The following is a 57671-nucleotide window of genomic DNA, read 5'->3' on the forward strand; positions in this document are numbered from 1 at the left end:
AACTGCATCGGCATTGATTGTAACATTTTCTCCTTCTGTAAATATTGCATTATTTGCAGGCGAGGTGATGGAAACTGTTGGCACTGCGTTTAATACCCTTGTAATTATTTGTGGCCATAAACTAACATCTACATCTTCTTTAGAACGGAAGATTGCATCACTCGTACCTCCTGCTACAGTAGATACTATTTTTAGCGATAGGATTTTATCGGCTCCAAGTTCTGAAATAGCTTGATGCGTAATATCCCATTCTGCAGTTCCCGAACTTTTACCTTTTACTGTACTAAGAAGGATTGATGGAGCCGGCTTGTTATTCCAGGTAATACCTGTTTCTGTCCAACTATCAGTCGGAACATAATATACTTGCCAATTTGTACTTGCAATCGTAGAACCGCCAGAGGCTACATTCAGCTTCAAGCTTACATTATCGGCAGTAGTAGGTAATGAGCTGAGATCAAATTTAAGATAAGTCTCTCTTTTAAATCCTGAATTATTATCATTCTTCACAACCAATCCGTTTGCTGTTCCATAATTCGTGCTTTCATAAGTAGTACCATTGCGCACATAAGCATCGGCTACCGGAGTTGCCGATCCGATTGTTACTAAAGTACCTACTTTAATATTTATAATGGACGAGGTAGTTGTTACCCCGTGATTATCGGTAGCCTTTACTGTTAAGGCATAATTACCTGCAGGCACATTATTCCATATAAAACTACTAGTTGAATCTAATGTTTTCCCTATTAAAGTACTACCTTGATAATATTCAATTTTTGTTATAAATCCATTCGGATCAGCAATATTATTCGTAATCATTAAATTTGATCCAGCTTCTATTGCCTGATTATTATAGGGTGAAGTAATAGCTGCCGTTGGTGCTTGATTAACAATCGTATTTCCAGCCAAAGGCGATTCCCAAACCCCTCTGCCATAGGATGAAACTCTTAATAAACTATTATTTAAATTGTTTGTATCATAAAAAATATCCAAATCGGTTAGATTGGCAACAGAAGGAAGATTGCTTGTAAAATAAGCCCAATCTGTTAGGGTATTATCTTTATAAAAAACGGCTTTATTGGTATAGGCATATATTACTTCAGTGTCAGTATGTGTGGTATCAGCTATTATTTTTTTTATAGTTTGTGCATTTAAAGCAGTGGTAACTGCGCCTGTTCCAACAGCTGTCCAAGAGCTACCTTGGTCGTCAGACCGATATACATATCCTCCACTTGACATATAAACAACGCCACTTTCTAATACAGCCAAACCTCCGGCTGAAGGTGTTCCTGATGGCATTAGAGCAGAAGCAACCGTTGCAAAAGTAGGTGTTGCGCTTAGTGCATCGGTACTTCTAACCACACTTTTATTATTAGACAAGGCATACACCACATTGGCATCTGTTGGTGAAATGGCCATCGCCAAAAATGTATTGGTGCTACTCAGAATTTTTGTCCAAGTTGGCGGGTTGCTTTGTAAATTAGCCGTAGCATAAATACCAAATGTGTTTTGTGCCACAAATGCAGCATTTTCATTTTGATTAGAAAATGCATAAAGATCGGGCTTTTTGGATGCATTGGGAAGCTTTATACTTACCGCAGTTGTAGCACTATTATAAAGATCTCGACGAGTACCCCATTCGGCATTATAAACTTTAGATGCGGCGCTTTTATCAAAGTAATAAGCGCTTGTATAATCCCCGCCAATGTAACAACGCCAAACGCCATTTTTAAAATATACTGCACCATTATCTTGCAAACCACCGCCAATCATATATTTATTAGATGGGCTATTACCCATACGATAAAACTCCGTTCCAGATAAACCCTCACTTTTAGGTGTCCAGGTTTTTGCCGTGCCATCGGTATTAAGCCAAACACCGCCATCATTCACATTAAATAATTGAGAAGTATTATATGGATTAAAGCGCATTCCATGCATATCCGTATGTATAATGCTGGCCCAATTGGGGGTCATTTGCGCCCAGGTAACACCGCCATTGGTACTTTTCCATATCAAATGCCCTACCACATATAAAGTATTGGCATTGTTGGGATCAGCCTCCATATCATAATTATAATTACCTTGGCCAGTTGTAGAAGAATTATATCCATTCAGGTTAGGTGCAACATTACCTTTTTGCATTGTAAATGTTGCTCCACCATCTGATGATTTATAGATTATTCCTCCGGTTGATGTATTACTCCCAATAAAAGTAAGATACACCACATTGGCATCAGCCGGCGTCACCGCTAAGCGGGCACCATTACCGGGGGTAGTAGCCTCTACCGTTTGGCTGGTCCAAGTGCTACCCATATCCGTTGATTTATAAAATACACCATTGGTTCTGCCAATTGCATAAATGGTGGTTGAACCCGCAGCAGCGTTCATACGCATATCAGAAAATGCTACGGCCGCTGAAGTCAATACCCAAGAAGATCCGGCATCGGTACTTTTATAAATCCCTGAATTGGTAGCAGCAACCAAAATAGTATTATCCGTTGGCGACATTAAAATCTCCCTTACCAGTTTACTACCCATACCGGTATTGCTTTGAACAAAAGTAGTTCCGCCATCGGTAGATTTCCATACGCCGCTACCGCCGCTATAATAATCAGCATCGCCGGTACCTAAATATAAGGTGTTGGTATTCGTTTTGTCGATACATACCGAAGCTAGGCTTAATCCGGTAACCAAATTCTCAGTACCGGGCAATACATTCCAAGTATTGGCATTATCGTTAGAAACAAAAAGACCATGAGGCGCTACCGCATATATTTTGCTTGAACTAACCGGGTCGAATTTAATTTGTGAGACCCTTGCTATACCGTTAATCTGACTAATATCATTCGTAGGAAATGCAATTGGACCAACTGCATTCCAATTAGATACTTGTGCACATACCGAAAAGGAGGCAACAAGAATGCATACGAGTGTTAAAAATGTATTTATGTATAATTTTTTCATATAATTTAAATATTATTTTTTAATAGAATAATTAAATAATTCAAGATTTATTTTTTATGTTCAAAATCTTTCTCTTTTTTATCACCATCCTCCTTATCCTTTTTTTGATCTTCCCTTTGTTTTTGCATTCGCTTTTGCACTTGTTGTATTTTCCAATCATTCACCCGGTCGTCCATACTCTGGATACGTCCATCCGCCTGAACAAAAGGAAGCATTTCAACTTTCCAACGCTGGAAACGCTTGTAATCATAAACATATATAACAGCCGGGTCGTCCGCTTTTAATTTATGATGTCTTTTTTCTCTTAACGCTTCTTCTTTCTCCTTTTCACCACCTGTTTCAAACATTTCATCTTCCTCTATTGGCTTAACTTTATTTTTCCAATAAGCATCAAATGCCGCTACTGCCTGATAATAGTTAGCATTTGGATCTTCCATTGCCTTAACCCATTCCGGATCGGGCTTTCTTGGTTTAGCTGTTTTTTGCTGTGCAAAAGAAGTAACTGAAATAAACCCAAGAAAAAGCATCAGGCAGACGCCCTTGCCATTCAATAAATTCTTATTCTCAAAAAAATCAAAAACTGTACTCATAAAATCAATTTAAATTGTTAATGGATATTTACTATTTATTCTAAATCTTTTTTCATATGCATTATAATTTGTTGGTTGGTTTAGTTTATTTGACAATATTATAAAAACGTTTTCATAAAACCAAATTATAAAAGTGAAATATATAAAAACAACTCAAAAGACATGTGATAATTACCGTTTTGAAAGAAACTTTCATCTATATTGTTATAATTTTATGTAATTTATTGTACTTTGTGCATTTATTTGACAGTGTTTTGAATTATTATTTTGTTTGAATTTTCTTTTTAAAAGTGTAATAATTGTTAGTATAGCATGTTTTTTATAAAATATGTAAATACAAATGAAAACGTTATTATTAATTTAATAACTGTTTTAATCGTTTTTTGAAATGCATTTTATTAATTGAAAGAGGTGTGCCGGGGTCGGTTAATTAAAAATGCAAGAGATATTTTATGGTTGCCGCCAAAAATAGTTGCAAAAGGAGTTTAGATTTAATTTCCGGACAGGTTTATGAGTGTGATGCTATTTTAGTTTAGAATTTACCGGAATAAATACACTACTTGAATTATAAAGCGTACGCGTTTCAGTATGTTTTTGTCAAAAAAAGTTTGTAGAGAGAGGCTTTAATTTCGCAATAAAACCTAAATTACAACCCTAATAAATACATCTTGTGGCTTCCAATTTTAATAATTTTTTGAAAAAACTAACCGGAGCCATTCCTAAAGAATACAGAAAAATGCTAAAAACTAAGGTTTAAAATAAGCTGTAAACATCACTATTCAGGGCAACCATTTTTAAAATAAATCACTTATAGAATGTGATTTTGTCATTTCGACGAAGAAGAAATCACATCATGTGATTCAGATCATGTGATTCCTCCTTCGTCGGAATGACAGAAACATGGTATTACTCCTGTTTTAACATTTGCAACATCACTATTCCGTGAGCCGGAATATTTGTTTCAAATTCATTTTCAAAAATGCCTAAATCTTCTTTTTTCCAAAGATTGCGCATTTTGTATTTCCCCTTCAATTGAAGTGCGGAAAAAGGGAATTTCGTCTGTATCGTTTCATTCGACAGGTTTAATAATCCCAACGCCAGACTACCGTCTTCCAGCTGTTTTACCCATAATTCCGTGTTATCTAAAGTAGTTAGCAAAGAAGCCGCTTTACCCAATGCATCTTGGTTCACTGCGATAATTTCCTCGTTGGTCAATAAACCGAGCGTGGCATCATCGAGCTGTTCCATGTCAGTGCCTATTAATAAAGGAGCGCTCAACATACACCACATACTCATTACCGTTTTTTGCTCCTCAAATGTCAAACGATTCTTTCCTGCCTTGCCAGAATTTTGCGCTCCCACTGCCCCTACCTGCAATATATCTGGATCATTCCAATTACCCGGTTTCACAAAAGCTGATTTATCGGATAGTTTTTTAAAAGCATTCCGCACTGATTCCCAAGTGTCGTGTACATCATCTCCAGTACGCCAAAGCTGGCCACCACTTTCATTGCCCCATTCCCAGACATTCCCCATCCCATACTGACAAAGAGCATGGATGACATCTCTTTTTTGGAGTTGCAAAGCGTCTGACATTTTACGGTAAGGCTTAATCAATTCTTCTTTGGTATTGCTTTTGGCAAAAGAACCATAACTGCACCAATCGTATTTTAAATAATCAAACCCATTGTCCGCAAAAAATTTTGCATCCACCAATTCATAGCCATAGCTACCTGCTACACCGCCACAGGTAATCGGTCCCGGGGAACTGTAGATACCGGCCTTGAAGCCCATTTGGTGCATGATAGTCGGGAATTTTTTGATATTGGTAAAATAGGAATTGGGCAACAATTCCCCTTTTGGACTCCTCATTTCTCCTTGCCTTTCGGGAAGATTATCCGGCCCTTCATAATACCCGTATACTTCTTTCGCTCCTGATTTAAGTTGTTTCCATACGGAATCATTTTTATTGGGCTGATTGGTCCAAGGATCATCAATCTCAATAACACTCCAGCCGTAATTCTGTAAGCCTTTCTCTTTCATGATTTCGGCAGAACGGATTACTTTGTCTAAGGTTACATTGCGTCCAAAACTATACCAACTGCTCCATCCCATCGGTGGTGTTAATGCCAACTTATCACCAATTACCAATGTAAATGATTTTGAAACCTTCCCAAATTTGTTTTTGGCCACTAATTCGATGGAATATTCTCCTGCATTTTTTATGGTTCCCGAAATAACTCCGTTCGACTTATTAATCCTGACTCCTTTCGGTAAATTCTTCACCTCAAACTCCATAGGCCTTACTCCACTGGCCGGAATAGTGTACATAAACTCTTTCCCTGGGCTGGCTCCATATAACCTTGGCCCATTAATTTTTGGCTGTGCAGAAATTTGTTGTGCTTCTGAAGCCCATCCAAAAATTAAAGAGAACAATAAAAAGGCAAAACTTATTTTCATGCTATTATTTTTTTTAACTTTATTTCAATAACCAAACTTAAGTACGGAAATGATTTTAGAATCAATTAGTTCCTCTTTTAAGGTTTAGGTTTTCTAAATTACAGAGCGGTCACTTTTAAAACAACACTTTTTCTGTAGCTATTAGCTTCAGGATTGAAACCAACTTTCATCAGAAAATCTCCAGAATAAACTTTGGTGCTGTCAATGGGTGATTTTGTACCTGGATATAAGTTAATTTCTTCTATTTTGTATTTTTTAGTTGGGTCTAATCCTTTTAGTTTAATAGGTAATATAACGCCATTTGTAAAAAGGGTTGCCACGTGATAGTTAAAAACAACTGCTTGATCTTTCGCATCGTTTACATAAGCAATCGAAGCAATTTTATTCTCGTATGGATCTTGTAACCTGTATTGTTGGCCATGCCAAACAATGTCTTTAAAGCTGTTATAGGTTCTAACGGCATTTTGGCTGAACAACAAATCGTTTTTGCTCAACTCATTTACACGAACATCATAACCCAATTTACCCATCATGGCCACATCAGTTTTAAATTTAATAGGTTGGTTGCCCATATCGGTGATGTGATTATCACTTGCGATAGAAGGGAAATAATATGAATATTCCCATTGGATAAAAATACGATCGAAAGGATTGGTATTATCACTTGGCCAAAATTCGGTAAAATATTTTAGTGCGGCATAATCTACTCTCGACCCTCCACCAGCGCAAAGCATCATTGGTGTTTTTGGATATTTCTTGCGGATTTTTTCTAATACACTATTCAACCCTCTGATATATTCTATATAAAAATGATCTTGGTTTTTTAAGGTTGGAGAATTAGCGTTATAAATTAACGAATTGCAATCCCATTTAATGAAAGCTAATTCTGGCACTTCTTTAAATACATCATCAACGGTTTTGAAAATGAAATCCTGTACTTTAGGGTTGGTTAAATCCAATACCAACTGATTACGCATATAAAATTCTTTTCTCTCTGGCTGTCTAATAATCCAATCAGGATGATTTTCATATAATTCGCTTTTAGGGTTCACCATTTCTGGCTCTAACCAAATACCAAATTTCACACCATTTGCAGTAGCTTCTTTACCTAAAGAGCTGATACCGTTTTTCAGTTTTTGTTTATTGTATTGCCAATCGCCAAGTCCAGAGGTAGCACCGTTTCTTGGGTATTTATTCCCAAACCAGCCATCATCTAATAAGAAAACATCAACACCCAATTTTTTGGTATCTTTGGTCAGTTCGTTCAATTTCTCGTCGTTGAAATCGAAATAAGTAGTTTCCCAATTATTTAAAATGGTTAAACGTTCGCCTTTTCCATCAGCTAGTTGGTAATTTCTTGCCCAGTTTTGCAAGTTCCTGCTTGCTAATCCTTTTCCGCTTGATGAGTAGGTGTAAACAAAACGAGGTGTAACAAAATTTTCGCCTGCTTTCAACGTATAGTTTGATGAAAAGTTGTTGATGCCTGCAGTAATTCTTAAGTAATATTCATCGAAAGTTTCAAAATCAAGCTTGAAGTTTCCTGTCCACTCCAAAGAACCGGCAATTACCTCGCCCATATCTTCTGTTGCAGGCTGATCAATAGAGACCATGAAAGATGAAGAATGCAACAAGTTTGTTCTGGTACCCAGTTTTGAGTCTATCGTTTTAATGCCGTGCAACAATTGTTGCTCTTCTGAGCGCATTTCGCGAACAGCACCGCTGTAATGGTTTTTTAGAAAAAATTTCCTGCCACTTAGGGTAAGATTGGCCGAAGCGTATTTATTTAATACAACGGTGCCTTTTTCATTATGCTTAATCTCAGCCCATTGTTCAATTACATCTTCTTTAAAATAAGCAAGGTAATGCAAGGCAACGTCAAATTTATATTTGGTGTCTGTTAAACGCACAATGGTTAGCTTTCGGTTATCGTCTAATTGCTTCTCTTCAACCGAAGCAAAAGTAAGCACGGTAGATTTATTTCCATCGCCATGTGTTACGCTTAAGCTAGGCTCTAAAAGGTTAAGCGAACCCGAAGCGATGTAAGCTTCGCGTTTGTTCAAAAGATCATCAGAACCCGGCTTGTATTTGTCCAGGGGTTGAATATTTGGATATTCTGCTGTGTTTTCAAGTTTTTTACCAATATATGTTGATAGCAGGTTATTGTCTTTGTCTGTTTCTAAAACCAGTACGTTGCTTTTGGTTGTAATCGAAATTGTTTTTTGAGCAAAGCTGTTCATTGCGACGAATATTAACAATAAGGGTGTAAATTTGTAGGTCATGATTACTAAAATAGATGGTTTATATTTATTAGATTTTTTCCGCAAATCAAATTGCGAATGTTTAAGTATTTACAATATTTGTAATTTTATTTAATCAATTTGTTAATAGCATGCTTTTTATAATTTTCACTCCGCTTCATTTATCTCCAATACGGAACTTTTTAAGGATTGTTGCATATACCAATCCAGTCCGACTTTCATTAAATAATCACCACTGAATATTTGTCCGTTTTGCTTGAATTGGGGTTTAGCGTCATCCATCAAATTAATTTCTTTCACTATATATTTCTTTGCGGAATCCAGCCCTTTCAATTGAAGTTTTGGAAAAACATCTCCATACTTTGGATGCAACGAAAAAGCAAACAACACTGATTTTTTCTTTGTTTCATCCACATACATCAATGAAGCCGCCAAATTATCGTATGGCGCCACTAATCGATATACATCGCCATAACCAATTACATCCTGCAAACGTTTATAGTTTTGAACAGCTTGCTTACAATAGTTCAATTCGTCATCTTTGAGATGGCTTAACTGTATATCAAAACCAAGCTTGCCCATCATGGCCACATCGGTCCTGAATTTAATGGATTGATTGCCCCATGACGTAACATGGGCACAAACTGCCGCCGCCGGAAAGAAATAAGAATACCCCCATTGAATAAAAATACGGCTCAGCCCATCGGTGTTATCACTTGGCCAAAACTCCTGCATGTATTTCAGTCCGCCATATTCGGCGCGGCCACCACCGCCACTGCACCACATCATTTCCAGATCAGGATAATTAGCTCTTATTCTTTTCAACACATTATAGAGCCCATCCACATAATCCACATACAAATTAGTTTGTTTGTTTTTCAGATAAGAAGAATACGCATTGGTCATGTAACGGTTGCAATCCCATTTAATATAAGCGATATTGGGATTTTGTTTCATCAGGTTATTGACCACGGCAAATACATGCTGCTGTACTGCAGGATTGCTAAGATCCAATACCAATTGTGTGCGTCGTAAATTTTCGTCGCGATTGGGCAATTTTAAAACCCAGTCAGGATGTTTTTCATACAGCTCACTTTTAGGATTCACCATTTCGGGCTCGACCCAAATGCCAAACTTCACTCCTTTTTTCTCAGCTTCTTTCACCAAATATCCAATCCCATCAGGTAATTTGGTTTTATTCACATCCCAATCTCCCAAACCAGCATCGTCATTATTGCGTGGATACTTATTCCCAAACCAACCATCATCCAACAAGAACAGATCAACCCCTAATTTTTTGGCATCATCAAAGAGGGTTACCAATTTATTTTGGTCAAACTTGAAATAAGTAGCTTCCCAGTTGTTTAACAAGGTTTGTCGCTGTTGTTTTCCTTTCCATATTCCATAATTCAAAGCCCAGCTATGAAGATTGCGACTGGCCTGACCTTTTCCTTTTGCAGTATACGTATAAATAAAAGCGGGCGTAGTAAAGGTTTCGTTAGGCTGTAAAGTATAGGTTGATGCATAAGGGTTGATGCCGGAATTGATCTGCAACAAATGATCTACATCTTCGCTATAGCGTATATTTTCAAACAACAAACGATAATTCCCGCTCCATGCCAATGTACCCGCCAAGACTTCCCCGCTTTCTTCTTCAGCCGGTTTATTGATGGATAGCATGAACGACGGAAGATCGAAATTGGTCGCTCTTGCCCCTAATTTCGACTCGATTGTTTTAATGCCTTCGGGTAATTGCACTTCCTCCATTCGCATTTCATTGGCCCAATCACCAAAAAAATGGCTCAGCCAATATTTATCCCCTTTTAATTGCAAGGCCGCTGATGAATATTGGTTCAACAATACCGCCTTTTTTTCTTTATGCAAAATGGTCGTCCATTGTTCCATAACATCCTCCTTTGCATAGGTTTTGATGTGCAGGGTTAGTTCAAACGGATAAACCGGGTCTTTCAAAACAATATGGGTTGTGCTTACATTGTCATCCATTTTTTCAACTGTATGCTTTACATATTGTAATTGCAGTGAGGGATTACCATCCGCATGAGTTACCTGAATGGCCGGGTCTCTTACATAGTTTACACCGCCAGTTGTAAAAGCATCTCCGGGTGGTGTAGCCATTTTTTTATAATCATCCCGAAATAATAAAGAGACACCAAAATACACTTGTGACAATTGCTTTTTAGTATTCACCCGGTAAACCAATGCCGTATTTTTAGTTTGCAGAATAATTTCCTCGGGAACAGTTTGCGCCTGAAGAATTAAAGAACTTAATACTAGCAATAGTATTGAAAAAATATTTTTTATCATGGTGTTTTTTGATTTCTTATAATGCAATTGTCTTCTAATGTTATCACTATTTTATGTTGTTTTCATTCCTTTTACGTTCGAGAAGCTAACGATATTCATCTCTGCTGATTTCACATTTCCTTTTTCAAACGGAATAATTTGGTTTCATGACTCAGTACTGTACCATTCTTTTCTTTCCTATCACTTTATGGTGCCATAAATCCCTTATTCCGTAATTCTTATTTAATCCCAATTCGGCAAAATTTATTTTTGAATTCCGGGTAGTTTCCGGACGGTTTAAAATTGCGATGGCAAAATCATCGTTGATCAAAACTTCTAAAGTTTCCCCTTTAGTTTTCAGAATTTATTTGATTTTGCTTCAATCAATTATTTTTTTTTAATTCTATTTTCACGATATCCGAACAGGCTATATTACTATCATGCTCCTTTTTTGACTTTATCAAAAACATGTGACTGCCTCTTTATTACGAAAAAACAAAAAGAGGAGAAAATATAGTATTTCCTTCCTCTTTTTTGGCACTAATTCATTATTCAAATTTCATCCAATAGCTGTAGTTGTAATTTTTAAAAGGAATTCTGTATTTTTCCATTGGCCAGGCTCCCCAGCTATCCATTCCCTGTAAACCGGTTTGCTGCAAGTCCATGTGCAGGTAGATTTCGTTCCTTTTATTGAGTTCCCCGCTATGGTATTGTTTCTTTTGAGCTTCAGGATCTAAATCATCCAAGTTATAAGGCAAGGCCGAAAAACTCAATAAATTGTCCACAAATGCAAATTGTATTTTTCTTCCCTTTGCATTACTGAAACTTACCCAGCGTACTTCTGTTTTGTTACCACTTTCTTGAGGCCTGGCATAAGGATAATATTGTTCCTCCACTGATTGCTGGAATTGACCGATGAAAGTATTTGTTTTTCTGTCCCAATAATTCTCACCCGGACCACGACCGTACCAATTGATTGTATTGAAATTTTTATTGATAACCAAATCATTTCCAGCTCTCATCAATAAAGGATTTTTTCCCTTGATGGCAGTAAATTCATTATCAACTTTTATGCTTCCATCGCCGTAAACCGTAAATATTTGTTGGTGTGAGGCTTCTCCGTCAACCAATTTCGTTGTGAATTTTACCTGCGCCGAACCATCAGTATTCTTTGAAACAACAGCTTGCATTTCGGTACCATTATCATAAGCATTTCTCCATTTTCTTAAGCTCGTATTAAATCCTGCTCCAATATCATTATCAGTTGGAGCTCTCCAGAAAGAAGGTTTTGGCCCTTGTTCTATAAACTGCTCGCCTTTGACACTATAACCAGACAAAATTCCTTTTTTCAAATCGAAAACAACTTCAAATTTATCTCCTGAAATGGTACACTGTTCTTTCGTTTCTTTTAATTGCAAAACCTTTTTTGAACTCGGCATAAAAACAGTTGCCGGAAGCGTTTTCAATATCAATTGCTCAACAGCGATTTCATATTGTTTAGGCAAGAAAGGCTCTTCGGTTTTTAGAGAATAATACACATTCAACTGGTATTCTTTATCCGTTTTTTGAACCGTTTTGATGGCCAATTTAAAATCATTTTCCGCTTGCGGCTCTAATGAAATCGTGTTAATGGTACCGTTTTCTTTGGCAATTCCATTCTCCATTAATACCCAACGCATCATCACATTATCCAGGTTTTTAAAGAAAAAACCGTTTTTAATTGTAATGGTGTTGTTACCAACGAATTTTGTTTTAATGTTTTGGTGCGCTTTTTTCACTTCCAAAGCCATTGGTGTAATTTCACGGTATGCCGTAACCACTCCTTTTACACAGAAGTTATTATCGCTTAAATTTTCGTCAACCGGCCCTTCCAATGGGAAATCTCCACCATACGCCTTAATGCGTTTGCCGTTCTTAACCGTATCAATAGATTGGTCAATCCATTCCCAAATAAATCCTCCCTGTAGTTTAGGGTTGTTTTCTACAACATCCCAATAATCTTGGAAATTCCCCAAACTATTCCCCATAATGTGAGCATATTCACTTTGGATATTTGGTATTCTGGCATCACTTTTTGAATATTTCAACAAATCATCCGGAGACATATATTGCGGACAAAAAATCTCTGAATAATGAGTATCATTCGGTTTCTCATAATTAATGTCTCTTTCATACTGGATTGGCAAAGTCGTTTCCTTTCTCAACCAATCGTAAGCTGCGTAAAAATTAGTACCATCACCCGCTTCGTTTCCTAAAGACCAGGTCACCACACTTGCATGATTTTTGTCTCTTTCATACATGCGTTGAATACGTTGCAGATGCGATTCTTTCCACAGCGGATTGTTAGCCAATGTTACATCTAAATCATAACCCAAACCATGTGATTCAATATTAGCTTCATCAACAACATACAAACCAAATTCGTCGCAAAGTTCCATCCAATACGGATCCGGCGGATAATGCGAATGACGAACGGCATTGACATTCAGTTTCTTCATCATCTCCATGTCCTTTCTCATATCTTCCTTGCTGAGCGTATGCCCATTAGTTGGATGATGCTCATGTCGGTTAACCCCTTTTATGAAAACCCGTTTACCATTAACTAAAAAATCAGCTCCTTTAATTTCTATTTTTTTGAAACCAATACGAAGTGGTACCACTTCCTTCACTACTCCTTTAGCATCTTTTAAAGTGATGTACAAACGATACAAATAAGGCGTTTCCGCGGTCCATTTTTGGGCGTTTTTTATAGTGGTTTGAAATTCAACATTCGTTTTATACTTCCCTAATATGGTTTTAAAATCCTTAGTTTTGTCATGATAAACAACATTTCCTTTGGCATCCTCCAAGCTTACTTCAACCGTTAGACTGTCTTTCTTGCTGTATAATCCTTTTTCGGTTTTGTAACTGGCAATTTCTGTATTAATACTAAGTAATCCATTGGTATACGTATCATCGAGTGTACTGATAATTTTTGTGTCACGAATATTCAACTTCTCGGTGGTATATAAAAAAACGTCTCTTTCAATCCCTGAAAAACGGAACATATCCTGACACTCTAAATAACTGGCATCACTCCAACGATATACTTGAAAAGCGATTAAATTCTCCCCAGCTTTGACAAATTTGGTGATGTCAAATTCGGCAGCCATCTTACTGTCTTCGCTATACCCTACTTTCTTTCCGTTTACCCACACAAACAGACACGATTTTGCGTTACCTACATGAATAAAAACCTGTTTTCCTTTCCAATTGGCAGGTAAATTGATTTTTTTGCGATAAGAACCTACGGGATTGTTATTAGCAGGAATATCGAATGGCGGATTCATTTTTGCATAACGCAAATTATGACCGGCAAAATCATACGGCTGGTTCACATAAATAGGCAAACCATACCCATTCACTTCCCAACTGGCTGGTATGCGAAAATCCGTCCATTTAGTATCATCGTAAGCAAGTTCGAAAAAATTTTGCGGACGCTGGTTCGGGTCTTGTACCCAATTAAATTTCCAACTCCCGTTTAATGAAAAAAAGTTAGCCGACTTTTCCCTATCGTATTGTTTGGCTTTTTCCATATTTTCGAAACCAAAAGCGCTATTTCGCATTGGCATTCGATTCAAGGAAACGATTTCAGGATTTTGCAGTTCGGCAGGCAGCTGCGCAAAAATATTTACTGATACTAACAAGACAACAATCGCCATTCTTGTTTTTTTCATGTTTCCAAAAATGGTGATTCCTTTCGATTTCTGTACCTTCCTACTTTTGCTCCACATTGTTTTCATCATTATATTTATATCCATTTTAGTTTTATGTATTAAGGCAATTCATGCCGCTTCTCTTTTCATTTATTACATTATCCAAATCTTCTTAGACTATATTCCATATTTGCAAATACTCTATTTATAGTGTCTAAACCTATTTTTTACCCATTGTACCTGACTTCTTGAAAACTCAGTTCACGCAAATTTTTGATTTCATTTTTATAAATTCAAAAATATAACAGTTCCTCTAAAATATATACCAGTACCTACCAGTTTTTTTTATGGCATGTGTAAAAAAATTACTCAATTCAAAAGAATCCCGAAATACTATTTTTTAATTTCAAGCTAAAGCCGATGCTACTAAAAGCTTCATATTATCAGTCAAACCAATGGCAATTAATGTATTACAAAAATCAAAACGGCATAGTTTATATTATTTACCCCTCAAAAGATAAACACTGTAAGCTATGCCGTTTTTGTAAACCCAAAAATAAATTTGAGATGTGCTGCGGGACATTATAAACCAATCCTCTTTTATCAAAAAAATGACAAAAAACGACACGTAATACTTCTATTAAAAAAAATCCCACCTGCATAAAATTATTTCTTACCAGAAAAAGGTATACAAAGCAGCTAGGACAGCAACTATAATCAAAGATCCTACAGTAAATCCTGGCGAAACTTTAAACATAGATTTATCAACATCCAAGCCATTTGTTTTAACGCCTCTTTGTGTTTCATAAATACTTATCACATACATTCCAATGACACATATCAAAAACACAAATCCCATACGATCCATGAATGGTATTTCATAAACACCTTCTGCATTTGGCACTGAAAAGCCCATGCCATTTAGAAATGACAAATCAACAAAATGAGGCATGAATTTGAACACTATCGACATTAAGAAACCGCCAATCATAGCAAACATAGCTGCATTAGATGTGGTTTTTTTCCAAAAGAATCCTAAAATAAACATGGCAAAAACACCCGGACTTACAAAACCGGTATATTCTTGAATGTATTGAAAACCCCCTTTTTTGTCAATTCCTAAAAATGGCGCTACAATAACGGCAATAATCATAGCCGCAATAATGGTCATCTTCCCAATGTTTACTAATTTTTGTTCACTTGCTTCAACGTTTAATTTTTTCTTATAAACATCTAAAGTAAAAATAGTAGCGATACTATTCGCTTTTCCTGCCAATGAAGCAACAATAGCCGCGGTCAAAGCGGCAAATGAAAGCCCTTTTAATCCTGTAGGCAACAAATTCAACAATACTGGATAAGCACGATCAGGATTCAAACTTCCATCTTGTAATAATTCTGTCTGAAAACTTCCATTTTGATAAAGAACATAAGCAGCAATACCAGGTAATACTACAATAATTGGCATTAATAATTTTAAGAACGCAGCAAATAAAATACCACTTCTGGCCGTTTTTAAATCAGCTCCAAGGGCTCGTTGCGTTATATATTGATTACAACCCCAGTAATTAAAATTCATAATTAACATCCCTCCTATTAATACGGATAATCCGGGAAGATCCATATAATTCGGATTTGATTTATCAAAAATCATGTGAAAATGGCCATCGGCTTTTTCAGTCATTAAATTAAATCCGTTGATTACTCCAGTAGTTCCGAATTTTTCAGAAACCAAATTAAGTGCCAAATAAGTAGTTGCCAGACCTCCTAAAATCAAGAAAAACACTTGAACAACATCAGTATACCCAATTACTTTCATTCCTCCAAGGGTAATCATTACAGCAAAAAGAGCTAGAAAAACCATACAAAGGGTAATATTTAAACCTGAAATACTACTCACGGCAAGTGCACCTAAATAGAGAATCGATGTTAAATTGACCAATACGTAAAGTAACAACCAGAAAACAGCCATAATCATGGCAACATTACCATTGTAACGCTGGTTTAAGTATTGTGGCATGGTCGAAATTTTATTTTTCAGGTACACCGGCATAAAAAATATTGCTACAAAAACCAAGGTTAATGCCGCCATCCATTCATAAGTTGCAATGGCCAATCCTAATTTGAAGCCACTCCCGCTCATTCCTATAAATTGCTCGGCACTAATATTACTGGCAATCAAAGAGGCACCAATTGCCCACCATGTTAGCGAGCCTTCAGCAAGAAAATAATCTTTGCTACTGGCTTGCTCTTTCTTTTTTCGGTTGTAAATCCACAATCCATAACCAACAATGGTTATGAAATAGAGGAAAAAAACAATGTAATCATTGGTTGACAATGTTTTATGCATAATTTCGGTTTAAAAGTTAATTGATTTATTTGTTTTTATAATGCGTATCTGAAATCGCTTTCAATATCGAAGCACTCTTCTCGGGTGTAATATCCCTTTGTGATTCGCCGAGCATTTCGTAACCCACCATGAATTTTTTTACCGTGGCAGAACGCAACAAAGGCGGATAAAAATGCATATGAAATTGCCATTCCGGATGCGATACCCCATCGGTTGGAGTTTGATGAATTCCTGACGAATACGGGAATGATGTCTCGAAAAGATTATCATATTTGGTAGTCAATTGTTTCAAAATCGTTGAGAAAGCGGTTGTTTCGTCCAAAGTGAAATCGGTAATTTTCCCAAAATGGCGCTTACTGATGATCATCGTCTCGTAAGGCCAAATGGCCCAAAAAGGAACGAGCGCCACAAAATGATCGTTCTCGATAACAATTCGTTCGTCTAGCTTTAATTCCTCCTGCAAATAATCCTGCAACAGATTGCTTTGGTGTAAATCGTAATAGGTTTTCAGGTTGTTTTGCGTTTTCTCCACTTCGGTAGGCAAGGACGATTGCGCCCAAATTTGACCGTGCGGATGTGGATTACTACACCCCATGACGCTTCCTTTATTTTCAAAAATCTGGACATAATTGATATAATCAATCTTGCCCAAATCAATGTATTCTTTTTGCCAGGTTTGAATGATATTTTCAATGCCATCTACCGTCATTTCGGGCAACGTCAGGTTGTGCTTTGGCGAAAAGCAAACCACTCTTGAAATACCTCTCTCGGGTTGTGCTTTGAAAAAAGTCTCCTTAATACTGTCCTCAAAAAGAATTTCCTCCTGCTTTAGTGCGGCGAAATCATTTTCGAAAACAAAACTATTTTCATACTCAGGATTCGTCATGCCATTGGCCCGAATATTTCCCGGACACAAATAACAGGTGGGGTCATATTCAGGCAATGCGTCAGAAGCTACCGTTTCGTTTTGGCCTTGCCAAGGTCGTTTGGCACGATGCGGAGAAACCAAAACCCATTCGTTAATTAATGGATTGTAGCGTCTGTGCGGATCTTCGTTGATATCGAAATTTTTCATTTTTAATTATAGGATATAAAGTGATGTCCCGTTTCCGATTTTGACATCATAATTTTTTAATTCTATTCCAAATGCATGATGGTACAGTTTCGAGAGTCTATTTTTGATATCCTCTTCATGTCCCTTTTTTACCAAATTAATGGTGCAACCGCCAAAACCGCCTCCCATTAGTCGGGATCCAATCACGGCCTCTTCATTCTTAACAGCGTCAACCAGAAAATCCAATTCATCACAACTCACTTCATATTCTTTGGATAATCCTTGATGCGTTTCGAACATAAGCTGCCCTAAAACTTCAATTTTTCCGTTATCCAGCGCTTCACAGGCTTTGGCAACACGACCAATTTCTTGTACCACAAAATGGCTTCTTTTGAAGACCTCTTCACTCATCTGGTCTTTCAGACTCAAAACCTGACTTTCGTTACAGTCCCTAAAACTGCCAACCTCCGGGAAATTGCTTTTGATAATCGCAAGCCCTTCTTCGCACTCTTCCCTTCTTTTGTTGTAAGCCGAAGTAAACAAAGAATGCTTCACATTGCTGTCAAATAAGATCAGGGAATAATCCTTGAAATCCGCATCGTGGTATTCGAATTCCAACGTTCGGCAATCGATTTTTATCACTTTGTTTTCTTGTCCCAAAACACTCGAAAACTGATCCATTATACCACAATTGATTCCCACCCAATGCTCCGATTTTTGTCCCATCAAGGCGATATCAATTGGTTTTATGTTCAAATTAAAAAGTTCATTTATCCCATATAAAAAACCACATTCTAAAGCTGCCGATGAGGACAATCCAGAACCAACGGGAATATTGCTGCTAAAAACGCAATTAAAACCTTCAAAAACAAACCCATTAATTTTCAACTGGTTGATAACACCACGGAGATAATTTGTCCAAACCTTTTCATTCAACTCAACAACAGCTGCAAGATCTATTTCAAACTCATCATCAAGATCTACCGCGATTATTCTGGATTGGTTAGAGTTGTTTTTTTCGAAAGCAAAACAGATAATTTTGTCGATAGCCGCGGGCAAAACATAACCGTCATTATAATCGATATGTTCTCCAATAATATTGATTCTCCCTGGAGAAAGAACTACTTTTTCTGGAGCCAAACCAAATTTTTCTTGAAAATGACTTATCGTTTTTTGTATTAAAATATCATTCATTATGTAGTAATTGTAAGAGCATTCTTTTTTAAAAAATTTCAAATTTATATCTGGTCTTATGACAATACATTTCTCCTGTTTTTAGGACTGCATCCGGGAAATGCGCTTGATTGGGAGCGTCCGGGAAATTTTGTGCTTCAAAACAGATGCCGCTCGATGAATGGTACAACACTTTTTCTTTCCCGAGTATAGTTCCGCAATTCCCTCCAACATAAATATGAACCGCAGGCTGATCTGTATAAACGGACATTTTCAGATTATTCTTTTTATTGAAAAGAGCCGCCGAAAGTTCGTTTTTGTATTCTAAAACAAATGTATTATCAATTTTTAGAGGACATTTTTTAGGCAAACTAAAATCAAAAGGATGATTCTTTAAATCTACGAAATTCCCTGTTGGAATATTCTCGGTTGTTGTTTCCAATATTTTTTTAGAATTGATAGTCAATTCCTGATCTGAAATATTGGATTTATGTCCATCGAGATTAAAATAACTGTGATGCGTCAAATTCACAATAGTATCCTCAGTCGTTGTTGCGCTGTATTCAATAATCAACTCGTTCCCTTCAGACAAGGTATAAATTAACTCCACAGACAGATTTCCTGGGTAATTTTCTTCCTCATTTGGGCTAAGATAGGTCAAGGTTATGGATGGATTTTCTCCATAATTTACGTTTTTCACCTTCCAAACTACCTGGCTAAAGCCAATAGTACCTCCGTGAAGCGAATGCTTATTGTTGTTTTTATTGAGATGGAATATTTTATCATTTAAGCTAAAAGTCCCATCGCCAATTCTTCCTGCAAATCTTCCGACAGTTGCTCCCAGATAAGGTGCACTTTCTAAATCGAATGATTTTAAGTAGGCTCCCAAATTGTCAAAGCCCAAAACGACATCTGCGACTTCGCCATTTTTCAGCGGAATTTTCAACGAACTAACCGTAGCGCCATAATTGATAACTTCTAATTTGATTCCGTTTTTATTGGAAATTTGGTAAGCGAAAATTGCTTCGCCATCCGGCATTAAACCAAATAATTTTGTTTCGGAATTGGTAATAAAATGGGATTCTTGTTTTATTTTCATTGTTTTATTAAGAAAAATGAAATTCAAAATTATACTAAATTTCAAAAAAAATATACCAGTACCTACCAGTTTTTTGTAACTTGCACAAAAATCATTTCTTATTATGAAAATCATTTCTATTCAAAATAATCTTGGCATACCCAAATACAGGCAAATTGTTTTATCAATCGAGAAGGCTATTGAAAATGAAAAACTGATAAAAGGCGAGCGACTTCCCTCGATAAACAAACTCTGTTTGGAATTTTCATTATCCCGAGACACCGTTTTACAAGCGTATGAGGAGTTGAAAAAAAGAGGCATCATCTATGCCATTCTTGGCAAGGGCTATTACGTAAAGAGCATAGAGGTAACCATAAAACAAAAAATATTCCTGTTGTTTGATGAATTGAACAGTTTCAAAGAAGATATTTACAATTCGTTTTTAAAGAACACCGGAAAGGATGTTCAGGTAGACATATATTTTCACCACTTTAACATCGAAATGTTTAGAAAATTAATTACTGAAAGCAACGGTAACTATACCAAATACATCATAATGCCAACCAATTTAGCAGATGCCGCTTCAATCATTAAAACCCTACCGGTAAACGAGGTGTTTATATTGGATCAAACCAATCCCGAATTGGAATCCTTCCCTGCGGTCTATCAAAACCACAAGAAAGACATTTATGACGCTTTAATAAAAGGCAAATCCCATTTAAATAAATATGAGAAACTGATCTTGATTTTTCCTGGATTTCGCGAACCGTTAGGAATGAAGGAAGGCTTTATCAATTTCTGTCACGATTTCTCTTTCGAATATCAGGTAATTACGGAATTTGGCGATAGAGAAATCACGATTGGCGAAGTGTACATTATTCCGAACGACAGGGATTTGGTGGCCGTCATAGAAAAATCAAAACTTCAAAATTTGAAATTGGGGAACGATTACGGAATTATCTCCTACAACGAAACCCCATTGAAAAAAGTGGTAGAAAACGGAATAACAACCATTTCTACAAATTTTGTGGCCATGGGGAAGATTTTATCCCAAATGATTTTGAAAGGAAAAAAAGAACAAATAGAAAATAAGAGCGCTTTACTCATTAGAAATTCTTTGTAATATATTAAAATGAATAACCTTAAGTACTAATTAATTATTTCAGCCAGGAAACAAGTGAAGCGAACTGACGAAGTAATTTTAAAAAGGCACAAAAAATCCATATTGTATGTCATTTCGACGAAGGAGAAATCACATAATCTGAATAACTTGATGTGATTTCTCCTTCGTCGAAATGACAAAATCACATTCTATGAACTAATTTGTTTTAAAAGTGTTTGTCCTGATAGCGATCTAATTTACAACATGGATTTAAATAAATTATAGTACGTTTGTAATGGAATACCACCAAACTTTTTAAAAAGCCTAAAGATGAGTTTAAAAGATTTACTAGATAATAACACAGATGATAGCCTTTCTGGGCAAAAGTGGCGTATTCTAAGACAGTCAATCGTAAAACGTTTGTTATCCGCCGGAAATGCGACAATAGCAGAATTAAGTTCTGAATTACAATCGAGTGTTCCAACGATTACCAAAGCCATCAATGAATTACTATTGGAAGGTTATGTGGTCGATATGGGAAAGATTACCAATAGTGGCGGAAGACGTCCCTCACTGTACAGCATTAACCCAACCTGCGCTTTCTTTTTAGGCGTTGAAGTAAGCAGAACCAGCATATCCATTGGTCTACAAAATATTAAAAATGAATTCATCAGCATAGACTTAAGAACATCCTTTGCTTTAAAAAACTCCCAGGAATCCCTTTTAGAATTTTGTGATTTGATAAACTCTTTTATTGAAGACAGCTCGGTCGAAAAAGAAATGATTGTGGGCGTTTGCATCAACTTTTCAGGTCGTATTAATTCAATGGAAGGCTTCAGTTATAATTACTTCTTTAGTGAAAACAGACCTTTAACAGAAATTATTTCAGAACAATTGAACTTACCGGTTCATTTAGAAAATGATACCAGAGCCATGGCTTTTGGTGAATATTGTGAAGGAGTGGTTGATGATGAGCAAAATATCATCTTTTTAAATTACAGCTGGGGGGTCGCTATAGGAATTATTTCCGATGGCAAACTTTATTATGGAAAATCCGGTTATTCCGGAGAATTTGGACACAGTACTATTTTTGACAACGAAATTATGTGTCAATGCGGCAAACTGGGATGCCTGGAAACCGAAATTTCTGGCTGGTCACTCGTAAACCAGTTCAAGGCTGCTTTGAAAGAAGGAAAACAGTCAAAAATTACCCTCAATGACAATTCTGATTTACAACATCTTGATATTATTGCAGGAGCCATAAATCTGGAAGATAGTTTATGCGTGGAGTTAGTTACAAAACAAAGTGAGAAAATGGGACGTTATTTATCTATTTTACTCAATATATTTAATCCAGATTTATTAGTGATTGGCGGTGATTTTTCACAATTGGGCGATTATGCTCTTTTACCAATCCAGTCTGCTTTAAAAAAACATTCTTTAGGTTTGGTGAATAGAGACATGAAACTCAAAAAATCCACTTTAGGACTTCGTGCAGGAGTTATAGGCGCTTGTTGCGTTATAAAAGAGAAAATGCTATCCCCTTTGGTTAATAATTAAAATTAATGTTAAATTTTAATTATTAAAATTTTTTAATAAATACTTCAACTTATTAAAAAAATTTATATATTTACAACCTGACAGTTATCTTTTAGATAAAAAGCATTGGCTCTTTTAACCATCTGCTCTTTCTTTTTAATAAAAATGTTACGAAAAATCATTTTAGTTCAATTGGATGAAATGGAAATGAAATTACTATCGCAAAAAGGGAATTCTCCATTTTAGCAATAGTTAGCCTTCAGTCTTATTTCTTTATTTGAATAACTTGACATAATTGCAAATACATCATTTGAAAAAAGAAGTTTTATTTGAGAACTTTTGAATGGGATTTACAATTATCAGAAATGATAGAGACATTTAAAAAGAAACGATGCCTATTTTAAAATTACAGGTGAATTTTAAAAGTAATGTCATAATAGTTCGACTAAAACGGGGAAACCCTTTTTTATAAATATTTTTTGTTTCCCATAAAAAAGCCAGCAGATGCTGCGAACACTACTGGCTGACTCCTTAATACTAAGGAACATAGACTGGAAAACAAATAAATAAGACCACAAAGGAAAAATTATTATTAACCAAACCATTACAAAAGTATGAAATTACTACCAAAAAGCAAGCCTAAAAATTATTGGCTTACGCCAAAAATCGGGAATGTTATCAAATTAACACCCCTGTTTTTAATACCTTTCACCATACAGGTATCGGCGGCAGAAACCTCACGAACAGTTACTTTCCCCGAAAAAAACGGAATAGTAAAAATAGAAAATGACAGAACGACAATTAAATTATCTCTAATTGAAAAACAAATTAAGGGTAAAGTATTGGATGAATCCGGAAATCCTTTACCGGGGGTTAATATAATTGTGAAAGGCACAAACATTTCAACACAAACTGATTTTAACGGTAATTTTACGTTGACCGTTCCTGATAATGCTACAAAGCTTATTGTTTCTTATATTGGCATGGTTCAACAGGAAGTAACTATTGGGAACTCCCCAATTACTGTTGTCTTAAAAGAAGCAGGCCAGACCTTGGACGAAGTTGTTGTTACTGGTTATGGCAAACAAAGTAGAGCCACATTAACAACTTCTATCTCTAAATTAGACACAAGAATTTTAGAGACGTCGAGCAGGTCGAATGTAGCAACGGCATTACAAGGTACTATAGCAGGTTTAAGAGTGACAAATAACACAGGACAGCCTGGTTCAACTCCTTCGATTGTTTTGCGTGGAGGTACCAATTTTAACGGAACAGGATCCCCTCTTATTTTAGTGGATGGTATTCCTGGTGATTTCTATGCTTTGAATCCTGATGATGTTGCATCTGTTGAGGTACTGAAAGATGCAGCAGCTACAGCTATTTATGGAGCAAGATCAGCTAATGGGGTTATTTTAGTAACCACTAAAACAGGTAAAGCAGGCAGATCTTCTATTAATTACAAATATAGATATAGCATAAATAAAGAAAGAAACGATATGCAGTTTTTAAGTGCTGCTGATTTTATAAAATACAACAGACAAGGGGTAGCCTATCAAAGACAAGCTGCTAATAATCCAACTGGTTTTGGTAATTTTTTAGATGGAGCAACCGCTTTTGGTACAGGGGGAAACACAACAAATTCTCCTTATACCGTGCAGTTTCTAACACCTGCTAACACTCATTTATTGAGCCAACCCGGATGGAAAACCATAACAGATCCTTTGGATGCCAGTAAACAAATTTTATTTTTAGATAATAATGTAAATGATCTTATCTATCAAAACAGCGAAACCAAAGATCATTATTTATCATTTGATGGCGGTAACGACAAAGGAACATATTATTTAGGCCTAGGCGCTTTAGATAATGACGGTTTGGTTTTAGGGTCTGGTTTTAAAAGATACTCTGGAAAATTTACAGGTTCATATAAGATTACTGACAAGATTAAAGTTAACTCTAACATCATATATTCTCATTCTAACCTAAGTATAAGCCCATTAGGCGGCACTGAAAGCGATATATTTCACAGGTTTGCAGGGCAAGCACCAACTTCTAGAACATATGACAATAATCCTGACGGAACTTTATCTACTGTTTTGAGTCCGGGTATAAATAACTCTTTCGGTAATCCATTGTATTATCAAGACAAGTTTATCAGAAAAAATTTAGAACAACGACTGTCTGCATCCGCCGGCTTAGATTGGGATATTATTGACAATTTAGCGTTATCTGTAAAAGCTAGTCATTTTACAATTAACAATCATAAAGAAAATTTCAATAAAGCTTATGTACAGGGACCTAGCTCGACTGCACCCATAACAACACGTTTTGCTTCTGTAAGTTTAGATAGAACACTTAGAAATCAGTTGACTGGAACTTTAAATTACACCAAAAAGTTTGGCAGTCATAATTTCAATGCCTTGATAGGTGCTGAATATTTCAAAGACAATGTCTTTTTTAGCGATGCAGGCACTAAAAATTCTCCAACAGATTTAATCGAAACGCTTAATGCAGGTTCAGAAGTTAATGGCATTCCATACAGTTTTGAATCAGAACAAGTTATCGTGTCAACATTCGGAAGATTAATATATGATTTTGACAATAAATATTTATTAAGCGCAACGTTTAGACGTGATGGGGCATCAAGATTGGGAAATGAAAAATTTGACTTTTTCCCTGGGGTGTCTATTGGTTGGAATGCGCACAATGAGAAGTTTTTAGAAGGTGTTAGCAAATATGTGTCAAAATTAAAACCAAGATTAAGTTATGGGGTTAATGGTGACGTTAGTTCGATAACTAGACCAGGACAAAAAGATTATACCGGGAATTATTCAGTCTTTGGATCTTATGCCTCTCAAGACGTTTATAATAGTCAAACTGGCTATGCTAACACAGCCTTACCTACTTTGGATCTTGGCTGGGAACGCTCAACTACAATTAATGCAGGTTTAGATGTATCTTTTTTTAATAACAGACTAAACTTTATTACGGATCTGTACTCAAGAGATGTTAAGGGTAAAATATCAGATCTTACCTTGCCCTATTGGACAGGATTCTCTTTTATAAGAACTAATAATGGAGTCATTAGAAACAAAGGATTCGAGCTTGAAGTAAATGCAGATATTATTAGAAATGATAATGTAACATGGAATGTTGGCGCAACTTATACCGCCAATAAGAATTATGTGATAAAACTTCCTAAAAATAATAATGCTTTAAACAGGCAAGGAGGTACAGAAATTTATGATCCTGCTACAGGTTTAACAAAGTGGGTAGGAGGATTAGAAGAAGGAAAACGTGTTGGATTGGATGAAATTGTAGTTTATGTACAAGATTACATTTATGCGGATCAGGCAGCTGTAGATGCACATGCGACACGATCAGATGTATTGTTACCAAATCCTCTCAAGCGTTATCCTGGAGATGTTGCCTGGAAAGATTTGAATGGAGATAATATCATTAATAGTCTGGACAGAAAAGTTATTGGGCGTAGTACACCAAAATTAGTAGGTGGATTCACTTCTAACGTAAGCTATAAAAACCTTAGTTTATTTGTTAAAACTGACTTTGCCACAGGTCATTTAGTTTATAATCATATTAGAGGTAAAGGCTATGCACAAACACAAGGAAATCAAAATCAAACATTAGAAGTATTGGATTCTTGGACTCCTCAAAACACCAATACCGATTGGCCACGTGTGGTTTTTACTGATACGCAAAGAAATATCCTTAGAGGGGATGGTACTGTTTCAAGAAATAGCCAGTTTTGGGAAAAAGGGGATTATTTAGCCCTAAGAGAAGTTACCCTGAACTATAATTTGCCTGCAAAAAAATATTTTAAGGGGGCTATACAGAATTTTAATCTTTATGTAACAGGAAGTAACTTGCATTACTTCAAGAGTTTTAGCGGTGACACCCCAGAAATTGGAGGAGCGCAAGAAGGTGCGTTTCCTATGCCTAAAACAATGACAATTGGACTTAATGTAACTTTTTAAATATTATAAAAATGAAAAAATATATATCAATATTACTAGTTGCTGTTTTTTTTAGTTCATGCGAAAGTGAGCTTGAATTAACGAGCCCTAGTGAATTAACAGCGGCTGGTTTCTGGGATACAGAAAACGGCGCAAGAGCTGCACATACAGGATTGTATGCTAATCTTAGAGGGTCTTATAATAATTTGTTCTTACTAGGAGAGATGAGAAGTGATATTTGGGGAGGTCCAACATTCGAAACTCTGGCCGATGAAAACCTCATAAAATCAGATATAACGACAACTACGGCACCTTTTGGGGGTTGGGCTGGACTTTATGGCAACATTCATAAAGTAAATGATTTTTTGAAAAATGTGCCTAACATTAGCTTTACAAGTGTGGCAGATAAAAATCATCTTATGGGCCAGGCTTATGGTCTAAGAGCTTTATACTATTATACGCTTTTAAAAACATGGGGTGATGTGCCTATTTCTTTAGAGCCTGTAACAAATGTAGATCCATCTTCTTTGGGCAAGGCGAGATCCTCTCAAAATGAGGTAATGACTCAAATAAAAGCTGATATAACAGCCTCTTTAAGCGCTTTTGGCTCTAATAATAGCTTTTATCAAAACACCAGAGTATATTGGTCCAAAGCAGCGACATTAGCTCTTAAAGGAGATGTGTATATTTGGTCCGGTAACTTGCTTGGTGGTGGAGCCGCTGATTTCAATGAAGCAAAAGCCGCTTTGCAACAGATTGCATCATTAGATGTAAGCTTAGCACCTAGTTCTGGTTTGTGGGGTGTAGCGAATGAAAACAACAAGGAATTTATTTTTGCGTTGCAATACAAACAAAACGAAGCTTCAAATATATACAATAGTTTTACCGGTAGAGGTACAGAAATTAATCCAAAATTTGACGACAAAGGTATTGCAATGACAAGTTTCGTAATAGCCGGATCAAATAGATATGGTCAATCTGAGAAAACTATATTGTTGCTAGACGATAATAAGGACAGCCGAAAAGATCTTACTTTTATTAGATTGTATAAAGATAATTTAGTTTATCCTACGTATAATGCCACTAAATATTTTGGTAATATACTTAATAAATTTTTAGGAAGAGTAGCCGGAACTGAGCGAATATTTGAAAATGACGTACCAATTTACCGATATGCAGATGTGGTATTACTTTTGGCTGAAGCTAAAAACTTATTAAATGAAGATCCTTCTACGGAAATCAATGATATAAGAAAAAGAGCTTATGGCATCGCAAATTATAATGCTAATCCAACACTTGCATATGTTAATGGAACTAAATTAGACAACACCAACGCTATCTTGAACGAACGTTATAAAGAGTTTATTGGAGAAGGTAAAAGATGGTGGGATTTAAGGAGAGCAGGAAATAGCTTTGTCTTTAGCAACGTGAGCTATTTATCTCCAGCCAACGAGTACAAATTATTATTACCTATAACTAGCGATATGATGGGTAGAAATCCTTTGCTTGTGCAAACGCCAGGTTATACAAATAATTAATTTTTATATTTTTTACTGATAGAACCGACAATGAAAACTTTGTCGGTTCTTTTTAAAACAAGGTAACCAATTCCTATAAATTGGGTATTTAAGTTAGTCCAAATAAATGATTAAGCAAACTAACATGGACACCAATTAAAAAAACACAATAAAACTCATATTTGAGATTTAAAGATAAAGCTGGAAATTCAATAATTTCCATCCTAATTAAAAAGCATAAAAAAATTATAAAAAGATATCTCATGAAAATTGAACACTTACAAGGGCTTATTTCAGCTCCTTTTACACCCTTTGACAGCAATGGAAAATTAGATGTAAGCCTCATTCCAGCCTACTATACTTTTCTAAAACGAAACGGAATAACGGGTGCTTTCATTAATGGTTCAACCGGAGAAGGTGTTTCTATAACCTTACAGGAGAAAAAAGCCGTGGCTCAGGCTTGGGCAGATTGTTCTAACCATGATGCTGATTTTAAAGTAATGGTATTCTTAGGCGGAACTTGTCTTACGGATTGCATTGACTTGGCTAAACACGCTTATGAAATCGGATTGTATGCCGTTTCTTTGACCGCACCGTTTTATTTCAAACCTGCAAATGTTGATATGTTGGCGCAAGCTTGTATCGAAGTGGGTAAAAGTGTTCCTGACATGCCCTTCTATTACTATCACATTCCAGTTTTAACAGGCGTAAATTTACCAATGTTTGATTTAATAAAAGCATTAGATGGAAAACTTCCAAACTTTGCCGGTGTCAAATATACGCACGAAGATTTTATGGATTTCCAAAGTTGTATGAGCTATGAAAATGGCAAATTCGACATGCTTTGGGGACGTGACGAGAATATGTTGTCCGCATTAGTATTAGGTGCCAAAGGGGCTGTTGGAAGTACATTCAATTATGCAGCTCCATTATATTATGATTTGATAGCGGCTTTTAATGCCAATGATTTAGTTAAAGCGCGTGTCTTGCAACAAAAATCAATTGATATGATTCGCTTATTGGGTAAATACGGCGGAATATCTGTAGGTAAAGCCTATATGAAAGTGGTAGGACACAATTTAGGTGAATTTAGATTACCGGTTAAAAACATGAGTGCCGAACAATTTGAATTGTTTAAAAAAGATGTGGAAAGTCTGAATTTTGAAAATTTTAAATCGAAATAGTTCGTTCGTTTTATTAGAAAACAAATGCTATGAATAAATATATTTTTCCTCTAATCCTCTCTTCTCTATTTATGTCGACAACAGATGCCCTTTCTCAAAAAAAAGCTGTAAACCAGATTGAATGGAAAACAGCTGCACAACTCCAAAATGCCGATAGCAGTACCTCATTAGGTTTTGCCGGTGCTATTAATGGCATCAGTAACGATGTTTTAATTGTTGCCGGTGGCGCAAATTTTCAAGATAAAATGCCTTGGGAAGGAGGGAAAAAACACTATTCTAAAGAAATTCACGTATTGCAGAAATGCAATGATAAATATAGTTGGAATAAAGAGGTACAAAGCACACTAGCAGAACCTATCGCCTATTGTGGCAGTACCGCTACAGATTTAGGCGTGGTATATGTAGGCGGAGAAAATGAAAACGGTCTTTCGAATAAAGCCTTTATATTAAAATGGAATGCGGACAAAAAAGAAGTGGAAACAAAATCCTTAGCTAATTTCCCTTTGGCTGTAGCCAATGTAGCCCTTACACACATTGGTACTGTTGTCTATGCCGTTGGCGGTGATGAGGCTACGAAATCGTCCGACATTTTCGTCAGTCTTGATCTAAATGACGCAAATCCGGAATGGAAAATATTGCCCAAATTACCCTTGGCTTTAGCCAATTCAATTGCAATTGTACAAAAAGGAAAAAATGGAACTAGTATTTATGTGGTAGGCGGCAGAACAAAAACAGACTCCGGGATAAGTGATTTACACAACACCACTTTTGTTTTTGATGTAAAAAAACAAAAATGGGAAAGTGCAGCAACCATATCCGATGGAAAAAACACCACTAACTTTTCTGCAGGTGCAGGTGTTGCTGTAGGCAATCATTCTATCCTAATTCTTGGCGGAGACAATGGCGTTATTTTTCATCAAATTGAAACTTATTTAGCCCAAATCGCCAAAGCCGAATCGGCAGAGGAAAAAGCAGACCTCATCACTAAAAAGAATCAATTAGTCACCAATCATCCTGGATTTTATAAGGGCATCTTATTATACAATACACTAACAGACCAATGGAAAAAAATAGGTGATTTGCCTTTTCTCCCTCATGTTACTAGCCCAGCTGTACTATGGAATAAAAAAATAGTCTTATCTAATGGAGAGATAAAACCGGGTATTCGTACGCCAAATGTTATGTTAGGAACAATAAAATAATGACTCTTAAAAAGCAATTTTTAAAGTACATCTAAAAAAAATATGAAAAATACTAAATATTATCCTTGGGTAGTAGTAGGCTTGCTATGGCTTGTTGCCTTACTAAACTATATGGACCGACAAATGCTGGCCACTATGCGTCCTTCAATGGAAGCGGACATTCCTGAATTGGTATCCGGTGAGAATTTCGGGCGTTTAATGGCTATATTTCTTTGGATCTATGCTTTAATGAGCCCTATATCGGGTATTATCGCTGATAAATTAAACAGAAAATGGTTAATTGTAGGCAGTTTATTTGTTTGGTCAGCCGTTACTTATGCCATGGGTTACGCCACAAGCTACAATCAGGTATATTGGCTAAGAGCTCTTATGGGAGTCAGTGAAGCTTTATATATTCCAGCCGGTTTATCGCTAATAGCTGATTATCATCAGCAAAAATCAAGATCACTTGCCATTGGTATCCACATGACCGGACTTTATGTGGGATCGGCCTTAGGAGGTTTTGGTGCGACAATTGCCGCTACTTATTCTTGGCATTCTACTTTTCATTATTTCGGAATAGCGGGTGTGGTTTATGCTGTCGTTTTGGTTTTCTTATTAAAAGAGAAAAAAACGGTTGAGACAAAAATCATAGACCTAAATTTTGTTGGAACCAACGAAAGACCTTCTATTTTGCAAGGTTTGGCATTATTATTTACTAATATTTCTTTTTGGATTATCTTATTTTATTTCGCCATAATAAGTTTACCGGGTTGGGCTACTAAAAACTGGCTCCCTACTCTATTTTCTGACAACTTAGGAATCCCGATGGAACAAGCGGGGCCACTAGCAACCATCACCATCTCATTTTCATCATTATTGGGGGTTATTTTTGGAGGAATTTTATCCGACAAATGGGTACAGAAAAATGTTAAAGGCAGGGTTTACACCAGTGCTATTGGTTTGAGTTTAACCATTCCGGCTTTATTGCTAATTGGTTTTGGGGATTCACTATTTCATGTTGTTGGAGCTGGGCTTTTCTTTGGTATTGGCTACGGAATGTTTGATGCCAATAATATGCCAATCCTTTGTCAGTTTGTTTCTTCAAAATATAGAGCAACTGCTTATGGTGTTTTAAATATGACCGGAGTAGGTTGTGGTGCTTTAGTAACCTCATTGCTAGGCAAATCCTCTGATAGCGGTACTTTAGGCTATGGTTTTGCGCTAATGGCCGGCGTGGTCTTAATTGCTTTGGTTGTTCAAATCAGTTTTTTACGTCCAAAAGTAAATGACTTTGTTGATGCATAAAAATTCTCAAACATAGCTTTACTATGTTTTTATAAATTGTTTGGTTTTGGTTAGTTTTTATCCGTTGGGGCGAAACTGCTATGTTTCGCCTTGACTGATAAATTGTCAAACCCTTTGAAATACCTATCTAACATGATGAACTATTTGAAAAGGAATCTTCCCTTATTCGTGTTTTTAATTTCTATATTCAGTCATTTTGAACTAGCTGCACAAAAAACCGCTATCAAAGTGGCCTGTATTGGAGACTCTGTAACGGCCGGTTATCTTTTGGCTAATCCCACAACCGATTCCTATCCCTCACAGCTCCAAATTATGATGGGGGAAAAATATGAGGTTAAAAACTTCGGACATAGTGGTGCAACGCTTTTGAAAAAAGGTAGTAAACCCTATTATAAAACAAAAGAATGCACCGATGCCATCTCCTACAAACCGGATATTGCTATTATTCATTTGGGTTTAAATGATACGGATCCTAGAAATTGGCCGAATTACAAAGAAGAATTTGATGCAGACTATTCTTGGTTAATAGATACTTTAAAAAAACAAAATCCAGCTGTAAAAATATACATCTGTAGAATGACGCCTATCTTCAATGAGCATTCCCGCTTTAAATCGGGAACCAGGGATTGGTATTGGCAAATTCAATCCCATATCGAGAATATTGCAAAAGCAAATCAAGTAGGCTTAATTGATTTACACGAAAAATTATATCCTCGTCCGGATCTTTTTCCGGATGCCTTACATCCGATAAAAGAAGGAGCAGCTATTTTGGCCCAGACCGTTTACGGGAATATTACAAAAGATTTTGGAGGATTGAAACTAGCGGCTGTTTTTACAGATAATATGGTTTTACAGCGCAATCAACCTATTCCAATTTATGGAACTGCTAACGGTGGAGATTTGGTGGAAGTGACTTTTAAACAACAGAAAAAAGTGGCAACAACCGACCAATATGGAAAATGGAAAATTACTTTTCCTGCTATGACACACGGTGGACCTTATGAGATCAACATTCGATCTAATGCACGAAATATTGTTTTGAAAAATATTCTGTTTGGTGATGTTTGGTTCTGTTCCGGACAATCGAATATGGCATTTCAACTTCAAAATTCGGAAAACGGAGCAGCTGAAGTAAAAAAAGCAATCGCCAATTCTACCATACGTTTATTCAATTATAAGAATATTCGGGAAACAGATGATACGGTTTGGGATTCGATCACTTTGTTGAAAACCAACCAATTAAAATTCTTTTCAGGAAGTTGGTCCGTTTGTGATTCAACAAGCGCTAAAGATTTTTCGGCAATTGCCTATTATTTTGGTAAAAATATTGTCCATGAAGAAAATGTTCCCGTTGGTTTAATTCAAGTTGCCGTTGGCGGATCACCTATAGAATCTTGGATTGATAGATACACATTGGAACACGATGATAAAGTGGTTGATCTATTGACCAACTGGCGCAAATCTGACTTTATTATGCCTTGGGTTAGAGAACGTGCCGGCGTGAATTTGAAAAATGCAACCAATGCGAAACAACGCCATCCTTACGATCCTTCTTATAATTTTGAAGCCGGTGTTGCCCATTTTACAAAATTCCCGATTAAAGGAGTGATTTGGTATCAAGGGGAAAGCAACGCACACAATATTGAATTGTACGAGCATCTGATGCCAGTGATGGTTCAAAGCTGGCGCAAAGCCTGGGGAACCAACCTCCTATTCTATTACGTACAATTGTCCAGCATCGACCGTCCAACATGGCCGGCTTTTAGAGACGCACAAAACAGAATACAAAAACAAATACCGAATAGCGGCATGGCCGTTAGTATGGATTATGGTGATGTTACCAATGTTCACCCAATTAAGAAAAAAGAAGTGGCGGATCGTTTGTCACTTTTAGCCTTGCGCTACACCTATGGAAAATCGGTTACTGCCAATGGTCCTTCTCCATTGAAAGCGGTACAAAAAGAAAATACTATTATTGTTTCATTCGCATTTGCAAAGCAATTATCTACAGCAGATAAAAAAGAATTAATTGGTTTTGAATTAGTTACCGATAAAGGAATTCACATTCAAAGCAAAGCAACCATTATCAAAAACCAAGTGATTATTGGCATTCCAAAAGATGAAAAGATAAAAGCAGTTTTATACGCATGGAAGCCTTTTACTATAGCTAATTTGGTGAATGAAGCCCATTTACCATGTTCGACATTCAGATTAGAACTAAATCCGTTAGCTGAGAATTAACAGGTTGATTTTATAAATTTTAAAATAAGTAGTCAAATACTTTTGACTAAGCGACATATAATTAACGACTAGTGTAAATTAAAAAATACAAGTTTCAAAACACATATTAAAAAATGAGTTATTCAAAAACAGATCTCCAAAACCTGAAAGAGTTTTATCAGAATCAATTACTAAATGACACAGTACCTTTCTGGTTTCCTCGTTCTATTGATACCGAATTTGGCGGTTATTTATTAATGCGGGATCAAGACGGAAGTTTGATTGACGATGATAAAGCGGTTTGGATACAAGGCCGTGCCGCTTGGTTATTGTCCACACTTTACAATACTGTCGAGCCAAAACAAGAATGGCTGGAAGGTTCTAAAATAGGCATCGATTTTTTAAACAAGCATTGCTTCGACACTGATGGACAAATGTTCTTTCACGTTACCCGTGACGGACAACCGATACGCAAACGCCGCTATTATTTTTCGGAAACCTTTGCAGTAATCGCCATGTCAGCTTACGCTAAAGCAAGCAGAGATGAGGCGACAGCAGAAAAAGCTCGTTTTTTATTCGGAAAATGTATCGAATATTCAACTACATCAGGTTTATTAGAACCTAAATTCACCGCTACCAGACCATCAAAAGGAATAGGAACGCCTATGATTATGATAAACACGGCGCAACAGTTACGTGAGAATATTGGAGACCCACGTTGTGATGAATGGATCAGCAAATGGATTGCTGAAATTGAGCGCGATTTTGTAAAAGACGATATTAAATGTGTGATGGAGCAAGTGGCACCAGATGGTTCAATTATAGATCACATTGATGGCCGGACATTGAATCCCGGACATGCCATTGAAGGCGCTTGGTTTATTTTACATGAAGCAAAATATAGAAATAACGATCCTCATTTAATTGAATTGGGCTGTAAAATGCTGGATTACATGTGGGAACGCGGCTGGGATAAGGAAGATGGCGGTATTTTATATTTCCGTGATGTATATGACAAACCGGTACAGGAATACTGGCAGGACATGAAATTTTGGTGGCCTCATAATGAGGTAATCATTGCAACACTCCTTGCCTATACCATGACCGGTGATGAAAAATATGCTAAATGGCATAAAATGGTACATGATTATGGGTACGTCAAATTTCATGACAAAGAGAATGGAGAATGGTTTGGATATCTACATAAAGATGGAACTATTGCCCAAACCGCCAAAGGAAATATGTTCAAAGGTCCTTTTCATTTACCACGTCAAGAATGGTACTGTTTGCAACTACTTAATGAACATTTAAATAAATAATTTTAAATATATTGGTGAAAATTATTCAAGAACGTCATTTCAATCTTTTTCTGTATACTGAAACAGAACAAAATGTACCGAGAACCGTTTTTAATGCTAATTTTATTCAATAGCCCAGAAATACAAAATAACCTTAAATCTATTTTATCATGAAAAAAATTTTCATATCGCTATTATTAATCACTGCAACGGGGCTTTCCGCTCAAAATAAAACCTATAAAATAGCAGATGGAGTACTCACACATCAGGATTTATTTAATACATCTATGGTTGAGGGTGTTTCCTGTTTTCGAATCCCTGCTATAGTTACTGCTCCAAATGGTGACCTTGTTGCTGCCATTGACGAACGCGTACCTTCCTGCGGCGATTTGAAGTGGAGTAAAGACATCAACATTGTCCTGCGCAGAAGTGCCGATAACGGTAAAACCTGGTCTAAGATTGAAACCGTGGTTAATTTTCCTTTCGGGCAATCCGCATCTGATCCTTCGATGATTGTAGATCAACAAACCAATGAAATCTTTCTGTTCTATAATTATATGGATTTGGATAAAGAAAAAGACGTTTATTATTTACACGTTGTAAAAAGTGCCGATAATGGTATAACCTGGAGTAAACCACAGGACATTACCAGTCAAATAGCGAAACCGGAATGGCATAAAGACTTTAAATTCATCACCTCGGGGCGTGGAATACAAACAAAAAACGGAAAGCTATTGCATACTTTGGTAAATTTAAACAGTGGCTTATATATTTTTGGCAGCGATGACCATGGAAAAACATGGTATTTTATTGATACTCCTATAAAACCGGCAGATGAATCAAAAATTATCGAATTAGCCGATGGAAGCTGGATGATTAATGCAAGAGTAAATAAGGGCGGAATGCGCTATGTGCATACTTCAACAGATGAAGGAAAAACATGGAGCTCCAAACCAGAACCAAAGTTAATAGACCCAGGTTGTAATGCAGGTATCGTTCGATACACGGCGAAAGCAGATGGATATGATAAAAATAGAATCCTTTTTTCGAATGCTAAAACGGAAAAAGGACGCACAAACATGACCGTTCGCATTAGTTATGATGAAGGAAAAACATGGACCGAAGGCAAAACAATATATGGAGGTGGCTCAGCATATTCATCCCTTACAATACTGAAAAATGGAGACATCGGTGTGTTTTTTGAGAAAGATGACTACACTCAAAATACATTTGTAAGCTTTTCTTTAAAATGGCTTACTGACGGAAAGGATAATTTTAAAAAACCTTCCAAAAAAAGAAAATCAACAAAAAAATAAATAACAATTATTGGCCCTCTATGAATTCTGAATTCATAGAGGGCTTTAATTTATATACTAAATAAAAACTTAAAAAATGAAACAGGCTATTATTAATGCCAACGTTCATACTGGAGATGAAATAATTGATAACGGTGTTATTATTATAGAAAACGGAAAAATCCTTTCGGTTCAAAAAGAAATCCCAAATGATATTGAACAAATTGATTTAAAAGGAAAACATATCTCTTCTGGATTTATAGACATTCAAATAAACGGTGGAGAAAAGCATTATTTCAGTCAATTTCCAACTGAGGAAACCATTCAGGATATTTATGATTCGAGTTTAAAATATGGCACCACCCATACCCTGCCCTGCTTAGTGTCCTCATCCAATGAAACTATTCATCAAGGAATTGAAGCCATTCGTAATTATAAAGCAAAATACAATAACGGAGTTATGGGAATGCACTTAGAAGGCCCTTTTCTAAATCCTCTAAAACGCGGTGCACACAGCATTAATCAAGTTCGCAAACCTACTAATTCCGAATTAGAGGAAATCATTCGCTATGGCAAAGACATAATAAAAGTAATCACAATTGCCCCGGAATGTTTTACTGATGAGCAACTGGATATGCTTTTGGAAAGCGGCATTGTTATCTCGGCAGGACATTCAACGATGACTTACAAACAATCACAATATTATTTTTCTAAAGGGATTAAATTGGTAACTCATTTATTCAATGCCATGACTCAGTTTGGTCATCGCGAACCGGGCTTGGTTGGTGCCACTTTCGAAAATGAAGCTGTCTATGTACCAATTATTTTAGACGGTGCCCATTGCGATTATGCCGCTGCAAGATTGGCATATAAATTAAAGAAAGATAAACTCTTTCTAATTAGTGACGCTGCCTTTTTAGGACGCAAAGTTTCTAGTTTTAAATGGGATAATTTTGATGCACATCTGGAAAATGGCTTTTACAGAAATGAAGAGGGTAATTTAGCCGGCGCCAGCATTTCGATGGAGGAAGCAGTGCAAAATGCTTTCAACCATTTGAATGTATCTGCTGATGAAGCTATCAAAATGGCTACCTGTCGTGTTGCAAGCGCTATTAATATGCAGGATCAATTGGGTAAAATAAAGCCTGGATTTCCGGCTAGTTTCGTTACGTTTAATGATGATCTGTCAGTAATGGAAACGTTGAATTTTAATACAATAACACCCTAAAAATCTTTCTCCAAAGTGAAAATTTCTTAAATTTGTATAAAATAGTTTGATTATGGAAATCAGAATCGAAGCTGTTCAAATCGCTGAATCTTTCAATATCAAAAAATTCCGCGGGGATTTTCGTGCCGAAGCACATTCCGGTTCCACTTCGGAAGTTTTCTATGCATTAGAGGAAAGCGAACGTTATTTGTATGTTTTTGATTATGGTGTGGTGGTCTTTGCTAATTATGATGCGGTTGCCAAAAGTGAATTCGTAAACTTTATAAAAAATTATGCCACAACTTTAGTTGACTTGGATTTATCGGAAGAATACCGCATTGAAACCGATGATAAACTACAAAAGGTCACCGTGAAAAACAATTATGTCACCGTTCCCCTATTAGACTCTTCCATATTGCGTATTGTGATGCTTAACATTGGGCAATCAGTAGCATTGGATTATTATGAGGTATTGACCAATGAACTCATTACATCTTCAAAAAACTATATTCTGGAATTGGAACAACGCGGTAAACTCAGTATTTCCAAAACCAATTTGCTTAAATACATCGGAAAAGTCCTGAATGTCAAAAATAGTATTGTAGACAATTTATATATTCTTGACGACCCAAATCTCGTTTGGGACAACGAAGAACTCAACCTGCTCAACCGCCACCTCAAAGCTAATTTTGATATCAATACCCGCTTCAAAGACCTTGATTACCGTCTTCAAATTGTAGAAAACAATCTTACGTTGTTTACAGACGTACTGAACGTAAGGGAAAGCTCCCGTCTGGAATGGGTTGTTATTATATTAATTGCTCTCGAGATTGTAATTGCTTTGTTTTTTCATTAAAAATTTATAAAAACCTAAAGCCTGTTGCATCCGATTTTCTCTTACTTTTCTAAAGAATGAAATGGTGCTGTTATTTTTAAGAAGTTTCATTTACTAAGAAATAGGTCTTGCCGTTTTTTTTGATTATTATACCACAACAATAATTCCCATTGATTTTCCGGTAGGCTTTTTTTGTTTTCGTCGCTTATAATGCAGTATTTTGGAGAAGTAAAATTTTCGATATGAAAATGAACATAACGCAAATGAAGATATATGCGAGTTACATATGACAAAAAAACATCCACAATATGAATAAAATATGGAATATATTAATTGCATGTTTGATAACAAGTATAGTATTTGCCCAGCAAAAACCGAATATCATTTATATCTATGCGGATGATTTGGGCTATGGAGAATTGGGCTCTTACGGCCAGCAAAAAATAAAAACGCCCAATTTAGATAAGATTGCCAAGGAAGGAATAAAATTCACGCAACATTATACCGGAGCGCCTGTTTGTGCGCCTGCTCGCTGCATGCTTATGACGGGTAAAAATAGTGGGCATTCTTATATTCGGGGAAATTATGAATTAGGAGGATTTGAAGATGAGAACGAGGGTGGACAAATGCCATTGCCGGAAGGAACTTTTACGATTGCAAAATTGATGCAACAGGCGGGTTATATTACGGGAGCTATTGGTAAATGGGGATTAGGAATGAACACGACCACTGGCAATCCAAACAAACAAGGCTTTGATTATTTCTACGGTTATCTCTGCCAGAAACAAGCGCATAATTTTTATCCGACCCATCTTTGGGAAAACGGAAAATGGGATACATTGAAAAATCCGTACATTCAAGTGCACAAACCACTGGCTGCAGCTGCTCCGGATACCGCTTTCGATTATTTCAAAGGAAAAGAATATTCGGTAACAAAAATGGCGGAGAAGACTTTGGATTTTATTAAAAAGAACAAAAAGAAACCATTTTTTTTATACCTGCCTTATACCGGACCGCATGTTTCGCTTCAGGCACCAGATGAAGCGGTGAAAGAATACATTGGCAAATTTGAAGAACAGCCTTATCATGGTGAAAAGGGATATGCTTCTACATTGTATCCCAAATCGACCTATGCAGCCATGATTACCTATATGGATGAACAGGTGGGTCGTATTATGAAGTTGTTAAAAGAACTTGGATTAGATGAAAACACGATAGTGATGTTTTCCAGTGATAATGGTGCCACATTTGATGTAGGCGGAGCAGACACCAAGTTTTTTAATAGCGTTGGTGGATTAAGAGGAAGAAAGCAAGATTTATACGAAGGCGGAATACGTGAGCCTTTTATTGCGCGTTGGCCGGGTAAAATTCCTGCCGGAAAAGTAAGCAATCATATATCGGCACAATTTGATATGATGGCAACCCTGTCTGAAATAACAGGAGTGAAAGCATGGGACAATGATGGAATTTCGCTTTTGCCAACTTTGATGGGGAATGACAATAAGCAAAAAAATCACGACTATCTTTATTTTGAATTTCCTGAAAAAGGAGGTCAGGTAGCTGTCCGTATGGGAGACTGGAAAGGGGTGAAAAGCAATATGAAGAAAAATAAAAACGCCTCTTGGGAAATTTATAACCTTAAGACAGACGAAAAAGAAACGACTGATATTGCTGCCCAGCATCCGGAGCTTGCAAAGAAATTTGAAGAGATACTAAAAAAAGAACATCAGTCATCGCATATAAAGGATTGGGAGTTTATAGATCCGAAGTTTTCTGAAAGATAAAAAAACAACCAAAAGACTCGTTTTAAAATGGGCTAATAAAACAATTAATAAGCTTGAGTTATGAGTAAAATAAGAGTGATGCTAATCGCATGTTTGATAACGAGTGTACTGTTTGCTCAACAAAAACCAAATGTTATAGTCATTTTAACGGATGATTTGGGGTATGGCGATCTAAGTTGTTATGGTGCGACAAAGATCAAGACACCCAATATTGATAAGCTGGCAAAACAAGGCATTCGGTTTACCAATGCGCATTCTACCTCGGCGACCTGTACACCGTCTCGTTATGCAATAATGACGGGGCAATATCCTTGGCGAAAAAAAGGCACGGGAATTCTACCCGGAGATGCCGCTTTAATTGTTCCAACGAATAAAACAACTTTACCTTCCTTGTTTCAGAAGGCTGGTTACCAAACTGGTATAGTTGGAAAATGGCATTTGGGATTGGGTAATAGTTTAGAAAAAGAATGGAACGGGGAATTAAAGCCAGGACCTAACGAAGTGGGCTTTGATTATTCGTTTATATTTCCGGCTACTGCGGATCGTGTGCCCACGGTTTTTGTAGAAAATCACAAGGTAGTCGCATTGGATCCTGCTGACCCTATTCAGGTTGATTATAAAAAAATAGTTGGTAATGATCCAACAGGAAAAGAACATCCTGAATTATTAAAAATGCAGTCTTCTCCCGGACAAGGGCATAACAATACGATTGTAAATGGCATTGGCCGTATTGGATATATGAGCGGCGGCAATAAAGCCCGATGGACCGATGAAGAAATGCCATTGACTTTTTTATCAAAAGCGGAAGAATTTATTGAAACGAATAAACGCAATCCGTTCTTTTTGTATTATACGTTGACTGAACCACATGTGCCCCGCATGCCTTCCACGATGTTTAAAGGGAAAAGTGAGTTGGGCTTTCGTGGCGATGCGATTTTGCAATTAGACTGGACGGTAGGCGAAATTATGAAACAGTTGGAATATCTTGGCATTGCCAAAAATACCATTATCATTTTCAGCAGTGATAATGGCCCTGTACTTGATGATGGCTATCAGGACGAAGCGGTCACAAAACTAAATGGGCATACACCTGCAGGCGTTTTACGTGGCGGAAAATACAGTTTGTTTGAAGCCGGTACAAGAGTTCCATTTATAGTGAGTTGGCAAGGAAAAACAAAACAGGCTGTTTCTGATGCTTTACTTTCTCAGGTTGATTTATTTAGTTCTTTTTCTAAGATGTTGAACATTAAAATGCAGGAAAATGATGCCTCGGATAGTGAAGACATGTTGAATGTAATGTTGGGAAAATCAACAAAAGGCAGGACTGTTTTGGTTGAGCAGGGATTAGTATCATTGGCCATCGTTGAAGGCAACTGGAAATACATCGAGCCAAATAACGGGCAGGCGATGGATATGGCTACCAATACAGAGTTAGGTAATAACCAACAGCCACAGTTATATGATTTAAGTGTTGATATTGGTGAAAAAAATAATCTTGCGGATAAACATCCGATGAAGGTAAATGAGTTAGCGGCTTTATTGCAAAAAATAAGGGATAAAAAGTGGTGAGATTAAATGATTTCTTTAAAATTTGGCTATTAGATTTAATAAAATATAAAAATGAAGTATAAAGCGGTCATTCTGGGATTACTATTGTTTTCACTCGGGGCTTGTGATAAGAAGTCTGACAAAACTTCTAACGCTACTAATGATGCGATGAGCTGTGAATCGGAGCTTCCGTCCCGTTTTTCAGCAACAAAAGACACTATTGCCATCAATAAATCAGGGAAGGTTTCTTATGAGGGAATGGTACAGATACCCACGAGTGAATTTATGATGGGCGCTTCAGATAATGAAGGAAAATCTGATGAATATCCGCAACACCGTGTAAAAATTAATAGTTTTTGGATGGATGCAACCGAAGTTACCAATGCCCAATTTAAAAAATTTGTGGAGGCAACGGGTTATGTCACCACTGCCGAAATAAAACCGGATTGGGAAGAAATGAGAAAACAATTACCGCCGGGCACGCCAAAACCAGACGAGAGTTTATTTGTCACAGCCTCGTTAGTGTTTAAGCCAACTTCCACGGCGGTTAATTTAAGTGATGCCTCCCAATGGTGGAGTTGGACTCAGGATGCCAATTGGAAACATCCGCAAGGACCCGCAAGCAGTATCAAAGGAAAAGATAATTATCCCGTGGTACATATTTCATGGGACGATGCCAATGCGTATGCAAAATGGTCGGGTAAAAGATTGCCTACGGAAGCCGAATGGGAGTTCGCCGCTCGAGGCGGATTGGTTGACAAAAAATATTTTTGGGGCGATGAAGATCCCGAAAAAGGAAAGCCAAAAGCAAATATTTGGCAAGGAAAATTTCCATACTTAAATACGTCTGTTGATAAATTTAAAGGAGCTGCTCCTGTAAAATCTTTTGCGCCAAACAAATTCGGATTGTATGATATGGCGGGCAATGTTTGGGAATGGTGCAGCGACTGGTATACACCTGACTATTATAAGGGGTTGGGCAGTGGTATTTCGATTAACCCGCAAGGACCTCCAAAAAGCTACGATCCCATGGAACCCACCGTTCCCAAAAGAGTGGTGCGAAGTGGTTCTTTTCTTTGCAATGCTTCCTATTGCAAAGGATATCGGGTTACGGCACGAATGAAATCATCTCCCGATACCGGTTTGGAACATACCGGTTTCAGATGTGTGGCTGATGCCAAATAATGAAACTTTACTTTGTTCATAAACTTCGAAACTCTTATACTATTATTTTATAACTTTGCTCCAACCTTTGGTTTTATGTGTTCTTTTAAATACTTCTGAGACTCAAAAGACGCCATCGATAAATAATGAGATGTAAACACTGAGCTGCTAATTTCTGCATCGGGAAGTAAAACTATAAATGGATTCATTAACACAAATCGCTTTAGGAATTGCCATTGCCGAGGTATGTCTAGGCACAAAACTTAAAAACAGAACCTTTTTATATGGTTCGATTTTAGGAACAATTCCTGATTTAGATGTAGTAATCGGTTTATTTTTGAATCCGGTTGACGGGATTATGATTCATCGCGGCGTAAGTCATTCTCTTATATTATTTCTGTTTCTATCTCCTTTTTTGGGTTGGATTATTTCAAAAATAGAAAAGGAAAAAATTAACTTTCTTGGAGCAACATTGATGGTGTTTTGGTGCTTATTCACCCATGTATTGCTCGATATGTTTACTTCCTGGGGCACACAGATTTTATGGCCACTTAGCCATCGATTTGCATTAAAAACAATATTTGTAATTGATCCTTTATACACTATTCCGTTACTTATTTCATTGCTAATGGTTTGGAGGACTAACAAAGTATTACTCCGTAAAAAATATATCAGGAGAGGCTTATACATCAGCAGTGCTTATTTGTTCTTGTCCTGTTTTATAAAACTATATGCTTTGAACCAATTTGAAAAAGCATTAACGAAACAAGGAATCCAATATTCTGAAATTATAGTAAAACCAACAGCTTTCAACCTAATTTTATGGAATGCGAACATAGCAACTTCTGATAATTACTTATTAGGGGATTATTCCCTTTTTGACAGTCAGCCTATTTCATTTACCGCCTATGTTAAGAATGCCGATTTAGAGCGCCAGTTAATAAGAAATTCTGACTTTGAAAAGCTAAAAAAAGTAAGTGAGGGCTGGTACATCGTTTCTAAACAAAACGAAACCTTATACTTCAATGATTTACGCTTTGGTTTGTTAAATGACAACCCAAAACAGCCACAGTTTGCTTTCAGTTATAAATTTGTCCAAACCAATTCAGAATTAAAAGCTGTTGAAGTAACCAAAGAAAAACGAGATGGTAAACGATTACTTCAGAAGATTTTCAAACGATTAAAAGGAAATTAATCATACGGAATAGAAATGAGTATTCATATGCAATTCGCATCTATACTTTTGACGATCCTGGACGTACGCACTATCGTTGTTCTATTTGAAGCAAGTGTAATTTCAAAAAATTAGGGTTATAGTACAATTAAAAAAAATAAACTTCGGTACTTTTTTGTAATCTTTTCTGTAACTGAAACAAATCCAAAACAATACCTTATATTGCAGTAGCCATAAAATCCATTACGATGAAAGATCTAAAAAAATATAGTAATAAAATAAAAGCCGCTTTTGTTTTACTTATTGTTATGCTTATTATCCTGTTGAGTAATTTCAATACGCTACAAAACTCAAAAAAGGCAAATGAGAATATCAATGCAATCTATAATGACAGATTGGTCGTGGCTCGATATATCTTTCAATATGCAAATGAGCTTCATTACATAAAAGCAGACGCAGTAGAAATTAAACTAAATGATATCCAAAAAAAGGATAAGATTACGGCAGCATTAAAAAACATTCAAAGCATCGATAAATTATATTTAAAAACGGTATTGACGTCCAAAGAAAAAATATCCTTTGCTGCATTTCTGGCTTCTTCTTCAGCGATTAATAAACAAACCAAAAATAGAAATTGGCATCAAGTAGTTTACTCCACTAATCAGGCTTTACAAACACTGGAGCAATTATCACAAATTCAAATTAAGGAAGGCAAATCAAAATTATCAAACTCAAATGCCTTGCATAACGGTAATAACACGCTGGGTCAACTTCAGATTACTTTACTGGTTATTTTAGGTGCGGTATCCTTGTATTTGTTAATGGCGAAGAAAAATAAGATCAAAATACCTCAATCTCCAAGTATGAATTAAGTATATGCAAATATATTTTTATACTATGAGAATTAATAATTGTCATTCAACCAGCACACAATACAAAAAATCCAACTGTAACGCAATTAATGGAAATACAATTATTTAAAAACCAACAAATTAACATATTCTATCAAATACTAAATCGAGAAAAAATAGTAACTTTAGTATATGAAAAAGCATCACACTATTATTGTTGCCGGAGCAGGTGGAATTGCCGAAGCTGTCGGTTTGTTATTGATGGAATGGAGCGAAGTCCCCCCTACTCTTTTTATTGGTGACAGAACCCTTTCAAAAGCAAAAAAAGTGGCTCGTTGGATTGAAGAAGGAACAACGAAACCCTGCTCCGTTACCGACTTTCACCTTGCTGAAAAAGGCCTAACGGAGGAAATGACAGCAATTTTGCATCAAGGAGATATCATTCTCGACTGCCTACCGGGCAGCCAAGCACCAAGGATAGCCCAATTTGCAAAAGATTTTAATCTGCATTATGCTAATCTCACAGAATATGTTTCAGAAACCGAAGAAATAATGACTCTGGCAAAAGATACCAAAACTGGTTTTGTGCTTCAAACGGGTCTGGCTCCCGGCTACATAGACTTGCTCGCCAATGGTCTTTTTCAACAGTTTTGCATTGACTTTGGAGTAGATAAAGTGGATAAATTAGAAATGAAAGTTGGCGCTCTGACCAATCATGCTGTTGCTCCGCATTACTATGGATTTACTTGGAGTCCGGTGGGTGTTGCTACCGAATATCTGAAAGAAACCATAGTCTTAAGGGATTTTAAAAAAACTACGCTGCCTTCATTGTCGGAAAGAGCTACTATTATTATTGACGGCATTGCTTATGAAGAGGATCTCACCTCTGGTGGCGCAGCAGATTTGCCTGATGCATTGTTAGGAAAGGTGCGTTCACTTGATTACAAAACCTTACGTCATCAAGGGCATTATGCTTGGGTACAAGAACAACTTACTACTTTAGGGAATACATCTGACGCAATTAAAACTCTTCAAGAAAAAATGGAAGCTGTAATCCCTCATATTGAAGACGACAAAATTGTTTTGTATGCTGCCGTAGAAGGCAAAGATGCAGCTGGAATTTTGCGCAGACGAGAGATTGCGAAATGTATACTTCCTCAAAAAGTAGGAAAACATCAATTGAGGGCCATCCAAACGACCACGGCAGCACCCTTAGCGCAAGCAGCCCAATTATTACTCGAAACTCCTCATAGCGGAGTTGTTTTGCAAAGCTCAATTGATCCAATACAATTTTTAAACGGGAATTATATTGCACGTGTTTATGGGAAATTATAAACATTAACGAATCCGTAACTTCATCTTCAACGAGGGTTCTCGATGCTTCCCAAAGGTTTTCTGCCGTAAACCTTTGCTTAACTCGAACTGACGACTGTGCTGAGATGTCACTTTGTCTTCTAATACGTATCAGGACTCTTCATAAGATTCACAATAACGCTTGTAGTAATTATTTACATTTGTAGTATGATAAAATCATAACCTATGGAAAAACAATATTCTGTTGCGATATACCCTTCTGAAGCAGTTGTTGCTTTGGTTAAGTCGATGAAAGAACAATTAGCCAAGGAAGTAGGTTGGTTTCACAGTAGAAATTCTGTTGCTCATATTACCATTTGTGAATTCAAAGCAACTGATAAACAAATTGAAATCATTAAAAATCAATTAAACCGATTGTGTGATACTTTGGAACCCGCTGAAGTTTCTCTAAATGAATTTGGCTCCTATCCTAATGGTGCTTTTTTCATGTCGCCCAACGAGGATTCTAAAAACCGTTTAAAACTCCTAATGAAACAGGTTCACGAATCGCTTCGAAACTTGAACATGCAAAAAAGTAATGATCCACACCTGTCCATTGCACGAAGATTAACTCCAGAAAATCTTGAAAAAGCGAACCGTTTATTTACCACAATTGGCATTCATTTCTTGTGTGACAGTATCGTTTTACGAAAGTTTGATGAGAACATAAAACAATTTTTTGTGATCCATGAGTTTAAGTTTAACAGTAATACACAACCCAAACTTGTACAAGGAACACTTTTTTAGTCATCAATCACTCTTCAACCATCCCGTAATGCTCATTCTGGTATTTTGAGTTACCAAAACTTCATGAACCAGCTCGTCGCTTTTAAAGAAAACAGTCTTGCCTTGTGTAGGTGAAATTTTCTGATTGTTGTCTAATTGATGAATCAGCAATTCTCCTCCATCACTTTCTTGCCAATCGCTATTTAAATAACTAATCATAGAGTATTTTCGGCTGGGATTGTTCTTGAATTGATCCAAATGTTTTAAATAAAAATCCCCCGATTCATACAACGAATAATGAAATTCATACCCCGTTATTCCCGCGTAACAACTTTGGTTCAGATAAAGAATAAATTCTTCTATTTGAGCAAAAAATTCATTTTCGAATGCATTATTGTGTTTTTTGTCAAGCCAATAAATGGAATCGCTTCGTATCGCACCATCATAAGAAACTTTCTCTGAGTTGCCAATTCCTGCTTCTTTCAACAAACTTTTCTGATTCAAAGCAATCAAATTTTGTTTTAGATTATTGGCCAAATTAGTACTCAAAAAATGTTCGGATATACCTACTTTATTTTCAATATAAGTAGCAATCAAAGCTTCAAAGCTATTTTCCATGTCTGTTTTCATTGGCTGCATAAACTGCCAACGGGACAAGGTAGACTAAATAAAACTGTTAGACTCTCATTATGAAATAAATAAAATTATTTCTTTATCAAACATTCCTTAAAAAGACTTGTTGCATAAAATAAACCGTCAATTCGCTAATTAAAAACGGTTCTCGATACATTTTTTGTTCCGTTTTACTCCACAAAAAACACTCGAACTGACGTTTTAAACAATTACACCCAAAGAGTTGAATTTAATATCCTTCAAGCAAACGTTTATTAATTTTTAGCAAAACTGTCGCAAAAAAAAAATCACAACTGAGCTGTGATTTTTTAATCAGAATGATTAAAATTAATCTACTTTTTTGAATATCAATTCAATTCCGGATTGATTTTTCAACGTTAGTTTCATATTTTCAACGCTATAAGAAGTGGTACTTTGCAAAGAAGTAAGAAACTCACTTTCTCTATTTTGTGGTTCACAAGCCATCATAGTAGAAGCTATGTTTGTGAATCGTAAAAGTCCTTTCTCAAAAAATAGAGATCCATTCATGGTATTACAACCTCCAAATCCAAAAAATTTATTTGTAGTTGCATTAATTTCAATTCTTGGAAACTCTCTTTTGAACTTCGTACGAGTTACATTCTCTCCATTCATTTTTTCTAACACCCAAATATCATGTAACTTAGCATCTGTAATGTAGGTTCCACAACCATTAAAAACAATACTATTATCTGTTTTTCCTTTAGTTATTTCGATTTTAACAACATAAGGAGAAATAGCACCCGACATAGAGTTAATGCATTCTTCCTGCCTAATTTCGATATTCATATTTCCAGATTCTGTAGCAACACGATACATTTTCACATTGGCATCCATGGCTCGTATTGGTGCTACAAATGGCGCATTGAAAGATTCAAATCCCGCATTCAATGATGCAAAAACGATATTATTGTCTGATATTTTTAAACTCCAAAAAGGTTCATTACCTGTAGCTCTAAAATAAATCATTTGCTCTAAGTTTTCCATTTGTTCTTTGTAGGCTGGAGTTGACTCGGTTTCAGAGCTAATTTGAATTGGTACTTTATTGGTTTTACAACTTACAATAGTTAATAAAACAATACTAAAAAAGACATTTCTAATCATAATACCATTTTTTATAATTATTAAATAGAGAACATACAAAAGCTAGATTCAATCAAAAAACTTCCCATCCACATAAAACCAACTTCCATTTTCGAATTTAAAAGTAGACCGTTCATGATGTAGTTGTTTCTGTAGTTTATTGTCCAAAAAGTAGGCTTTGAACTCCACCGTGTTTTCTGTAGCCTTTATAATTTCTAATTGAAGCCATTGATTTGAAGTAGCCCAATTAAGAATATCGGATTTCGAATAGTATTTTCTCTCTGAAATATGGGTTGTTGCCAATAAATATTCAGCTGCATGTGTTGCATAAGCCGAATAACGGGAACGCATTAAAGCTTCAGCAGTTGGTGCTTTTTGAGTTCCATTAATAAATGGTTCACAACACTCCTTAAAATTTTCCTGAGAGCCACAAGGACATTTTATTGTTGTCATTTTATCTAAAAACTATTGAAATCTATCGGTTATAATTGACCATTAAGTGCAATTATTTTTTGTTGCAATTGATTCAACAGTACTTGATACTTACTGATTTCGATTAGATCTTCATCATCTTCTGCAAAATCAAGTAATTCATCCAGATCCTCACTGACTTCAGCCAATTTGTTATTAGCCTCTTTCCCATTTTTACTGGCAATCAAATCAATTATTTCCTGAACACCTTTTTTTAGATCCGTAAATTTATTGTTTTCCATCTTTAATTATTTTTCTGAAGCCTTATCTTCATTAAACTTTTTAACAATTTGTTTTAGTTTTTCTTTGCGGAGAATCTCAGCCTGTTTTACTTTATCCTGAGCCTTATGCAACTTATCATTGTGCTTTTTTATGTTTCTTTCGTTATTTCTACTCATGGCATTTATCTTTTAACTCTCAAATCAATTATCCGATTTAGGAACTCCTGCAAAGTTCGGCTTATTTATTGAAATTCAAATTGTTTTTAATTTGATAATTTATCATTTTAGATAATGATCCATTTTATTATTCCCTGTGTTTTCTCTAATTATTTATATTTTTTTAACAAGCTAACACACTTTTTTTTTACAAATAGTAGTTTTTATATACATTTGATGTTACAATCAATAGGATTAAACATTTTAATACCCTAAAAATTAATAATTTAACCATACTAATAAAACATTATGCCGTTATACTATTTTTATATATATTTATTTACAAAAAAATTGAGCATTCTGAATTCTTCCAAATAGTACAAATGGACAATAAAAAATACCCTAAATTCATCAGATGGTTCTTAGACAGGCCAAAAACAACGGGTTTTATCACTTTCATATTCCTGAGTTATGTAGCAGGATTTATCGTCTCTCAGCAATATCAACTTATAAAAGAAGGTGAGCAACGAGAAATGAATAATACACTTCGCATTGTTAATCAAAATATAGAGCAATCACTAAAAAACTGTTATACGACTACATTAACATTAGCATTGACTATTAATGACCTGGGCATTCCAGAAAATTTTGATGATGTAGGTAAAAAACTGATGGAATCAAATACCAATATTAATGCTGTCCAATTGGTCCCTAATGGAGTGATAAAGTACATTTATCCCATAAAAGGGAACGAAGCTGCTATAAATCTAAATATTTTAGCTTCTCCTTATCTTAAAGAAGAAGCCTTAAAATCAGTTTCCTCTCAAAAGATGTATTTTGCCGGTCCACTTAAATTAAGACAAGGCGGAATGGGAATTGTAGGAAGGTTTCCCGTTTTTCGGAACAATAAATTTTGGGGATTTTCAGCAGTTATAATTAAATTAGATAATTTATTGAAATCTTCAGGAATAAATACTGTTGATGATTCAAAATATTATTTTCAGTTTTCAAAGAAAAATACAACGACCAAAAAGGAAATTTTTTACTTACCAAATAAAACTGATTTTTCTGAAAAATACAATATCTCAACAATTATTCCGGATGGTGATTGGAAATTATACCTAATATCTAAGCATCCGAATTATTTTTATGCCCAGATTCTAATTCCAGCAATTATTGGATTTATATTAGCCGCACTTTTTGGTATTTTGATATACACTTTATTAAAAATACCGGAAGAATTACAATTTTTAGTAAATACTCAAGCAACAAAACTCTTGAATAGTGAAATAAAATTTAAAACCATTTTCGATCAAGCCTCTGTAGGAATAGCACTTGTCGATGCCAGTTCCGGTACTTATATCGAAATTAATAAACAATACTGCAACATGCTAGGCTATACGTCACAGGAAATGAGGGAGCAAAATTTTCAACTGGTAACCAATTCCAATGGAGTATCGAACAAGGAAAGAAAGGATAAAAAAATTATTCCGGAAAATTCTGGCGTAAAACAATACCGCACTAAATCAGGAAAAATTGTTTGGGCAAACTTGACCGTTACGCCACTTTTGGAAACAAGTGCAAGACCAAGTACCAATATCATTATTGCTGAAGATATTACTTTACAAAAAGAAACCGATGAAATAATCAAAAAAAGTGAAATACGATTTAAAAGTCTCTTTGAAGATTCTCCAATACCTTTGTGGGAAGAAGATTTCTCGAAAGTAAAAAACTATCTTGAAGAATTGAACCTTATCCATAAAGATTCAAAAGAGGTTTTACTTTATTTAAATGAGCATCCTGACGTTGTAAAGGAATGCATTTCCTTAGTTAAAGTAATTGATGTCAACAATGTATGTTTAAAGCTTCATGAGGTCAAATCTAAAAAAGAATTAATCGCAGGACTTGATCAAATCATTTCTAAAGAATCTATTGATGGTTTTACAAAACAGCTCATTGCGATTACTCAAGGCGAAAAACAATTGATTACCGATTCTACAATAAAAAATTCTTTTGGTCAATACCGAGATGTAAATTTAAGATGGAATGTCATTCGAGGTTATGAAAAAACATTGGAAAGAATTATTGTCTCTACTGAAGATATTACAGACCGTAAATCATCGGAAAATTTAATTCTTAAATCACAGCAAAGAGTTGAATCCCTAATTAATACTATTGATGGAATAGTTTGGGAATGTGATGCTAAAACCTTCGCTTTTAATTTTATAAGTCAAAAATCAGAAAAAATATTAGGATATACTTCTGAGGAATGGTTAGCGAGTAAAACCTTTTGGGCTGACCATATTCATCCTGAAGATAAGGAATGGACCATGAATTATTGTGCTTTAAAAACTAAAGGGAATTTAAATCATGATTTTGAGTATCGGATGATTGCAAAGAACGGAGCTGTTGTTTGGCTAAGAGATATTGTAAATGTAATTTCCGAAAATGGTCAGGCTTTTAGTTTGCGAGGTATAATGATTGATATTACAAAGACAAAAGAAGCAGAGAAAGATTTAAATGACTCTTTCAATTTAGTGACTGAACAAAACAAAAGGCTACTTAACTTTTCCTATATTGTTTCTCATAATTTAAGATCACATACCAGCAACATTGCCTCTATTATGTCTTTGATAGAATCTTCTGAATCAGAAGAAGAGAAAGATGAAATGATACAATTATTGAAATCTGTTTCTAATTCCTTAAATGAAACAATGGTTCACTTAAACGAGGTCATAAATATAAGGGCTAATATAGGTTTAGTATCTGAATCTTTGAACTTACAGCAGTATTTAGATACTGTTCAAAAAGTGCTTTCGGAGCAAATAACCTCAAAAGATGTTTCCATTTCTACTATCATGCCAGAGAATGTGATGATAAATTATAATCCAGCCTATCTGGAGAGTATTCTTTACAACATTATTTCTAACTCAATCAGATATAGTCATCCGGAACGAAAACCAATTATAGTCATTCAATGGATAGAGGAGAACGACACAAAAGTACTTCAGATTTCCGATAATGGTATCGGTATTGACCTTGTTAAAAACGCGGATAAAATTTTCGGGATGTACAAAACATTCTCTACTAATTCTGATTCAAAAGGAATTGGATTATTTATTACAAAAAATCAAATTGATGCCATGGGCGGAAATATAACCGTGGAAAGCAAACCCAATATAGGAACAACATTTAAAATCTATATTCAATGACAAAAAAAGCAATCTGGGTAATCGATGATGATCCTATTTATCAAATCATCATTAATAAAATCATTCAAAGATCTGAAATGTTTTCAATCGTTACTACTTTCAAAAACGGGAAAGAAGCTATAGACGCATTGCACGACACAGTACATCATAAACTGGATACTACTGAAATACTTCCAGATATAATCCTATTGGATATCAATATGCCAATCATGGATGGCTGGGAATTCATGGAAAAAATGGGGTTAATAAAATCTAAATTCAGCAAACCAATCACCGTATATATCGTAAGCTCCTCTATTGCAGCTGAGGACAAAAACAAATCGAAAACCTATACAGACATATTGGGTTATTTATCTAAACCTGTCACTATAAATGATTTAGTATTGATTGCTTCGAATGATTAAAATGTAACGTTTGTATCAATCATCCCTTAGATTTATTTCAATTCTTTTTTTATTTCTTCCAAAGATTTATTGGTAAAGATTAATTCATCAATTATTTTCTTTCTCAAAAAATCCAAATCTTCATAATCAAAATACTTAGCCCAAGAAGTCAAATTAAATAAATTTCGGACTTGCTTGATTCTTTTTGTAGTTTCAAAACTGGTTCTAAGTATGGCTTTTTTATCATAGCTTGGATTGTTCCTATGTTGATAATTGACCGTTTTCTTTAGATAATTGGCTTCTAAATAATATAATTCATCTAGAGCATTATCTGGATAAAAATTGATCCAAGGCGCAAAACCTAATTTTATTTTAGAATCTATTTCTGGTTCTAATGGTTCTAAACGCCATTTACTGTTAGCCAATCGTCCCCAGTGATTCGACAAGCGATACATTCCCACTTTAGTATAATAATATTTACTTCCCGATTTACTGTCGTATTGAAGTTCTAATCCATTTATGCTGTCCAAAGACGCTTCATGAAAGACACAAAAAGTATTTTTGAAGGAATTGGGGTTGGGACGAAATATTTTTTCCATTAAACAAAGGTAATCAGAAAGTCTAAAATAGAGCAAGACAAGTAATATTTGATTAACTTTGCCAACTAGAATTAGTAAAAATAAATTGATTATGACCAAAGCTTCTGAAGAAAGAATGTTACAAAAAGGTGTTTACACCGGAATTATGGAAAAAGATGAAAACAACAACTTTTTTTGTGGGGAATATCTTTTAGATTATAAAATGGCCCAAAAACATACTGTTGGTGATTGGATTACAATAAAATCAATCATTGAAAATCCAAGCGATATCAGTTATAATAAATATCCGAAAAAGTCTAAAAATTTCGACAAAGCCAATAATAAACCACAACAATAGTACATTTTTATCTTACTTTTTTAACAAAAGAATAGAATTTAAGTTCTTTTTTTTGAATATTTTTTTGTCACAAACTAAAAAAATAAAAAAAAGTGTACCTTTGCAAAAAATTTGTCGATTTTGAAATCAAATTACATTGATTTAATACTAAAAGACAAGTAGTTACCTTATTTATGAAAAAAATAGTTGAATACCGCAAACTGCTAAATGTAGATAAAACTGCAGAGCTAAAAGATTTGAAAACGATTTATCGTAACGCTATGAAAGAAGCGCATCCTGACAAATTTCAGGGCGATGAAACCGGATTGAAAGCTGCTGAAGAAAATAGTAAAAAAATTATTGAAGCATATCATTTCTTGGTAAGTATCAATCCTGAAACTCTTAAACAAAACTTACCTGAATATACTGAAACTATAGCAACTGCTACAATTTCAGATTACAAGTTTGTTGAAGGAAGATTAATTATTAATTTTTCAAATGGTAGTGTTTACGAATACATCAGTGTGCCTAAAGCAACTTATGTAAAAATGGTAAATGCTGATTCTCCTGGAAGATTTGCAAAAAGACATATCTTGAATTCTTTTACTTGGAGAAAAACAATCAACCAAGACTAGTTTTTACAAGAGCACAAATAGCTAAGCATCCTTCTAAAGGGTGCTTTTTTATTTTCACCTATTTTCTTTATAATTATTTTGTAAAAAAAATAATTAATTATCGTTTATAATCAACTTGTTTTAAGTATTTTAGCAAGCCTAGAAAACTACTCCTTAAAGCGACCAATCATGAAAGACTCATGTGTTCTGTACCAATTTCAATATAAGAAAGCTAAAGAAACGCTTGCTGTTCTTGAAAAACAAAAAGCACAAATTGATTTTAATCTCAAAACGAATCCCATTTGTTCCATTTTGCATAAAGAATTAAGAACTGTAAACCTGAACATAAAGATTACGGAAAATGAGATAGAACATACAAAATCTGCTATACTGAAGTATGAATCAAAAAATGATTTTTCAATAAAAGAGACACAACCATAATTAAAACAAGATTCTTTTTTTCGGAACAAACTATCCTTTCAAACAATGAATACACCTCATTCATTATGATACAGAATGACTACAAATAGAATACAGATCAATTCCTAATTAAGAATGAAAAATAATAACAAAAATTTAGGCTGTAAAATTATTAATAATTTATAATTTTAAATACTTTTGCAACCTTAACTTAATTAACTAATTAATAATGAAAAAAATAATTTTATTACTTTCTGCTGCTGTTGTTTTAATTTCTTGTAGCAAAGTTGGCAAAGATGAATACATCATTTCAGGGACTGCAACAGGAATTGAAAATGGTAAAACAATTATCTTGGAGACACAAGATGCGAATGGCATGGGATTGCTTGCAAAAGATACCGTAAAAGTTGAAAATGGTAAATTTGAAATGAAAGGGACAATTACTGAACCATCATTTTATACGATTCAATTAGAAGGAGCGCAAGCTAAAATACCTTTCATACTTGAAAATGGAGAAGTAACTATCGCTATTAACAAAGACAGTATTCAAAAATCTAAAGTCTCTGGAACTTATAATAACGACGAATACGTAGCATTCAATGAAGAAATCACTAAAGTTCAAAAGAAACTTATGGATTTTCAAACCAAAAACATGAAAGCTATGGAAACTGCTCAACAAACTAAAGATACAGTAGTTATCAATAAGTTGATGCAAGAATTTTCTAAAATTCAAGAAGAAGTTGGTGTAGCTTCAAAAGCTAAATACGTAACTTATGCAGAAACACATCCTAAAGCATTTATTTCTGCTTTGATTATACAAGGTATGTTAAATGATCCAACTGCTGATGTTGCAAAATCTGAAAAATTATACAACAGCTTAGAAGAATCATTGAAAAAAACAAAACCAGGTATTGCCATCAAAGCTAAACTTGCTGAAATGAAAATGCCTTCTGTAGGAGCTGCTCCTGCTCCATCAGCTCCGGCTGCTGAAGCTAAATGAAGAGCCGATTTTTCAGGTCCTAATCCCCAAGGGAAAACAATTTCTCTAAAAGAAAATTTAGGAAAGGTTACAATCGTTGACTTTTGGGCTTCATGGTGTGGACCTTGTCGACAAGAAAACCCAAATGTTGTAGCTCTATACAAAGAGTTACACAGCAAAGGTCTAAACATAATTGGTGTCTCTTTAGATAAAGATGCCAAAGCCTGGAAAGATGCTATTGCAAAAGATAAACTAACATGGAATCATGTTTCAAATTTGAAATTTTGGGATGAACCTATAGCTAAGCAATATAAAGTAGAATCGATACCGGCTACTTTTATTCTTGATGCATCAGGAAATGTAGTCGCAAAAGATTTAAGAGGTGCGGAACTTAGAGCAAAAGTTTTAGAACTTTTAGCAAAATAACCCCATTTATCGCTATAAAACAAAAAATCTCCCTAGTGGAGATTTTTTTATTTTATTCAATACCAATGCATTAAAAATAATAGTAAAATTAAGTGCAAATATAGTTTGGAAACTTCAAAAGTGTTTCTATATTTGCACCCGGTTAGCACAATAAGCAATGCTTATTGAGTCTTGGGGAGATACTCAAGCGGCCAACGAGGGCAGACTGTAAATCTGCTGTGTAAACTTCGCAGGTTCGAATCCTGCTCTCCCCACGAAAACTCTTCAAGCAATTGAGGAGTTTTTTTTATATACAATAATTGATACTTTCGTATTGCAGTTTATTCAAAAAAAAAATCCCATCTCATTTTTGAATCTGAGATGGGATTTTTTAATTATGATTTTAGCTTCTTTATTCTAAAATAAAACTTACAGTTACATTAGCAGTAATATTGATTTCTCCAATAGCCAGCGTTTCTCTTGGAGCACTAGCATCACTTCTTTCCATTGTTTTCATTGCAGCATACATTGGTTGCGGATAATAGGTTTGTGAATTATCAGATATTGTCATGGCACGCCCAACTTTTTGTCCTAAAACAGAAACATAATCCTCTGCTTTCAATTTAGCCTCTTTCATCGCTAATTTTCTAGCTTCTGATTGATATTGTGCCAACTTTGAAGATTGAAAAGTAACATTGTCAATTCTATTAATTCCTTCGTCAACTAATCCTTCCATCAATTCATCATACGTTGATAAATCTCTCAATAAAATTTCGATTGTTTGAGTCGCATTATAACTGTGTTTCTTTTTTTCATAATCGTATTGTGGATTCAATGAAACACGTTGCGTTTTATAATCTGCCGGTGCCAAGTTCATTTTTTTGATAAACTTTAAAACCGCTTCAATCTTTTGATCATTTTGCTTTTTTACGTCTTTGGCATTATTCCCTTTTGTCTCAACAGTAACTGCTATAGTAG

At 35.5% G+C, this 57671-nt stretch carries 43 protein-coding genes, 1 tRNA gene and 1 pseudogene (2 of these 45 cut by a window edge); 27 read left to right on the forward strand and 18 right to left on the reverse strand.

Translation table 11 applies throughout. From position 1 onward, the window contains the following. From E0I26_RS08175 to E0I26_RS08220, 11 genes are all read right to left on the reverse strand, one after another. Nucleotides 1-2964, reverse strand: partial view of a CBM96 family carbohydrate-binding protein gene (locus E0I26_RS08175; RefSeq protein ID WP_131916004.1) — the 5' portion only. 2397 nt of this gene lie to the left of the window's left edge; only the first 2964 of its 5361 coding nucleotides appear in the window; the start codon lies at nt 2962-2964; the stop codon falls past the left edge of the window. A 47-nt stretch (nt 2965-3011) separates the two neighbouring features. Further along, nucleotides 3012-3554 (reverse strand): hypothetical protein, encoded by a 543-nt coding sequence (locus E0I26_RS08180; RefSeq protein WP_131916005.1) that lies wholly within the window; start codon nt 3552-3554, stop codon nt 3012-3014. 906 nt (nt 3555-4460) lie between these two features. After that, on the reverse strand, nt 4461-6014 hold the full coding sequence (locus E0I26_RS08185; protein WP_131916006.1) for a putative Ig domain-containing protein: 1554 nt from the start codon (nt 6012-6014) through the stop codon (nt 4461-4463). 98 nt (nt 6015-6112) lie between these two features. Further along, complete coding sequence (locus tag E0I26_RS08190; RefSeq protein WP_235831743.1) at nt 6113-8251, reverse strand: alpha-galactosidase; 2139 nt, start codon at nt 8249-8251, stop codon at nt 6113-6115. Nucleotides 8252-8419: 168 nt separating this feature from the next. Beyond that, nucleotides 8420-10597 (reverse strand): alpha-galactosidase, encoded by a 2178-nt coding sequence (locus E0I26_RS08195; RefSeq protein ID WP_131916008.1) that lies wholly within the window; start codon nt 10595-10597, stop codon nt 8420-8422. A 151-nt stretch (nt 10598-10748) separates the two neighbouring features. Continuing rightward, complete coding sequence (locus E0I26_RS16720) at nt 10749-10907, reverse strand: hypothetical protein (protein WP_165929429.1); 159 nt, start codon at nt 10905-10907, stop codon at nt 10749-10751. Between the two features lie 217 nt (nt 10908-11124). After that, a complete protein-coding gene (locus E0I26_RS08200; RefSeq protein ID WP_205728785.1) occupies nt 11125-14376 on the reverse strand; it encodes a glycoside hydrolase family 2 TIM barrel-domain containing protein in 3252 nt (1083 codons plus the stop codon). A 568-nt stretch (nt 14377-14944) separates the two neighbouring features. Continuing rightward, nucleotides 14945-16618: a sodium/sugar symporter gene (locus tag E0I26_RS08205; protein WP_131916009.1), complete on the reverse strand. Its 1674-nt coding sequence runs from the start codon at nt 16616-16618 to the stop codon at nt 14945-14947. Between the two features lie 25 nt (nt 16619-16643). Next, nucleotides 16644-17693 (reverse strand): UDP-glucose--hexose-1-phosphate uridylyltransferase, encoded by a 1050-nt coding sequence (locus E0I26_RS08210; protein ID WP_131916010.1) that lies wholly within the window; start codon nt 17691-17693, stop codon nt 16644-16646. 6 nt (nt 17694-17699) lie between these two features. Beyond that, nucleotides 17700-18866 (reverse strand): galactokinase, encoded by a 1167-nt coding sequence (gene galK, locus E0I26_RS08215; RefSeq protein ID WP_131916011.1) that lies wholly within the window; start codon nt 18864-18866, stop codon nt 17700-17702. Between the two features lie 28 nt (nt 18867-18894). After that, complete coding sequence (locus E0I26_RS08220; protein ID WP_131916012.1) at nt 18895-19944, reverse strand: aldose epimerase family protein; 1050 nt, start codon at nt 19942-19944, stop codon at nt 18895-18897. Between the two features lie 103 nt (nt 19945-20047). Here E0I26_RS08220 and E0I26_RS08225 point away from each other — a divergent pair, with 103 nt between their 5' ends. The 19 genes from E0I26_RS08225 (at nt 20048) to E0I26_RS08315 (ending at nt 47204) form a co-directional block, all read left to right on the forward strand. Continuing rightward, entirely contained in the window at nt 20048-21046 is a 999-nt protein-coding gene (locus tag E0I26_RS08225; protein WP_131916013.1) for a GntR family transcriptional regulator, read from the forward strand. A 309-nt stretch (nt 21047-21355) separates the two neighbouring features. Further along, nucleotides 21356-22585, forward strand: coding sequence for an ROK family transcriptional regulator (locus E0I26_RS08230; protein ID WP_131916014.1), 1230 nt, complete (start codon nt 21356-21358; stop codon nt 22583-22585). Between the two features lie 593 nt (nt 22586-23178). Beyond that, nucleotides 23179-26559, forward strand: a complete 3381-nt coding sequence (locus tag E0I26_RS08235; RefSeq protein WP_131916015.1) for a SusC/RagA family TonB-linked outer membrane protein — start codon at nt 23179-23181, stop codon at nt 26557-26559. Nucleotides 26560-26570: 11 nt separating this feature from the next. Beyond that, the gene (locus tag E0I26_RS08240) at nt 26571-28076 is read left to right on the forward strand and encodes a RagB/SusD family nutrient uptake outer membrane protein (RefSeq protein ID WP_131916016.1); all 1506 of its coding nucleotides are present in this window, start codon (nt 26571-26573) and stop codon (nt 28074-28076) included. Nucleotides 28077-28318: 242 nt separating this feature from the next. Beyond that, complete coding sequence (locus tag E0I26_RS08245) at nt 28319-29239, forward strand: dihydrodipicolinate synthase family protein (RefSeq protein WP_131916017.1); 921 nt, start codon at nt 28319-28321, stop codon at nt 29237-29239. 29 nt (nt 29240-29268) lie between these two features. Continuing rightward, nucleotides 29269-30441 (forward strand): galactose oxidase, encoded by a 1173-nt coding sequence (locus tag E0I26_RS08250; protein ID WP_131916018.1) that lies wholly within the window; start codon nt 29269-29271, stop codon nt 30439-30441. A 42-nt stretch (nt 30442-30483) separates the two neighbouring features. Beyond that, nucleotides 30484-31728 carry an MFS transporter gene (locus E0I26_RS08255; protein WP_131916019.1) on the forward strand — a complete coding sequence of 415 codons (1245 nt, stop codon included), beginning with the start codon at nt 30484-30486 and terminating at the stop codon, nt 31726-31728. 114 nt (nt 31729-31842) lie between these two features. Then, a complete protein-coding gene (locus E0I26_RS08260; protein ID WP_235831744.1) occupies nt 31843-33969 on the forward strand; it encodes a GDSL-type esterase/lipase family protein in 2127 nt (708 codons plus the stop codon). 113 nt (nt 33970-34082) lie between these two features. Next, nucleotides 34083-35267: an AGE family epimerase/isomerase gene (locus tag E0I26_RS08265; protein ID WP_131916020.1), complete on the forward strand. Its 1185-nt coding sequence runs from the start codon at nt 34083-34085 to the stop codon at nt 35265-35267. Nucleotides 35268-35416: 149 nt separating this feature from the next. Next, the gene (locus E0I26_RS08270; protein WP_235831745.1) at nt 35417-36562 is read left to right on the forward strand and encodes a sialidase family protein; all 1146 of its coding nucleotides are present in this window, start codon (nt 35417-35419) and stop codon (nt 36560-36562) included. 76 nt (nt 36563-36638) lie between these two features. Further along, on the forward strand, nt 36639-37769 hold the full coding sequence (gene nagA, locus E0I26_RS08275; protein ID WP_131916022.1) for an N-acetylglucosamine-6-phosphate deacetylase: 1131 nt from the start codon (nt 36639-36641) through the stop codon (nt 37767-37769). A 52-nt stretch (nt 37770-37821) separates the two neighbouring features. Continuing rightward, on the forward strand, nt 37822-38604 hold the full coding sequence (locus E0I26_RS08280; protein ID WP_131916023.1) for an RMD1 family protein: 783 nt from the start codon (nt 37822-37824) through the stop codon (nt 38602-38604). A gap of 287 nt (nt 38605-38891) precedes the next feature. Then, the gene (locus tag E0I26_RS08285; RefSeq protein ID WP_131916024.1) at nt 38892-40367 is read left to right on the forward strand and encodes an arylsulfatase; all 1476 of its coding nucleotides are present in this window, start codon (nt 38892-38894) and stop codon (nt 40365-40367) included. A gap of 60 nt (nt 40368-40427) precedes the next feature. Beyond that, complete coding sequence (locus E0I26_RS08290; RefSeq protein WP_131916025.1) at nt 40428-41936, forward strand: sulfatase family protein; 1509 nt, start codon at nt 40428-40430, stop codon at nt 41934-41936. Between the two features lie 51 nt (nt 41937-41987). After that, a complete protein-coding gene (locus tag E0I26_RS08295) occupies nt 41988-43100 on the forward strand; it encodes a formylglycine-generating enzyme family protein (protein WP_131916026.1) in 1113 nt (370 codons plus the stop codon). 178 nt (nt 43101-43278) lie between these two features. Continuing rightward, nucleotides 43279-44274, forward strand: a complete 996-nt coding sequence (locus E0I26_RS08300) for a metal-dependent hydrolase (protein ID WP_131916027.1) — start codon at nt 43279-43281, stop codon at nt 44272-44274. 227 nt (nt 44275-44501) lie between these two features. Continuing rightward, on the forward strand, nt 44502-45125 hold the full coding sequence (locus tag E0I26_RS08305) for an MCP four helix bundle domain-containing protein (protein ID WP_131916028.1): 624 nt from the start codon (nt 44502-44504) through the stop codon (nt 45123-45125). A 171-nt stretch (nt 45126-45296) separates the two neighbouring features. Continuing rightward, complete coding sequence (locus E0I26_RS08310; protein WP_131916029.1) at nt 45297-46439, forward strand: saccharopine dehydrogenase family protein; 1143 nt, start codon at nt 45297-45299, stop codon at nt 46437-46439. 204 nt (nt 46440-46643) lie between these two features. Continuing rightward, nucleotides 46644-47204 (forward strand): 2'-5' RNA ligase family protein, encoded by a 561-nt coding sequence (locus tag E0I26_RS08315; RefSeq protein ID WP_131916030.1) that lies wholly within the window; start codon nt 46644-46646, stop codon nt 47202-47204. 3 nt (nt 47205-47207) lie between these two features. On the opposite strand, the gene E0I26_RS08320 is transcribed toward E0I26_RS08315, so the two are convergent. The 5 genes from E0I26_RS08320 to E0I26_RS08340 all read right to left on the reverse strand — a co-directional run bounded on the left by E0I26_RS08320 (nt 47208) and on the right by E0I26_RS08340 (nt 49786). Beyond that, complete coding sequence (locus E0I26_RS08320; protein ID WP_131916031.1) at nt 47208-47801, reverse strand: 2OG-Fe(II) oxygenase; 594 nt, start codon at nt 47799-47801, stop codon at nt 47208-47210. 342 nt (nt 47802-48143) lie between these two features. Next, a complete protein-coding gene (locus E0I26_RS08325) occupies nt 48144-48938 on the reverse strand; it encodes an META domain-containing protein (protein ID WP_131916032.1) in 795 nt (264 codons plus the stop codon). Nucleotides 48939-48986: 48 nt separating this feature from the next. Next, complete coding sequence (locus E0I26_RS08330) at nt 48987-49370, reverse strand: YchJ family protein (protein ID WP_131916033.1); 384 nt, start codon at nt 49368-49370, stop codon at nt 48987-48989. Between the two features lie 29 nt (nt 49371-49399). Next, nucleotides 49400-49630: a hypothetical protein gene (locus E0I26_RS08335; protein ID WP_131916034.1), complete on the reverse strand. Its 231-nt coding sequence runs from the start codon at nt 49628-49630 to the stop codon at nt 49400-49402. A 6-nt stretch (nt 49631-49636) separates the two neighbouring features. Further along, nucleotides 49637-49786: a hypothetical protein gene (locus E0I26_RS08340; protein WP_131916035.1), complete on the reverse strand. Its 150-nt coding sequence runs from the start codon at nt 49784-49786 to the stop codon at nt 49637-49639. A 362-nt stretch (nt 49787-50148) separates the two neighbouring features. On the opposite strand from E0I26_RS08340, the gene E0I26_RS08345 reads away from it, so the two are divergent. Beyond that, the gene (locus tag E0I26_RS08345; RefSeq protein WP_131916036.1) at nt 50149-52977 is read left to right on the forward strand and encodes a PAS domain S-box protein; all 2829 of its coding nucleotides are present in this window, start codon (nt 50149-50151) and stop codon (nt 52975-52977) included. Then, the gene (locus E0I26_RS08350) at nt 52974-53381 is read left to right on the forward strand and encodes a response regulator (protein ID WP_131916037.1); all 408 of its coding nucleotides are present in this window, start codon (nt 52974-52976) and stop codon (nt 53379-53381) included. The genes E0I26_RS08345 and E0I26_RS08350 overlap by 4 nt, the downstream gene beginning before the upstream one ends. A gap of 32 nt (nt 53382-53413) precedes the next feature. On the opposite strand, the gene E0I26_RS08355 is transcribed toward E0I26_RS08350, so the two are convergent. Next, complete coding sequence (locus E0I26_RS08355; protein WP_131916038.1) at nt 53414-53959, reverse strand: hypothetical protein; 546 nt, start codon at nt 53957-53959, stop codon at nt 53414-53416. A 91-nt stretch (nt 53960-54050) separates the two neighbouring features. On the opposite strand from E0I26_RS08355, the gene E0I26_RS08360 reads away from it, so the two are divergent. The 6 genes and pseudogenes from E0I26_RS08360 (at nt 54051) to E0I26_RS08385 (ending at nt 56968) form a co-directional block, all read left to right on the forward strand. Further along, complete coding sequence (locus E0I26_RS08360; protein WP_035672083.1) at nt 54051-54296, forward strand: hypothetical protein; 246 nt, start codon at nt 54051-54053, stop codon at nt 54294-54296. A 173-nt stretch (nt 54297-54469) separates the two neighbouring features. Beyond that, nucleotides 54470-54910, forward strand: coding sequence for a KTSC domain-containing protein (locus E0I26_RS08365; protein ID WP_131916039.1), 441 nt, complete (start codon nt 54470-54472; stop codon nt 54908-54910). 168 nt (nt 54911-55078) lie between these two features. Next, nucleotides 55079-55330 carry a hypothetical protein gene (locus E0I26_RS08370; protein WP_131916040.1) on the forward strand — a complete coding sequence of 84 codons (252 nt, stop codon included), beginning with the start codon at nt 55079-55081 and terminating at the stop codon, nt 55328-55330. Between the two features lie 208 nt (nt 55331-55538). Beyond that, the gene (locus E0I26_RS08375; protein WP_131916041.1) at nt 55539-56309 is read left to right on the forward strand and encodes a DUF4369 domain-containing protein; all 771 of its coding nucleotides are present in this window, start codon (nt 55539-55541) and stop codon (nt 56307-56309) included. Between the two features lie 18 nt (nt 56310-56327). Continuing rightward, nucleotides 56328-56714, forward strand: a pseudogene (locus E0I26_RS08380) (TlpA family protein disulfide reductase); the annotation flags it as partial. A 173-nt stretch (nt 56715-56887) separates the two neighbouring features. Beyond that, nucleotides 56888-56968, forward strand: a tRNA-Tyr gene (locus tag E0I26_RS08385). Nucleotides 56969-57105: 137 nt separating this feature from the next. On the opposite strand, the gene E0I26_RS08390 is transcribed toward E0I26_RS08385, so the two are convergent. Then, nucleotides 57106-57671 carry the 3' portion of an SIMPL domain-containing protein gene (locus E0I26_RS08390; protein WP_131916043.1) on the reverse strand. Its footprint extends 124 nt past the window's final position, so only the last 566 of its 690 coding nucleotides appear in the window; the start codon falls outside the window, past its right edge; it ends in the stop codon at nt 57106-57108.

The organism is Flavobacterium rhamnosiphilum (genome assembly GCF_004349195.1).
Classification (GTDB): domain Bacteria; phylum Bacteroidota; class Bacteroidia; order Flavobacteriales; family Flavobacteriaceae; genus Flavobacterium; species Flavobacterium rhamnosiphilum.

Bases quoted from the DNA above. Each gene is read 5' to 3' on its own strand.
- E0I26_RS08180 (WP_131916005.1), bottom strand. From the start codon at position 3,554: ATGAGTACAGTTTTTGATTTTTTTGAGAATAAGAATTTATTGAATGGC.
- E0I26_RS08185 (WP_131916006.1), bottom strand. From the start codon at position 6,014: ATGAAAATAAGTTTTGCCTTTTTATTGTTCTCTTTAATTTTTGGATGG.
- E0I26_RS08190 (WP_235831743.1), bottom strand. From the start codon at position 8,251: ATGAACAGCTTTGCTCAAAAAACAATTTCGATTACAACCAAAAGCAAC.
- E0I26_RS08195 (WP_131916008.1), bottom strand. From the start codon at position 10,597: ATGATAAAAAATATTTTTTCAATACTATTGCTAGTATTAAGTTCTTTA.
- E0I26_RS08200 (WP_205728785.1), bottom strand. From the start codon at position 14,376: ATGGATATAAATATAATGATGAAAACAATGTGGAGCAAAAGTAGGAAG.
- E0I26_RS08205 (WP_131916009.1), bottom strand. From the start codon at position 16,618: ATGCATAAAACATTGTCAACCAATGATTACATTGTTTTTTTCCTCTAT.
- E0I26_RS08210 (WP_131916010.1), bottom strand. From the start codon at position 17,693: ATGAAAAATTTCGATATCAACGAAGATCCGCACAGACGCTACAATCCA.
- galK (WP_131916011.1), bottom strand. From the start codon at position 18,866: ATGAATGATATTTTAATACAAAAAACGATAAGTCATTTTCAAGAAAAA.
- E0I26_RS08220 (WP_131916012.1), bottom strand. From the start codon at position 19,944: ATGAAAATAAAACAAGAATCCCATTTTATTACCAATTCCGAAACAAAA.
- E0I26_RS08225 (WP_131916013.1), top strand. From the start codon at position 20,048: ATGAAAATCATTTCTATTCAAAATAATCTTGGCATACCCAAATACAGG.
- E0I26_RS08230 (WP_131916014.1), top strand. From the start codon at position 21,356: ATGAGTTTAAAAGATTTACTAGATAATAACACAGATGATAGCCTTTCT.
- E0I26_RS08235 (WP_131916015.1), top strand. From the start codon at position 23,179: ATGAAATTACTACCAAAAAGCAAGCCTAAAAATTATTGGCTTACGCCA.
- E0I26_RS08240 (WP_131916016.1), top strand. From the start codon at position 26,571: ATGAAAAAATATATATCAATATTACTAGTTGCTGTTTTTTTTAGTTCA.
- E0I26_RS08245 (WP_131916017.1), top strand. From the start codon at position 28,319: ATGAAAATTGAACACTTACAAGGGCTTATTTCAGCTCCTTTTACACCC.
- E0I26_RS08250 (WP_131916018.1), top strand. From the start codon at position 29,269: ATGAATAAATATATTTTTCCTCTAATCCTCTCTTCTCTATTTATGTCG.
- E0I26_RS08255 (WP_131916019.1), top strand. From the start codon at position 30,484: ATGAAAAATACTAAATATTATCCTTGGGTAGTAGTAGGCTTGCTATGG.
- E0I26_RS08265 (WP_131916020.1), top strand. From the start codon at position 34,083: ATGAGTTATTCAAAAACAGATCTCCAAAACCTGAAAGAGTTTTATCAG.
- E0I26_RS08270 (WP_235831745.1), top strand. From the start codon at position 35,417: ATGAAAAAAATTTTCATATCGCTATTATTAATCACTGCAACGGGGCTT.
- nagA (WP_131916022.1), top strand. From the start codon at position 36,639: ATGAAACAGGCTATTATTAATGCCAACGTTCATACTGGAGATGAAATA.
- E0I26_RS08280 (WP_131916023.1), top strand. From the start codon at position 37,822: ATGGAAATCAGAATCGAAGCTGTTCAAATCGCTGAATCTTTCAATATC.
- E0I26_RS08285 (WP_131916024.1), top strand. From the start codon at position 38,892: ATGAATAAAATATGGAATATATTAATTGCATGTTTGATAACAAGTATA.
- E0I26_RS08290 (WP_131916025.1), top strand. From the start codon at position 40,428: ATGAGTAAAATAAGAGTGATGCTAATCGCATGTTTGATAACGAGTGTA.
- E0I26_RS08295 (WP_131916026.1), top strand. From the start codon at position 41,988: ATGAAGTATAAAGCGGTCATTCTGGGATTACTATTGTTTTCACTCGGG.
- E0I26_RS08300 (WP_131916027.1), top strand. From the start codon at position 43,279: ATGGATTCATTAACACAAATCGCTTTAGGAATTGCCATTGCCGAGGTA.
- E0I26_RS08305 (WP_131916028.1), top strand. From the start codon at position 44,502: ATGAAAGATCTAAAAAAATATAGTAATAAAATAAAAGCCGCTTTTGTT.
- E0I26_RS08310 (WP_131916029.1), top strand. From the start codon at position 45,297: ATGAAAAAGCATCACACTATTATTGTTGCCGGAGCAGGTGGAATTGCC.
- E0I26_RS08315 (WP_131916030.1), top strand. From the start codon at position 46,644: ATGGAAAAACAATATTCTGTTGCGATATACCCTTCTGAAGCAGTTGTT.
- E0I26_RS08320 (WP_131916031.1), bottom strand. From the start codon at position 47,801: ATGGAAAATAGCTTTGAAGCTTTGATTGCTACTTATATTGAAAATAAA.
- E0I26_RS08325 (WP_131916032.1), bottom strand. From the start codon at position 48,938: ATGATTAGAAATGTCTTTTTTAGTATTGTTTTATTAACTATTGTAAGT.
- E0I26_RS08330 (WP_131916033.1), bottom strand. From the start codon at position 49,370: ATGACAACAATAAAATGTCCTTGTGGCTCTCAGGAAAATTTTAAGGAG.
- E0I26_RS08335 (WP_131916034.1), bottom strand. From the start codon at position 49,630: ATGGAAAACAATAAATTTACGGATCTAAAAAAAGGTGTTCAGGAAATA.
- E0I26_RS08340 (WP_131916035.1), bottom strand. From the start codon at position 49,786: ATGAGTAGAAATAACGAAAGAAACATAAAAAAGCACAATGATAAGTTG.
- E0I26_RS08345 (WP_131916036.1), top strand. From the start codon at position 50,149: ATGGACAATAAAAAATACCCTAAATTCATCAGATGGTTCTTAGACAGG.
- E0I26_RS08350 (WP_131916037.1), top strand. From the start codon at position 52,974: ATGACAAAAAAAGCAATCTGGGTAATCGATGATGATCCTATTTATCAA.
- E0I26_RS08355 (WP_131916038.1), bottom strand. From the start codon at position 53,959: ATGGAAAAAATATTTCGTCCCAACCCCAATTCCTTCAAAAATACTTTT.
- E0I26_RS08360 (WP_035672083.1), top strand. From the start codon at position 54,051: ATGACCAAAGCTTCTGAAGAAAGAATGTTACAAAAAGGTGTTTACACC.
- E0I26_RS08365 (WP_131916039.1), top strand. From the start codon at position 54,470: ATGAAAAAAATAGTTGAATACCGCAAACTGCTAAATGTAGATAAAACT.
- E0I26_RS08370 (WP_131916040.1), top strand. From the start codon at position 55,079: ATGAAAGACTCATGTGTTCTGTACCAATTTCAATATAAGAAAGCTAAA.
- E0I26_RS08375 (WP_131916041.1), top strand. From the start codon at position 55,539: ATGAAAAAAATAATTTTATTACTTTCTGCTGCTGTTGTTTTAATTTCT.